Here is a 55,913-nt window from a genome sequence, read left to right as displayed (position 1 = left end):
TGATTGAATCGGATGGCAGTCGGGTGGCCTTGTTGGTCGATGAGCTCTTGGGGCAGCACCAAGTGGTTGTGAAAAATCTGGAAAGTAATTATCGTAAGGTTCCAAATATTTCTGGAGCAACTATTTTAGGTGATGGCACCGTTGCCCTTATTTTGGACACCAGTAGTTTGGTGCGTAAATCTCGATAAATATCGAAAATGCAAGGGATCAGAAATGGCAACGCTTATTAAAAATACAGGAAATAAAGATTCTGGTACGCGTGAGTACCTTACTTTTCGTCTTGGAGAAGAAGAGTATGGCATTGATATCCTGAAGGTGCAGGAAATCCGTGGCTATGAAGAGCCTACACGCATTGCGAATGCACCTGATTTTATTCGAGGTGTCGTGAATTTGCGTGGCACCATCGTGCCTATTGTAGATATGCGGCGTAAATTAAATTGCGCCAACGTTGAATACAATAGTTTTACGGTGGTGATTATTCTTAATTTACATAATCGTATCGTGGGTGGGGTGGTGGATTCCGTCAGTGATGTGATGGAGCTGGCCGCCGATGCGATTCGTCCTGCACCAGATATTGAGAGTGCCATTGACAGCTCCTGCATTCTTGGGTTGGGATCCACAGGGGGAAGAATGTTAATTTTGCTGGATATTGAAAAACTCATGTCCAGTGTAGAAATGGGATTGGTGGCACCCACTGAATAAAACAGGAAGAAAAATACATTCTTTTATCGATGGAGTTACGAAGTCGTTCGTACTGTTAGTGCTGCAAAAGTTTGCAGCAGCAGGTGGAGTTCATGCGCCAATTTGATCGTTCTACGCCTCTGGCTGTGCAGCCAGCAACCGCAATGGGCAGCGGATCTGTTGCGCAAGAGCGCGAGTTTGCCTGGACTTCTGCGGATTTTTCCCGTGTCCAAAGTTTGATTTATAAGCATGCCGGCATCAGCCTGCACGATGGCAAACACGCCATGGTGTATAGCCGTTTATCGCGGCGACTTCGAGAAACCGGATACGAAAGTTTTGATGCTTATTTGGATTGGTTAGAGCGACACGGCGATGCCAATGAGTGGCAGCAATTTGTTAATGCATTAACAACCAACTTAACGGCTTTTTTTCGCGAAAATCATCACTTTGAGGCACTGGCTCAGTTGTTAAAAACCAAGCCTGCCAATACCCCTTGGAGGGTGTGGTGCAGTGCCGCTTCTACAGGCGAAGAGCCCTATTCTATTGTGATGACAGCCCTTGAAAGCCTGGGTGCTCAGGCAAATTTTAAACTCATTGCCAGTGATATTGATTCCAGAGTACTGGGTGCTGGGGCCCATGCTGTTTATCGTATGGAGACTGTAAAAAGTCTGAGCCAAGAGCGATTAAAGAATTTTTTCTTGCGTGGTAAAAATAGCAATGCAGGGATGGTACGCGTCAAGCCTGAGCTACGGAAGATGATTGACTTTATTCAGGTTAATTTAATTAAAGATGATTGGCCTTTTAAAGATTTATTTGATGTGGTTTTCTGTCGCAATGTCATGATTTACTTTGATGCCTCGACACAACGAAAAGTGCTTGAAAAAATTCACCGTGTCATGAAACCAGGTGGAACATTGTTTGTTGGGCATGCGGAAAATTTTAGTGATTCGCGAGATTTGTTTGTCTTAAAGGGAAAAACAATCTATGAACGCGTTTAACTTTTTAAAAAATAACTAGAGAAATAAAGGCAAACCATGAATCCTATGCACACAGGGCAGGGGAGCACCTCACCCCAGGCGGGGAGCAGCGGGAGTGCCTGGGAAAGCAAGCGCAGCATCATGCCGCAAATTGCGAGACCAAGTATTGCGGGGGTTGGTCGGCGTGCGCCAGCGGGCGGACCTCCTTTGTCTTTGGCGGATTTAGGGAATTTACGAGAACGCCAGCATAAGCCTGGAGAAGCTTCTTTTTATTATTTTGATCATCATTTTCAATATGGCGCTGTAAAAGTATTGCCGGGTGAATATTATGTCACCACTGAAAATATGATGATTTGCACGGTACTGGGATCATGCATTGCAGCGTGTTTGTGGGATCGTAGTTTAAACATTGGCGGCATGAATCATTTCATGTTACCCGAAGGGGATATTGCAGATACCTCGGGCCGTTATGGTTCTTTTGCCATGGAGGTTTTGATTAACGAGATGTTTAAACTAGGTGCCCGCCGGGAAAATATGCAAGCCAAAATATTTGGTGGCGGCCAGGTCATGGCAAGTTTTACCACGATGAATGTGGGGGAGCGCAATACCGATTTTGTAACTCAGTATTTGCAAACGGAGCGTATTCCCATCGTTTCAGAAGATGTGCTAGATATTTATCCCCGCAAAGTCGTGTACTTTCCCACAACCGGGAAAGCCATGGTTAAACGTTTAGCCCACGCCCATCCGGAGGCATTGGTTGAGCGCGAACGCTCAACCGGCAGCGCAGTCCAATTGGCCAAGCGCAGTGCCGGTGGCAGTGTGGATTTGTTTTGAATAATTAAGGCTAAAAACGCATGAGTAGCAAGATTCGGGTAGTGGTGGTGGATGATTCTGCATTGGTGCGCAGTTTACTGACCGAAATCATTAATCGCCAACCAGATATGGAGTGCATCGGCACGGCCAACGATCCTTTGATTGCACGTGAAATGATTCGTGAGCTCAATCCCGATGTCATTACCCTGGATGTTGAAATGCCGCGCATGGATGGCATTGATTTTTTGGGGCGCTTGATGCGTTTGCGGCCCATGCCGGTGCTGATGATTTCCACTTTGACCGAGCGTGGAGCGGAAGTCACCATGCGGGCGTTGGAGTTGGGGGCGGTGGATTTTGTGGCCAAACCCCGGATTGGGGTGGCCAATGGCTTGACCCAGCTAGCGACCGAAATTGTCGAAAAAATCCGTATTGCGGCAAAAGCCCATGTGCATCGCATGGTGCGTCCACCAGTCAGCGCGGGCACGCAGGCAAGTGCGCCAGTGCTGTCCAGTACCGCCTTGCTGGGGCGGCTGTCCACCGAAAAATTAATAGCTATTGGCGCTTCAACTGGCGGCACTGAGGCCATTAAAGAGGTGCTTATCCATATGCCTGCAGATGCACCCGCTATCATTATTACTCAGCACATGCCGCCGGGGTTTACCACCAGCTTTGCGGCACGGTTAAACAGCCTTTGCCAAATTACTGTCAAAGAGGCGGTGCATGGTGAGCGCATCTTGCCTGGGCACGCCTATATTGCGCCCGGTGGCAAGCAGTTTGCGATCAGCCGCAGTGGTGCCAACTATGTGGCGGTGGTCAATGATGATCCACCCGTCAATCGCCACAAACCTTCGGTCGAAGTGCTGTTCAAATCGGTTGCCCAGCATGTGGGGCGCAATGCGTTCGGCATCATGCTCACCGGCATGGGGGCGGATGGTGCTGCGGCCATGCGGGAGATGAAGGATGCGGGCAGCTACAACTATGTGCAGGATGAGGCCAGTTGCATCGTCTTTGGCATGCCCCGTGAAGCCATCGCCCATGGCGCAGCCGATGAAGTATTGCCTTTGGGAAAAATTGGCGAGGCCTTGCTGGTCCGTCTGCGCTCGGCGGGTGGAGAAGTGCGCCACCGGATTTAATTTCGCTTGCTGGTTCGCAGCTTTGGGCCGGCGGCACTTGGTTGTCTGCGCAGGCCACCCTGCAGGGGCGATGGCCAGGGGCACCAAAAGGCCCCTGCATAACAGGGGCTCGGTGGCCATTGGGCTTGTCGTGCTCAGGCCTGCTGAGTGGTTAGGCCGTTAATTTGTCGGCCATCTCGATGAGGCGCTTGGTTTGGTGACCGATCGAGGCTTTGACCTCCTCGGTAAATGCGGCCCCTTGGGTGTGGCTGTACCCATAAGGGTTGCCGCCGGTTTTAAAGAGGGCCGGGTCGGTAAACCCTGGGGCAACGATGATGCTGCCCCAGTGCATCGCAGTGTAATAAAAGGTCAGAAGGGTCGATTCCTGCCCGCCGTGGGCGTTTTGCGCGGAAGTCATCGCCGAGACGGCTTTGTTTGCCAAGCCGCCTTGGGCCCATACACCCCCCAAGGTATCAATAAACGCCCGCATTTGACTGGCCATGCCGCCAAAGCGGGTGGGGGCGCAGAACAGGTAGGCGTTGGCCCACGCCATGTCAGCGGCGCTGGCCGTGGGGATGTGGGCCATGGCATCGGCTTGGGCTTTCCAGGCGGCTTGCCCTTCGACCACAGCGGCGGGCGCGGTTTCAGCTACTTTCAGCAGCCGCACTTGAGCGCCTGCTGCTTTCCCCGCTTCGGCAGCGATGCTAGCGATTTGGTAGTTGGTGCCGTAAGTGGAGTAATAGACCACAGCAAGTTGCACACGCATACATCATCTCCTTGAATAGCCATCGAAAGACATAGCGCATCTTCCTGCAGATGGTGCCCAGGGGACACTAGGGTTAGCCATCAACGGCCAGGAGCTGGGCGATCCGCTGGCGCAGCACGGGCAGAAACTCTGCCTCCAGCCAGGGGTGCTGTTTTAACCAACCGTTGTTGCGCGGGCTGGGGTGCGGCAGGACGATGGTGCTGGGCAGTTGTGCCAACTGTTTGCCGCGCAGTTGCTCCACGGCTTGGGTGATATTGCGCGGCAGGTGCGGCAGGTGCCAGGCCAGGGCGTACTGCCCCAGGACGATGGTCAGTGCCACCTGGGGCATGCGTGCCAGCAGCGGTGCTCGCCAGGTGGGGGCGCACTCTGGGCGCGGGGGCAAGTCGCCAGATTTGCCCGTGCCAGGGTAGCAAAACCCCATGGGGAGCAGGCTGACCAGGTGGGGGGCGTAAAACTGCGCGGGGGTCAAACCCAGCCAGGCACGCAAACGTTGGCCGCTGGCATCGTCAAACGGGATACCGCTGGCATGCACTTTGCGTCCGGGCGCTTGCCCGGCGATCACGATGCGGGCGCTGCTGCCCGCCTGCACCACCGGGCGCGGGCCCAATGGCAGATGGGCCGCACACAGGGTGCAGGCCCGTACGCGGCGCAGCAGGGTGTCCAAATCTTGTTCTGGCGGGGTGACGTAGTGCGCATCCATAACGCGCAAGTGTAGGAAAGAGCGCGACGGGGGCGGTAAGCGCTAGGATGGCAGCCCTATGGCCAAAGCAGCTTCTCCCTCCGGTTCCACGCCCTCCCCCCACCCGCCACTGGCAGAGCGCCTGCGCCCGCAGTCGCTGGCCGAAGTGATTGGCCAACAGCATGTGCTGGGGCCGGGAATGCCGCTGCGCCTGGCCTTTGAATCGGGGCGGCCCCACAGCTGTATTTTGTGGGGGCCGCCGGGCGTGGGTAAAACCACGATTGCCCGGTTGATGGCCCAGGCGTTTGATGCCCAATTCATCGCCATCAGTGCCGTGCTGGGCGGCGTGAAAGAAATCCGCGAGGCGGTGGAGCAGGCCCAGGCCGCTGCCAGCGGCTTGCTAGCGCAGCGCACCATTGTGTTTGTCGATGAGGTACACCGCTTCAACAAAAGCCAGCAGGATGCTTTCTTGCCGCATGTGGAAAGCGGACTGTTTACCTTTGTGGGAGCCACCACCGAAAACCCATCGTTTGAAGTCAATAGCGCCTTGCTCTCGCGCTCGGTGGTGTATGTGCTGCAGCCATTGGCCTTGGAAGATTTAGAGCAAATTGTGGTCAAAGCGCAGACTGCACAAGCGCTACCAGCTATCGAAAAAGAAGCATTGCAAACCCTGGTGGCCTATGCCGATGGCGATGCCCGGCGGTTGCTCAATACCCTGGAGACGTTGGCGGTGAGCGCTGAACAGGCCGGTGTCCACGCAATCACCACCGCCTGGCTAAAGCAGGTGCTGGGCCAACAATTGCGCCGCTACGACAAGGGCGGCGAACAGTTCTACGACACCATCAGCGCCCTGCACAAAAGCGTGCGCGGCTCCGACCCCGATGCCGCCCTGTACTGGCTGGTGCGCATGCTCGATGGCGGGGCTGATCCACGCTATCTGGCGCGGCGCATTGTGCGCATGGCCTGGGAAGACATTGGCCTGGCAGACCCCCGGGCCTTGCAAATGGCCAATGATGCCGCGCACACCTATGAGCGCCTGGGCAGCCCGGAAGGCGAATTGGCCCTGGCCCAAGCCGTGCTGTACCTGGCGGCTGCGCCCAAAAGCAATGCAGGCTACATCGCCTACAAACGCGCCCGGGTCCTGGTGCAAAACGATGGCAGCCGCCCCGTGCCGCTGCACTTGCGCAATGCGCCAACCAAACTCATGCAGCAACTGGACTATGGCAAAGGCTACCGCTACGCCCACGATGAGGCCGATGGCTTTGCCGCCGGAGAAAACTATTTTCCTGAAGGCCTGCAGCCGCCCCCGCTGTATGAGCCGGTAGCGCGCGGGCTGGAAATCAAGATTGGCGAGAAGCTGCACACGCTGCGCCAGCGCAATGCACAGGCACAGGCACAGGCACCAACCCCACCCCCACCTCTGGCCAAAGAAGCCAAATGAGCCCAATCCGCCTGGGCGAGCGGCTGGGGCATGGCCTGCCCAGCGCGTTGCAGTGAAACAACAAAAAACAAAAAATTGTTATCTTTTGTTTTATAAATTTATAAGCCATTGAAAAAATTCAACAAATATTAAAAATTGAAGTTTTTCGCCCCCTGCTTTTCTAGCACTCCCTAGGGTTATGCCTAGGTTCTTCCGTCGCAGCAGCACCGCTGTCGTGGAAAATTGCGCCACTTGGCCAGGTAGGCATCCATGCTTGCCTGGCTTTTATATCGGCTGCATCCTGACTTGATGGTGTCAGGCCCAGGAGCAGCCATCCCAGAGCTGGTGTGCTTCCTGCGTGACGGGCACACTGGGTTTAATCTATTACGCAATCCATCCGAAGGAGCGTTCATGCTGTTTGGCAAGCTATTGCCGCGCGAAGGCAATTTTTTTGAAATGTTCAACCAGCACGCCCAGCGCATGGTTGAAGCAGCGCAAGCATTTTCTGAGCTGGTGGAGAACTACAGCGATGTTGAGCTGCGCGAGAAATTCAACCAAGCGGTCGATGAGGCCGAGCAAGCCGCTGACCGTGTAACCGATGAAGTCAATCGCACCTTGCACCAAACCTTCATCACCCCCCTGGATCGCGAGCACATCCATGCCTTGATCGACACCATGGACGATGTGGCCGACCTGATTCAGGACAGCGCCGACACCATGTTCCTCTACGACGTGCGCGTGATGACCCCCGAAGTCATTGAGCTGACGGGGCTGAACATGCGTTGCTGTGAGCTGGTGCGTGATGTGGTCAAGCTGCTGGACCGCGTCAGCGATAGCAAAACGGCCGAGGCCGCACTCAAGCTGTGCAATGAAATCGACAAGGTCGAATCCGACGCGGACCGCGTCCTGCGCTCGGCCATGAGCAAGCTGTTCCGTGAAGAGCAAGACATGCGCGAGCTGCTCAAGCTCAAGGTGCTCTATGAGCTGATGGAGTCGGTCACCGATAAATGCGAAGACGTTGCCAAGGTGGTTGAGGGCATCGTCCTCGAAAACGCCTGATTTTTCCCAGCACAACAAGGAATTCCGGATTATGGAACCCATACAAGCTGCCCTATGGGTGGTCATCCTGCTGGTAACAATGGCCTTGGTGTTCGACTTCATGAACGGGTTTCATGATGCTGCCAACTCCATTGCCACCGTTGTCTCCACCGGCGTGCTCAAACCGGGCCAAGCGGTGCTGTTTGCCGCATTTTTTAACGTTGCCGCGATCTTCGTCTTTCACCTGAGTGTGGCCGCCACCGTCGGCAAAGGCATCGTCGAGGCCGACATTGTCGATACCCACGTGGTCTTCGGCGCACTGGTGGGGGCCATTACGTGGAACCTTATCACCTGGTATTACGGCATCCCGTCCAGCTCCTCGCACGCCTTGATCGGTGGGCTGGTGGGCGCGGGCTTGGCCAAGGGCGGTTTCAGCGCCCTGATTGCTGGCGGAATTTTGAAAACAGTGGCGTTTATTGTCATTTCGCCGCTGCTGGGCTTTTTGCTCGGTTCGTTGATGATGGTGCTCGTTGCCTGGGTTTTTCGCCGCGCCCGCCCCAACCGGGTCGATGGCCTGTTTCGCAAACTGCAACTGGTCTCGGCGGGTGCTTACTCTCTGGGCCACGGCGGCAACGATGCCCAAAAAACCATCGGCATCATCTGGTTGCTGCTGATTGCCACGGGCTACACCTCGGCCAGCGAGGCCAGCCCCCCCACCTGGGTCATCATCAGCTGCTACGCCGCCATTGGCTTTGGCACCATGTTTGGCGGCTGGCGCATCGTTAAAACCATGGGGCAAAAGATCACCAAACTCAAACCCGTGGGCGGCTTCTGCGCCGAAACCGGCGGTGCCCTGACCCTGTTTGTGGCCACCTTTCTGGGCGTGCCGGTCTCGACCACGCACACCATCACGGGGGCGATTGTGGGCGTGGGCTCCACCCAGCGGGCCAGTGCCGTGCGCTGGGGCGTAGCGGGCAACATCGTCTGGGCGTGGCTTTTGACCATTCCGGCCAGCGCCTTTGTGGCCTCGATTGCCTACTGGATCAGCTTGCAGCTGTATTAAAAAAAGAAGCTGCTTACGATGTATTTACAAAGGTTGAAATGCATTTACATGCTAAAACCTTTGTTTTTAAAGCGCGTGCAGCTCTTTTTTTAAAATCGCCCTCTCCTCTTCTTTTCCTATATAATCGCGCGTTTTCGGCGTGTCGCTGGCCGGGTGGCCATGTCGCGTGTCTCAAACGTTGAAAAATTTACCACCACCCGAAGGAATAACCATGGTCGTCATCCGACTTTCCCGCGGCGGCTCCAAAGCCCGCCCGTTCTTCAACATCGTTGCCGCTGACAAGCGTGTGCGTCGCGACGGCGCTTTCATCGAGCGCCTGGGTTTCTACAACCCCAACGCCCGTGGCGCTGAAGAAGGCCTGCGCCTGGCGCTGGACCGCGTGGCTTACTGGAAGAGCGTTGGTGCGCAAGCTTCGGACACCGTTGAGCGTCTGGTCAAGCAAGCTGCTGCCAAAGTGGCTGCCTAACTAGCGGTCGCTAAGCCTCGCGCTTCTGACTGCAAGCAAAGCTCCGTTAGCATCGCTGACGGGGCTTTTTTTATGGATTCAATGAGTTGTTTATGAGCGAATTGCCCCTGTTATCTGCCACCGACCTGCCCAGCGATGCCGTTGAAGTTGGGCGCATTGCCGATGCTTGGGGGGTGAAGGGCTGGTTCAAGGTTGTAGCCTTCAGCAGCGATCCGCAGGCGTTGATGGCTGCGCCGCAATGGTTTTTGCAGCCCGCAGAAAAAGGCGCCAAAACCTTTGCGGGCACCGTCATCCTGCCCGTCAAGCAAATTCGCTGGCATGGCGATGGCCTGGTGGCCACCAGTCTGGACGTGGTCAGCCGCAACCACGCCGAAGCCTTGCGCGGCGCCCGTATTTTTGTGGCCCGCGAGCATTTTCCGAAGGCCGAAGATGGTGAGTATTACTGGGTTGATTTACTCGGGCTGACAGTGCGCAACCGCGAGGGCGTGGTGCTGGGCGTGGTCAAAGACCTGCTGTCCACCGGCCCGCAAACCGTGCTGGTGCTCAGTCAAACGCTTGAGGGCAAAACGATCGAGCGCATGATTCCTTTTGTCGATGCCTATATCGACAGTGTTGATCTGCCGGGCAAAACCATCGTCGCCGATTGGCAACTGGATTACTAAGACTGCCGACTGGGCCATGCGCTTTGACATCCTGACCCTGTTCCCGCAAATGTTTGCGCCATTTCTTGAAAACGGCGTGACCCGCCGTGCCTTTGCCAGCGGCCAGGTCGAAGTGCATTTATGGAATCCGCGCGATTTTGCCGAGGGCAATTACCGCCGGGTGGATGACCGCCCTTTTGGCGGCGGCCCTGGCATGGTGATGCTGGCCGATCCGCTGCAGCGCTGCCTGGATGCCGCCCAGCAAAGCCGGGCGCAAGCGCTGCCCGAGGAGGAGGCGGTGCCTGTGGTGCTGTTTTCACCCATTGGTCACACCTTGCACCATGGCGCGGTGGCGCAGTGGGCCCAGAGCAGCGGGGCCATTTTGCTGTGTGGGCGTTACGAAGGCATCGACCAGCGCTTTATTGATGCCAACGTCACCCACCAAATCAGCCTGGGGGATTTTGTTCTCTCCGGCGGTGAGCTGGCCGCGCTGGTGCTGCTCGATGCCATCACCCGCCTGCAACCTGGGGTGCTCAATGACGCGGGCAGCTTTCAGCAAGACAGTTTTAATCCGGCCTTGGATGGTTTGCTCGATTGCCCGCACTACACCCGCCCCGAAGTGTGGCAAGGCCACAGCGTGCCTGCGCCGCTGCTGTCGGGCCACCATGCCCACATTGAACGCTGGCGGCGTGAGCAAAGCCTGCGCCTCACCGCCCAGCAGCGCCCGCAACTGCTGCAACAAGCCCGCCGCCAAGGGCGTTTAACAGCGCAGGACGAGGCCTTCTTGCGCACGCTGCCAGCTGCGCCGGACGATGCCGGTATTGCAGGGCATTAGTTGCTCCTTATTGGGGGATTGCTATAATGCGCGGTTCTTTGATCCTCTTTCCGGCCGCTGCAAAATGTTTTGCAGCTTATGGTGCCAATCCCGGCACTTGCCAATTTCGGCGCGGTTACGATCAATGTGGATGAACCATGAATTTGCTGCAAACCCTTGAGCAAGAAGAAATTGCTCGTTTGAACAAAGAGATCCCTGACTTCAACCCTGGTGACACCGTCATCGTGAGCGTGAACGTCGTCGAAGGCAGCCGCAAGCGCGTGCAGGCTTACGAAGGTGTGGTGATCGCCAAGCGCAACCGTGGCCTCAACAGCGGCTTCATTGTGCGCAAGATCTCCAACGGTGAGGGTGTGGAACGTACCTTCCAAACTTACTCGCCCCTGATCGCCAAAATCGAAGTCAAGCGCCGTGGTGACGTGCGCCGTGCCAAGCTGTACTACCTGCGTGGTCTGACTGGCAAGAAAGCCCGCATCAAGGAAAAACTGCCCCAGCGCAAAGCGGCTGTGGCCGCCGCAGCCCCTGCTGCTGCTGAGTAAGCACCGCCCCCCTGCCCAGCAGGGGAACATGGGACTGGACAAAAGCCGCTACAGTTTTGCTGTGGCGGCTTTTTTGTTTTTGCTATGTCTTCCCCCTCTTCTTCCCCCGGTTTTCAGCGCCCTGTCGGCATTCCATCGTTCGACCCCCGGCAAGTACCGATTTCTGGCCGCGATAGCCACTTGCCCGCGGTGGCCCACCAGGCACAAACCGAGCAAGCCCTGCGCCAGCGCTTTGCCAAGCCCCCGGTGTGGCAGCCAGAGTTGCGTGGCGAGCCGGCCTTTGTTGAGCGCCCTGTGGCTGAAGCGGCTGTGCTTTTGCCCCTGGTGCAGCGCACTGGCGGGCTAACGGTGCTGCTGACCCAGCGCAGCGCGCAGCTTTCCAGCCACTCAGGGCAAGTGGCGTTCCCAGGAGGGCGTACCGACCCTGAAGACCGCGATGCCATCGCCACCGCCTTGCGCGAAGCCTGGGAAGAGGTGGGCTTGGCCCCGCAGCGCGCCCAGGTGCTGGGCAGCCTGCCGGTGTACACCACGGGCTCGGCGTTCAACGTAACCCCTGTGGTGGCCCTGGTGCCGCCCCAGCCACTCAAGCCCAATCCGCAGGAGGTGGCCCAGGTGTTTGAAGTGCCGCTGGCCTTCATCCTCGATCCAGCCAACCACCAACGCCACCGCATGTTCTGGCAAGGGCGTGAGCGCGAATGGTTTGCCATGCCCTACAAAGACCCGCACGACCCCTTGGGGGCTGAGCACTTTATCTGGGGTGCCACGGCGGGCATGCTGCGCAACTTTTACCGCTTTATGGCTGCGCAATAAACACCTCATGTGCCGCTGGTGGCCGCTATGATCGACGGCATGAGTTTTTTTGCCATCCTGTTTGCCTTGATGCTGGAGCAGGCCCGCCCCCTGCAGCGTGATAACCCCGCTTACCAAGGTTTGAAAGCCTGGGCCGTCTCGGTGCGCCGCAGCTTGGATGCCCAAGTCGATGAAAGTGAGCAAGTTCTTGCCACCTCGCCCTGGCTGGCCGTAGGCACCGCCGTGCTGGTGCCCGTCCTGGCGGCCATGGGGGTGTATTGGCTGCTGTTGGCCACGGTTGGCTGGCCGCTGGCGCTGCTGTGGAACGTGGCAATTCTTTACCTCACCTTGGGGTTCCGGCAATTTAGCCACCATTTCACGGCCATTCGCGATGCCTTGACCGAGGGCGATTTGCCTGCCGCACGCAGCGCCTTTGCCCACTGGCACCCACAGGCCGATCCCGCACCGACTGAGCAAGGCTTGCTGGAGCAGGTGGTGGCCCACTCCGTGGTGCAAGCCCACCGCCATGTATTTGGCGTATTTGTGTGGTTCACCCTCTCCATGCTGTTGGGCTTGGGGCCGGCGGGTGCGGTGCTCTACCGCACAGCGGAATATTTGGGGCGCGACTGGTCGGCCCAGCCCAGTGCGGGGGTGCAACCGGTCAGTGAACGCCTGCAAGCGGCAGTGCAGCGTGCCTGGTGGTGGCTCGATTGGCTGCCCGCCCGCTTAACGGCCATTGGCTTTGCGGTTGTTGGAAGCTTTGAAGACACCCTGGCCGGGTGGCGCACCTATGCGCAAAAAGCCCCCCAGGACAACGATGGCCTGGTGATCGCAGCCACGGCTGGGGCACTGCACATTGATCTGGGGGCGTACGGCATGCCCAACGGCCTGGCACCTCAAATGCAGCATTTGTACAGCTTGGTGGGCTTGGTATGGCGCTTGGTGGCGGTGTGGCTGCTACTGCTGGCGCTATTAACCCTGGGGCGCTTATTGGGTTAATTGATCTGCCTCAACAAAGACATAGGCTTTTTGTTGGATTGGTGTTAAACCGTTGTTAGCACGGTTCTTCTAGACACAAAAAACTTCTAGTATCAGCGGCTGCACAGCACATTCATCCAAACATTGGTTTTGGCCAATGTGCTTTACACAGTGAGGCCCTATGCGCTCTATTGCTGATTTATCGACACAGTCTGCTGCCACTGCGGCAGCTGCTTTCTCGTCTTTGCCATCGCACCGGGCGGGCGCGCAAAGCGCTTCCTCGGTGGGTCGGGGTTACGATTTTCCAGAGTCCATGCTCTTGATGTCCACCACCGACAAGCAAGGGCGCATCACCCACTGCAATGAGGCGTTTGAGCAGGTCAGTGGCTTTAGCAAGCACGACCTGATGGGGCAGCCGCACAGCATCGTACGCCACCCAGACGTACCGTCCGAAATTTTCAAGGATCTGTGGGCCACCATTGGGCATGGTCGCATTTGGCAAGGCACGGTGAAAAATGCGCGCCATGGCGGTGGCCATTATTGGGTGCGGGCCTACGTTACCCCGGTGCTGCAAGCGGGCAAACCGATTGGTTATATGTCGGTGCGTGCCCGGGCCAGCGACCAAGAAATTGCCGAGGCCCAAAAACTCTACGCAGACATCGTGGCCCAGCGCAGCCGTGCCAAACCGCGCTTTATTCTGCACGGCGGCCGCATTCGCGTCTTTGGCTGGCGCAACCAGTGGGGCAAGTTGCAGCGCCTGAGTTTGACCCAGCGCCAAGCCGTTTTGCAGCTGCCGCTGGTGGTCTTGGCGCTGCTGTTTCCCCTGCTGGGATGGACGGCACCTTGGCAGCTGGGCGTATTGACCGCCTTGCTGCTGGGCTGGTCGGCGATGGCGCTGGGCTGGTTGCACCGGCGCATTACCCAGCCATTGGAGGCCATTCATGCCCTGAGCGCTGAAATCGCCAGCGGTGAGCTATCGGGCACCTTGCCCAAAGATTTGCCACCGCATCCACTGGGCTTGCTGCAGGAGCGAATGAAGCAAATCCACATCAACCTGCGGGCCGTGTTTGGCGATGCCAAACACGAAATTGATGGCTTCAATGCCGTGGCCCGGGAGCTGACCGAGGGTGCAGGGCGCTTGTCCGAATGCACGGATCGCCAAGCGCAGGACTTGCAAGAGACGGCCACCGCCATGGAGCAAATGGCCCAAACCATTGCGCAAAGTCGGCAAACAACAGAGCAAATTCAGCGCGAGACCGAGCGCAGTGCCCAGCTCTCCACCGAAAGCGAACAAGCCATGCAGCGCAGCCAGCAGTTGATGCAAGAGCTGCAGCAATCGTCCCAGCAGATGGGGCACATCATCTCCACCATCGAAAGCATTGCTTTTCAAACCAATATCTTGGCCTTGAATGCCGCCGTCGAGGCCGCCCGCGCCGGGGAGCAAGGCCGAGGGTTTGCCGTGGTGGCCGCTGAGGTGCGCAATCTGGCGCAAAACAGCGCCAAGGCGGCGGGGGAAATCCGCCAGCTGATTGCCGGCTCGACCGACCAAATTAGCCGCAGCGCAGCGCAAATGCAGTCGGCCAGCCAATCCATGGGCCAGTCGGTGCAGGCGGTGCAACAGGTGCGCCAGGAAATGCAAGGCATGCTGGTCACCATGACCGAACAAAGCGCGGGCATCGCCCAGGTGAATGTGGCGCTGGCCGATCTGGACCACGTCACCCAGGACAACGCCCGCATGGCGCACGACTATGCCCAGTCGGCCGAGCGCATGGACGGCAGCACGGGGGTGTTGCGGCGCACGCTGGATGTTTTTCGGTTTTAATATTTAGATAGCTGTCACCGCTTGTATATCAACAATTTCATGGCTTTAATAGCCTGAAATCAATAATTCACAGGCGCAGACAGCTCTTCAAACAATGCGGCATACAGCCGATGCCGTTGGGCGTTGATGCTGTGCCCCACCTGTGCCAGCACAGCGCAACCGGGTTCGTGCAAGTGGGTGCAGTTGTAGAACTTGCAGCTGCTGGCGTGCTGGTGAATGTCGGGCATAAAGTGCGCCAGCGCTGTGGGGGCAATGTGGCGCAGGCCAAATTCTTGAAAGCCGGGCGAATCAATCAAGGCGCTGCGCCGCGCGCCATCCAGCCAGTACCAGGTGGTGGTGGTGGTGGTGTGGCGGCCCGAGTTGAGCGCTTGCGAGATTTCCCCCGTCGCCGCCTGTGCTTGGGGAATGAGCAGATTGATCAGCGTGCTCTTGCCCGAACCGGACGGCCCCAGCACCAAGGTGGCTTTGTCGGCCAACAGCTGGGCCAGCAGGGCGGTTTGTGCATCACTGGGCTGGGCCAGATTCAGCCCCAGCGTGCGGTAGTGCAGCTGCCCCTCGCCATCGGTGATGGCGCGGTACGCCGCCAAGCGCTCCCAGGCCTGGGCAAAGGGCACGGTTAAATCACTTTTGTTCAGGGCAATGATGGGGGGAATGCCAGCGGCCTCTGCGGCAATCAAGGCGCGGGCCAGTTGGCTTTCAGAGAACACCGGCTCGGCCGCGATCAGGATCAGCACTTGGTCAATATTGGCCGCAAAAGATTTGGTGCGAATCTCGTCCTGGCGGTAGAGCAGATTGCGCCGCGCCTGTACTTTTTCGATGCTGCCCTCCTCCCCCTGGCCTGGCGGGGCAGGCAGCCACAGCACGCGGTCACCGACCAGGGCTTGATTTTTTTTGCCCCGGGGGTGGCAGATGCGGCGGTTGCCATCGGCGCTCTCCACCACGCAGTGGCGGCCATGGCTGCCCACGACCAAGCCCTCTTGCAAGCCCACACCTTCTGTATTGCTAGCAGCTGGCGCTGATTTGGCGCTATTTTTACGACTCATACACGGCTTTCTTGGCGCTGTAGCTGCGCTAAGCGCTCTACTGCTGGGGGGTGTGAATAGTAAAAGCGGGCATACAGCGGGTCCGGGGTGAGGGTGGCTGCGTTGTCCTCATACAGCTTGAGCAGCGCACTGGCCAGGGCTGCCGGCTGCGCTTGGGCGGCGGCGTAGGCATCGGCCTGAAATTCATCGCGGCGCGAAAAATGCGCCATCAGCGGTGCCAGCCAAAAACTAAACACCGGCACCACCAGCAAAAACAGCAGCAGCGCCACGCCAGGGATGTGGCCCATTTGCGCCCCGCTTAGCATGCTGCTGCTCGACCCCAGGGCCAAGGCCAGTGAGGGGGCCACGCCCAGGCCGGTATAAAACCACGGCTGCTGGCTGACCCAGCCCAGCAGCGCCAGCCCGCCCAGGCTGAGGGCAAACATGCCCAGCATGCGTTTGGTGATGTGGCGGTGTTTGAAGTGGCCCAGCTCGTGCGCCAGCACCGCTTCGACCTCATCGACGTTGAGTTTTTTTAATAGCGTGTCGTAGAACACCACGCGCTTGGCATTGCCCAGGCCGGTGAAATAAGCATTGGCGTGGGCCGAGCGGCGGCTGCCATCCATCACAAACAAGCCCTTGGCGGCAAAGCCGCAGCGCTGCATCAAGGTGGTAACGCGCTCTTTCAGGGCCGCATCTTCCAGGGGCTGAAATTTGTTGAACAGTGGTGCGATAAAGGTCGGGAAAATCCACATCAGCAACAGCTGAAAGCCCGTCCACAGCCCCCAGGCCCACAGCCACCACAGGCTGCCGGCGGCTTGCATCAGCCACAGCACGGCAGCCACCAGGGGCAGGCCAATCACGGCGGCCAACACGCTGCTTTTGCACACATCCGCCAGCCACAGGCCCAGCGTGCTTTGGTTAAAGCCAAAGCGCTGCTCCACCACAAAGGTTTGGTAGAGCGAAAACGGCAACTCCAACACGCCGGAAATCAAGGCAAACGCCGCCACCAGCGCAATTTGCTGCCCCAGCCCAGGCCCCATGGCGGCCAGCAGTGCCTGGTGCAGGGCATCCAGCCCGCCCAACAGCGTCCAACCCAAAAGCAGCATGGCCCCCCAGGCCAGTTGCAGCAGGCCCACTTGCGCTTTGGCCAAGGTGTAGTCGGCCGCTTTTTGGTGCGCGGCCAGGGTGATTTTTTCAGCAAATGCGGCAGGCACGGCACTGCGGTGGCGGGCCACATGGCGCACTTGGCGGGTGAGCAAACCCACTTGGGCCAAAAGTTGCAGCGCCAAGGCGCAGGCAAAGGCCGCTGTGAGGAGAAAACTGGGGGAAAAGAGGCTGGAGGACGACATGTGGCGCGAGTGTAGGCGACAATTTGTCTATGCTTTCCCCCGCTTCCAGTGAAACCCCGGCTGTTGTCAGCCCTCCTGCCGTTCCCCATTTGCCCAAGTCCGACCTTAATTTGGTGTGGATCGATTGCGAGATGACGGGGCTGAACCCCGCCACCGAACGCATCATCGAAATTGCTGTGGTCGTCACCGATGCCAATCTCCAAGTGCGCGTGCCTGGCCCGGTGCTGGTGATTCACCAAAGTGATGAGCTGCTAAACGCCATGGATGCCTGGAACAAAGGCACACACGGGCGCAGTGGCCTGATCGACAAGGTCAAAGCCTCTACCCTGAGCGAAGAGGATGCGCAAGAGCAGTTGCTCACCTTCCTGCGCCAGTACGTCCCCAAGAGCAAAGTGCCGCTGTGCGGCAACAGCATTGGACAAGACAGGCGTTTTTTGGCGCTCTACATGCCCAAGCTGGAGGCCTACCTGCACTACCGCAATGTGGACGTAAGCACCTTGAAAGAACTGGCCCGGCGCTGGAAGCCCGAGGCCGTCAAATCTTTTAAAAAAGCCCAGCGCCATACCGCTTTGGCCGATGTGCTTGAATCCATTGACGAATTGCAGCACTACCGCCAGCATTTTTTATTGCCGTGACAAAAATCAGTAACTCGGCTAGAATCGCTGGCTTGCCTTAAGGGTTACCCCTAGAACTCTTTGGCAGATTTGTTACATCTTCCCATCACACTACCGGGCACGTTCATGCCACGGCGCTTTCAAGCTTTTACAGCCCAGTGCCCGCATTAGAACCATCCAGGCCCACCGCGATGCCGCTGCACCCTGCAGCCCAAAAGCATCAGACGGAATGTTTGACGGTGGATGTTGTTCCCCGTAACCGTCAAAAACGTAGCCATCCTTTTTGATCTCCACTGCGCAAAGGGCAGTGGCATGGCCGCGTTGTTATTGCATCACTATGAATACTGAAACTTTAGACCAGCCCATCGTGGCTGACGTGGCCGTGTCTGCTCCTGCCGTGGTTATTGAATCTGCTGCCCCTGCGGTGGCCGCTGTGGCCGAAGGCCCCAACCCTTTTACCGCTTTGGGCCTGGATGCCGCACTGGTTCGTGCTGTCTCCGATCTGGGCTACACCCAGCCCACCGAAGTGCAAGCCAAAGCCATTCCCCTGGCCATGGGCAGTGGCAAGGCCGACGAAGCCAGCATCGACTTGATGGTGTCCAGCCAAACCGGCTCGGGCAAAACGGCTGCTTTCTTGCTGCCCGTGCTCAATACCCTGATCGCACAAAAAGCCATCGAAGCCGCTGCCGAGCAAGCCGAATTTGAGCGCCAGCGTGCCCAAGCGGCTGCCAGCGGCGAGGCCGCCCCCAAGCGTGCCAAGCGCAAAAACCCCATGCAATCGCGCAATTTCAAGGCGGCCGTGCCCGGTGCCTTGGTGCTGTGCCCCACCCGTGAGCTGGCCCAACAGGTGGCGCAAGATGCCATTGAGCTGGTCAAGCACTGCAAAAATCTGCGTGTGGCCAACGTCGTCGGTGGCATGCCCTACCAACTACAAATTGCCAAGCTGCAAAACGCCGATTTGGTCGTGGCCACGCCGGGCCGTTTGCTGGACTTGCAGCGCAGCCTGCAAATCAAGCTGGACAAGGTGCAGTTCTTGGTGGTCGATGAGGCCGACCGCATGCTCGACCTGGGTTTTGCCGATGATCTGGAAGAGGTCCACCAGATGACCGCCCAGCGCAAGCAAACCATGATGTTCAGCGCCACCTTTGCGCCGCGCATTCAGCAGCTGGCCATGCGCGTGATGCACGACGGCGGTGCCAATGTGCAAAAAATCACCATCGCCACGCCCCAGCAGGGCCACGACAACATCCAGCAAAAACTGTACTGGGCTGACCATGCCCAGCACAAGCGCAAGCTGCTGGACCACTGGCTGCGTGACACCACCATCAACCAGGCCATCGTGTTTGCCTCCACCCAAGTGGAGTGCGACGGCCTGGCGCAAGACTTGGCAGAGGCCGGTTTCTCGGCCGCCGCTTTGCATGGCGCATTGAGCCAAGGGCTGCGCAACCGCCGTCTGCGGGCACTGCGTGAAGGGCAAATTCAGATTCTGGTTGCCACCGACGTGGCGGCACGCGGTATTGATGTGCCCACCATCACCCACGTCTTCAACTACGGTCTGCCCATGAAGGCCGAGGACTACACCCACCGCATTGGCCGCACCGGCCGCGCTGGGCGCGAAGGCATGGCCGTGACCTTTGCCGAATTCCGTGACCGCCGCCGTATTTTTGATATTGAAGGCTTTACCCGCCTGCAATTCAAACCCGAGACCATTGAAGGACTGGAGCCACAGCAACGCTTCCCCAGCGGCTCCGAAGGCCGCCGTGGTGCAGGTGGCAACGACCGCGGTGGCTTCCGCGGTGGCCGCAGCGAAGGCGCGCCACGCCGCGAGGGTGGTTTTGGCGGCGGCAGCAGCTATGGCCGCAAGAGTGGGTTTGGCGGTGCTGCTGGCGGCGGCTTTGGCCGTGACAGCGAGCGTCCCCGCTTTGGTGACCGTCCCCAGCGCGATTTCCGTGATGCAGGTGGTGATCGTGGTGGCTTTGGTGCTGGCCGTGGCTTTGGCAACCGCGAAGCTGGCAATCGTGAAGGCGGCAGCCGTGACTTTGGTGCCAGCCGTGGTTTTGGCAATCGCGAAGGCGGTAGCCGCGACTTTGGCGCTGCACCTGCGCGTGAGTTCGCCCCCCGCCGCGATGGCGAAGGCTTTGGCCGTGGCAAACCCTTTGGCGAGCGCAGCGAAGTGCGCCGCTTTGACGGTGAGCGCCGCGGCGGTGGTAATTTTGGTGGCGGCAAACCCGCTGGCAAGCCTTATGAACCCCGTGGCGGCAAGCGTTTTGCACGTGAGCATTAAGCAGCCCTAGCGGCAGTGCGCCAGCCATAAAAAAACCGCTGCTCAACACAGCGGTTTTTTTGTGGGTGAGGGGGGCGAAAGACCGGCTTACTTTTTCGGTGTCCAGGTCAGGTCTTTGTTTTCGGCCAAGCTGGCGCGCAGCATGTCCGCCAAAGGAGCCACCCGCTGGCGCAAGCTGATAGCCCCCAACTCGGCCGATTCCGCACCCGCTTTGGCACTGGTCGCCGCATCGGGCGACTGCGCGGCCAGCTCCAGCGCTTTGCGCCGCGCTTCATCGGCCTCAACCGCCTTGGCCAGGGTCTCCAAGGCTGCGGGAATTTGCGCCACCGTGATGATCCCGGGCTCGCCAGGTGTTTTGTCCAGCAACTGCAAGATGTGTTTGGCAGTGGCCTCCAGCATCAGCAAATCAGCTGCTGCACGCGATTGGAAGGTGTACATACAGATTCCCTTTCTTTTGTGAGTAGTTTTGATTCATCCCGAAAGCCATTGTGCCGCGCTTATCCTGAAAAAGTCATTCGGCACAGCCCTTAGTGGCTAATTGCTGTCGCCAATCAACTTCAAATACGCCCGCCGTGTGGTCGGTGCGACCGAAGCGAGCACCTGCTCGTACTGGGTTTTATGCCGTGTGACCAGCCGAATCGAGGCAATCGTGCGTGTTTTACCAAACCAATGGCAGGTGTGCTGCATCAGTAGCAGCTCGGCAGTCATGGTGAATGCAAAATCGCGCCGGGCCGCTGCATCCAGCCCTTCCGGGGCGCAGGCAGCGCGAATGGCCTGGGCATGCAGCGCCAGGGCCTGGCGCATGTCAAAGGTGTAGGCGGGCAAGATGCGGTCCAGCAGCGGCAAGCCCAGGGGCAAGGTACTCACCCGAGTGGCTTCGGCGCTTTCTGTGGCAAAACCATCGGCAAAACGCTGGAAATGCTCCACCAATTCTTGCTCTTGCCGCCCCAAGGCATTCCAGGCGTGCTGCTGGCGCTCAGGGTCTTGGAACTCCAGCGCCTTGAGGTAACCATCAATCAAGGTGCCAAGAATTTTTTCTACCCGCGTGGGGGCCAAATGCTTGGCCAGCAATCCCATGCGACGGCGCTGCTCATTGGTTTGCAACCAAAAAATGCCTGCCCCAATGATCAATATCCAACTTAAACCACTCATAGCCACTCCCTGATCTGTCAAGTGTAGTCAGGGAATGCCGCGCTCGGCGCATAAAAAAACGGCCATTCCGGCCGTTGTGTCCAGCATGCGCTGTTTTTAGCGCAGCGAGGTAATCAGGTCGATATAGCCTTGCTTGGCTTCGTCCAGGCTTTGTCCTTTGAGCTTTTCCCAAGCATCCCACTTGGCGCGGCCCACCATATCGGTGAAGCTGGGTTTTTTGGCTTCGTTATCCCCCTCGGTCGCTTGCTTGTACAAGGCGTAAATTTTCAGCAGCGTGGCGTTGTCAGGGCGCTCGCTCAGGCTGGTGGAGTTTTTTACGGCATCTTCAAAGGCAGCGTGCAAATCGGACATGGCGGGTCTCCAAAACAAAATTTGTAAAAACGACAGGAAAGTTGCAGTGTAGTCGAATTAAAAGAACGATCGTTCTTTATTTTGATTCAGGCGCAAAAATGGCCCCGCAGGGCCATTACGTGCATCTGAAATTTTAGATAGTGCCGGAGGGCGGCTCAGGATCAAAGCTGGCCCCGGGGGGTAAAGCCATGGGCAGGTTGCCGGGGGCCCAGGGGGTGCGCAAAGCGCTGCGGGTCGGCTCAAGACCAGCATCTGGGCCGCGCAGCTCACGCCGTTCACCTTCGCGCTCGCCTTCGCGATTGCGCATACCGCCGCGCAGGTAGCGGTTGCGCGGCTGCTCGCCGCGCGGTAAGAAGCGGGCCAACTCGGTCAGCGCCATCTCGTACACACCGCGTTTAAATTCCACGACCACTTCCAGCGGCACCCAGTAATCGTTCCAACGCCAAGCATCAAACTCGGGGTGGTCGGTGGCCCGCAAGTTCAGATTCCAGTCGTAGCCCGTAAGCTGCAGCAAGAACCAAATTTGCTTTTGCCCTCGGTAATGGCCGCGTGCTTCGCGGCGTATAAATCGGTCTGGCACCTCGTAGCGCAACCAGTCGCGGGTGCGGGCCACGATGCGCACATGTTCAGGCTGGAGCCCGACTTCCTCGTGCAGTTCTCGGAACATGGCCTGCTCGGGCGATTCACCCCGATCAATGCCACCTTGCGGAAACTGCCAACTGTGTGTGCGTATGCGTTTGCCCCAGAACACCTGGTTCTTCTGGTTGAGCAAGATGATGCCGACGTTTGGGCGAAATCCGTCCCGGTCAAGCATAATCAAACCCCAATTTTTAACTTGGGTTCATTATGCATGGCCCCTTGCTCTCGGCAAGCGGGCCATGCCCATTTCCTGCACTACCACGCTCTTACTACCGGCCTCATTGCTATGAAAGCTTCGCATTTTTTAATCTCGACCCTGAAGGAAGCGCCTGCCGACGCTGAGATCGTCAGCCACCAACTCATGACCCGTGCGGGGATGATTAAAAAGCTCGGTGCTGGCGTGTACAGCTACATGCCCATGGGCCTGCGCGTGATCCGCAAAGTCGAAGCCATCGTGCGCGAGGAGATGAATCGCGCCGGAGCAATTGAAGTGACCATGCCCGTAGTGCAGCCGGCAGAGGCATGGCAAGAGACGGGGCGCTTTAACAAAATGGGGCCTGAGCTGCTGCGCTTTCAGGATCGCCACGGGCGCGATTTTGTGATTCAACCGACCAGCGAAGAAGTGGTCACCGACATCGCCCGCCAAGAGTTCAAAAGCTACAAGCAGCTGCCCAAGAATCTGTACCAAATTCAAACCAAATTCCGCGACGAGCGCCGCCCCCGGTTTGGCCTGATGCGCGGGCGCGAATTCACCATGAAGGATGCCTACTCCTTCGACAAAGACCGCGACAGCGCCCAAGCCAGCTACCAAACCATGCGCGATGCTTACCAGCGCATTTTTGACCGTTTTGGCCTGCAATACCGTGCCGTGCGGGCCGACAGTGGTGCCATTGGCGGGGACTTGAGCGAAGAGTTTCAGGTGATTGCTGCCACCGGTGAAGATGCCATCGTGTACTGCCCGAACAGCGATTACGCCGCCAACATCGAAAAAGCCGAGAGCTTGGCCCCCGCCGGCCCCCGCCCAGCGGCCAGCGAGGCGCTGGAAAAAATCGCCACTCCCGGCAACAGCACCTGCCAGGCCGTGGCCGATCAGCTGGGCTTGCCGCTGGCCCGCACCATCAAATCTCTGGTGCTGGCGACGGACGAGGTCAATGAAGCAGGCGAAATTGTTAAAACCCAAGTCTGGCTGCTGCTGCTGCGTGGCGACCACGATATGAATGAGGTCAAGGTCAATAAAGTCGATGGCTTGGCCAACTTCCGTTTTGCCAGCCTGGCAGAGATCCAAGACCATTTCGGGTGCGAGCCGGGCTATTTGGGGCCGCTGAACTTGCAAAAACCCGTGAAACTGGTGGTCGATCGGGAAGTGGCTGTGATGGCCGACTGGATTTGCGGTGCCAATGAAAAAGACTTTCACATCCGGGGCGTGAACTTTGGCCGTGACCTGCCCGAGCCCGCGCTGGTGGCCGACCTGCGCAACGTGGTGGCTGGCGACCCCTCGCCCGACGGCCAAGGCCCGCTGGCCATTGAGCGCGGCATTGAAATTGGCCATGTGTTCTACCTGGGCACCAAATATTCCGAGGCCATGAACGCCACCTTCTTGGCAGACAACGGCAAACCCACGCATTTTGAAATGGGTTGCTACGGTATTGGCATTACGCGCCTGCCGGCCGCAGCCATCGAGCAAAACCATGATGAGCGCGGCATCATCTGGCCCGATGCGATTGCGCCGTTCACCGTGGTGCTTTGCCCCATTGGCATGGACCGCAGCGAATTGGTCAAACAAGCTGCCGAAAAACTCTATGCCGACCTGCTGGCGCTGGGCGTGGATGTCATTTTGGATGACCGGGGCGAGCGCCCAGGGGCCATGTTTGCCGATTGGGAGCTGATTGGCGTACCCCACCGCGTGGTGTTGGGCGACCGAGGCCTGAAAGAGGGCCTGGTCGAATACCAACACCGGCGCGATGCCGCCGCCACCCCCGTGCCGCTGGCCGACGTGGTGGCACAACTCAAAACCCGGCTGGGGCTGTAACGCCATGGGCCTGCTCACGCGCCGCCATTGTTTGCTCGGGGCCGGTGCCTGGGCGGCTTTGGCCCAGCTGCCGGCCCAGGCCGGGGCACAGATTGAAGAGCCGCTGATCGACTCGGTGCGCTCGGCACTGCAAGCGGCGGTGAATGAGCTCTCGCCCCCAGAGCCGATTTTTGCCTCGACCGATTCGCGCCTGCAGTATCTGCGCTGGCTGACCGCCACCAGCGACAAGCTGCGCAAGCGCATGCCCGACTGGGAGGTGCGCCGCGATTTTTTACAAACCCTGTGGTATGAGGCCACCCGCGCCGGGCTGGAAGTGTCGCTGGTGCTGGGGCTGATTCAGGTGGAAAGCGGCTTTCGCAAATTCGTCATCTCCCACGCCGGGGCACGGGGTTATATGCAGATCATGCCGTTTTGGACGCGGGTGATTGGCGACGGCGACCCCGGCAAGCTGTTTCACATGCAGACCAATCTGCGCTTTGGCTGCGTCATCCTGCGCCACTACCTGGAGCGCGAAAAAGGCAATATGTACTTGGCCTTGGGCCGCTACAACGGCAGCCGGGGCAAGCCGCAATACCCCAATGCCGTGTTTGCTGCGCAGCGCCAGTGGGTGTTTCAAGCGCAAGAGCAAATATAAATAATATAAAAAAGAGAGCTGTAAGCGCTTATTTATATGGATTTATAAGGCTTTAAGCCATAAAAATTATATAGATAAAGCGCAAACAGCTCTCTTTTAAGGAGCAAAAGCAGCCACGCTGCAATCAATGCTGCAAGATTTTGCTTAAGAAATCCTTGGTGCGCGGCTGGCGGGCCTCGGGGTGGCCGAAGAAGTCGTCTTTCGAGCAGTCCTCCAGCATCTTGCCGCCCACGTCCATAAAGATGACGCGGCTGGCCACTTTTTTGGCAAAGCCCATTTCGTGGGTCACGCACATCATGGTCATGCCCTCATGGGCCAGGCTGACCATCACATCCAGCACTTCGCCCACCATTTCGGGGTCGAGGGCGCTGGTGGGCTCATCGAACAGCATGACGATGGGGTCCATGGACAGCGCCCGGGCAATCGCCACGCGCTGCTGCTGACCGCCCGAGAGCTGGCCGGGGAATTTGTCCCGGTGCGCCAGCAGGCCCACGCGCTCAAGGTATTTCAGGCCGTGGGCCTTGGCATCGGTGTCGTTGCGGCCCAGCACCTTCATTTGGGCGATGGTCAGGTTCTCGGTCACCGTCAGGTGCGGAAACAGCTCAAAGTGCTGAAACACCATGCCCACCTGGCTGCGCAGCTTGGGCAGGTTGGTTTTGGGGTCGTGTACGCCCACGCCATTCACCCAGATTTCGCCCTGCTGGATGGGCTCCAGCGCGTTGATGGTTTTGATCAAGGTCGATTTGCCCGAGCCAGACGGCCCGCAGACCACGACCACTTCGCCTTTTTCGATGTTGGTCGAGCACTCGTTCAGCACCTGAAAGCTGCCGTACCACTTGGAGACGTTTTTCATTTCAATCATAAAAATTCCTTTCGCTGTTGCGCTGTGCATGCGCCGGGCTTAGAACGTGTTCACGATCTCCTCATGGGTGTGCGGGCGCGGCTTCGGGCGGTCTGCGTCGTTGCAAATCCTCGCAATAGCCAAGCTATTGCTGTGGTTTGCGCCTCGCAACCCATCCCGAACCGCAGCCCCCACACCTTCATTCGAGATCATGAACACGTTCTTAGCGGATGATGGCAATCTTCTTGTGGATGCGTTTGACAATCCACGACAGGCCAAAGCAAATCACAAAATAAAGTACCGCCGCAGCGATATAAGCCTCGACCGGGCGGCCATAGTTTTTGCCCGCCACTTCAAAGCCCTTGAGCATGTCGTAAGCGCCAATGGCGTACACCAGCGAGGTGTCCTGGAACAGGATGATGGTTTGCGTCAGCAGCACCGGCAGCATGTTGCGAAACGCTTGCGGCAGCACCACCAAGCGCATGTTCTGCCCGTAGCTCATGCCCAGCGCCTGCCCGGCAAATACCTGGCCACGGGGCACGGACTGGATGCCCGCCCGCATGATTTCCGAGAAGTACGCCGCCTCAAAGGCCGTGAAGGTGATGATGGCCGAAATCTCTGCGCCAATCGGGCGGCCAATGAGCATGGGCACCAGCAGAAAGAACCACAAAATCACCATCACCAGCGGAATGGAGCGCATACCGTTTACGTAGATGGTGGCGGGCACATCCAGCCACTTTTTCCCGGACAAGCGCATCAGCGCCAGCAGCGTGCCAAAAAACACCCCGCCCACGGTGGCAATCACTGTCAGCATCAGGCTAAAAGCCAGCCCTTTAAGGACAAAGTTGCTGATCAAGTCCCAGTTGTAAAACGACCAATCGAGAGAAAGATTCATGCTCAATGCCCCCCACCTGCCATGCTCGGCGCACTCAGACCTGGCACCCGCGAGCGTTTTTCAATCCAGGCCATGATGCGGTTGATGGCAAAGGCCGAAATGACGTACAGGCCCGTCACTGCCAGGTACACCTCGACCCCGCGCCCGGTTTCTTCCTGCACCTGCATGGCGTACATGGTCAGCTCGGCCACCGAGACGGCAAAGGCCACGGAAGAGTTTTTGAAAATATTCATCGTCTCGCTGGTCAGCGGCGGAATGATGATGCGCAGCGCATTGGGCAGCAGCACATAGCGGTACACCTGCCAAGTGGTAAAACCCATGGCCATGGCCGCATGGCGCTGGCCGCGTGGCAGCGCCTCGATCCCTGAGCGCACCTGCTCAGCAATGCGCGCCGAGGTGAAAAACCCCAGGGCCAGCACCACCAACACAAAGCCGGAGACCGATTTGAGCGCCGGGAAAATCGCCGGAATCACGTGGTACCACAGAAAAATCTGCACCAGCAGCGGAATATTGCGAAAAAACTCCACCCACGCATTGCCAAAGCGCACCGCCCACTTGTTATTAGGCAGGGTGCGCAGCACGCCAATAATCATGCCGCTGGCCAACGCCAGCAGCAGGGCCAATACCGACACCGACACCGTCCAGCCCCAGGCAGACAGCATCCAGTCAAGGTAAGTGATGTCACCATTCTTACCAAAACATCCGGGCACCGGGCTGCGGTCCAGGGTGTCTTCACAAAACACTTGCCAATCCCATGCCATAGGGGGCACCTCCTCTTAAAGCAGAGCGATCACCAACAATGAAACACCAACAAAAACGCCCCGCCCGCGCAAAGCGGGCAGGGGCGTGATCGGCCAACTCAGTAATTACTTGTTGTAATCTTCCTTGGGCTTGTTGTTGGGGTTGGCCCAGGCATTTTTGGTGGCATCCGACAGGGGCAGGCCCACAGCCACGTTGGCAGGCGGGATCGGCTGGATGAACCACTTATCCCACAGCTTGGCCAAGGTGCCATCGTTGGCTTGGCGGGCGATGGAGTCGTTCACGGCTTTCAGGAACGCTGGGTCGTTCTTGCGCACCATGCAGGCGATGGGTTCGGTGGACAGGGGCTCGCCCACAATCACGAAATCCTTGGCGTTTTTGGATTTAGAGATGTTGCCCGCCAAGATGGAGCCATCCATCACAAAGGCATCGGCCCGGCCGGTTTCCAGCAGCAAGAAGCTGTCGGCATGGTCTTTGCCCAAGATGTTTTTAAAGTCGATGTTGCCGCCGCGCTTGCTTTGGCGCAGCAGTTGCACCGAAGTGGTGCCGGTGGTGGTGGCCACGGTCTTGCCGTTGAGGTCTTCCACCTCTTTGATGTTGGAGTCTTTGCGCACTGCAATGCGCACCTGCTCCACATAGGTGGTGTTGGCAAAATCCACCTCTTTTTGGCGGTTCAGGTCGTTGGTGGTGGAGCCGCACTCCAAATCAACAGTACCGTTGGTGACCAGCGGAATGCGGTTTTGCGAGGTCACTGGCTGGTATTTAATGTCCAGCTTGGCCAAGCCCAGATTTTTTTGCATATCGCGGGCAATGTTTTCGGCCATTTCCGTGTGGAAACCCACAAACTTGCCGTCGCCCAGGGTGTAGCCCAAAGCGCCGGACGATTCCCGCACGCCCAAAGTAATGGCACCCGAAGATTTGACTTTGGCCAGGGTGTCGCCCGCCTGGGCCATGGCGCTGGTGGCGGCCAATGCGGTTACCGCCAGTGCTAGCAAATGTTTTTTCATAGGGGGGTCTCCTTGCTGTTGCCAGCGTGATACGAAAGCGTGTGCAAATTGTGCATTCAAAAAATGGCACGCAAAAGAATAAGCACCCCATCGTAAAGGACGCAGGCCGCCCGACTATTGGTGGTTTCCTCCGGAAAAACCCTTAAACCTGCATTTTTTTTGTTTATCCGGCCAAAGGCAAGCCTGCCGCCTGCTCTTGCAAGAAATGCCACAGGGCGTGCACAACCCGGTTTTCTTTGTTGCTGTGATTGGGATTGGGTTTTTCGCGGTAGCCCAGCAAATTCATCGGCAGTGAAAATTGCGGGCCGCCAGGCAAGGCGGCATTCACCAAGCGGCCATTTTGCAGCTCATCGCGCACCGCGCTAAAGGGCAAAAAGGCCACCCCCAAGCCCTCCAGCGCCATGGCTTTCAAGCCTTCGGCCATGTCGGTTTCATAGGCCCGCTCTAAGTGCACAGGCACACCGGCCTCTTTCAAAATCAGCTCCGTCAAGCGGCCCAGGTAAGCACCGGGGCCATAGGCCAAAAACGGCAAGGGGCGCTCACTGCTACCGGGCAGTGGAAACAGCGGCTGGCCCAGGTTATCCGGTTTGCAATACGGGGCCAGCAGTTCTTGCCCCAGATTGACCATTTCGTAGCGCGAAGCATCCAGCTCCAGCGGTTGCGAGCTGTGGTGGTACACGATGAGCAGATCACAACCGCCCTCCACCAAGCGCATCACCGCATCGTGGACGTTCAGCGCAATCAGGCGGCTTTTGAACGGCCCGAAGCTGGCCTGCACCTGCGCCACCCAGCGCGGAAAAAAGGTAAAAGCCAGCGTATGCGGCACGGCAAAGCCCACCATGCTGGCATCCGAGCTGGCGTGCGCCCGCAGCATCGAGCGCGTGCTTTGCAGCGCTTGCAGCATCTCCAGCGCCTGGTCGTACATGGTCTTGCCTGCCGGGGTCAGGCGTGTGGGGTAGGAGCTGCGATCGACCAGATCGGCCCCGGCCCAGGCCTCCAGCGCCTGGATGCGGCGCGAGAAAGCCGGTTGCGTAACGTGACGCAGCTGGGCGGAGCGGCTAAAGCTGCGCGTCTCGGCCAAGCTGACAAAATCTTCAAGCCATTTGGTTTCCATCGTGCAATTATCGCGCTGCCTTCGTGTTTGGCGGGTGCTGGCTTTGCAGTTCGTCAGGGGTGAAGTTCGCAATAATGCGCCGCTATGACCGATTTCCCGCCCACTGCCAATCCTGCCCCCCCGCCCACGGCCAAAGCCTTGGCCTTAGAAGATTGGTTGGTCGTGCTCATCATGGCCGCCCTGGCCTTGATCACCTTTGCCAATGTGCTGCTGCGCTACTTCACCGATACCTCGTTTGCCTGGACCGAAGAAATCTCCATCTTTTTAATGATCGTGCTGGCCATGGTCGGCGGCAGCTCGGCCGTGGCGCGCGACCAGCACATTCGCATTGAATTTTTCAGCGGCAATGGCAGCGCCCAGCGCCGCCGCCGTTTGGCCCGGCTGGGGGCGCTGATGACGGCCCTGCTCTTTACCGTGCTGGCCGTGCTCAGCGTGCGCCTGGTCTGGGACGACTGGCGCTATGAAGAAACCTCGCCCGGCATTGGCGTGCCGCAGTGGTGGTATTCGATGTGGCTGCCCATTTGCTCGGTGGCCATTGCCTTGCGTGCCTTGGGTTTGTTTGTGCGCCAAGGCCATCCAGCGGCCTTTGCCCCTGAAATGATCGAAGACGCTGGCATGGCCGAAAACACCGCCAGCGCCAGCGCCAGCGCCACAACCACCCCAGCACAAACAGCACAGGCGGATCAGCCATGATTGCCAGCCTGCTGTTTATTGTTTTCTTGACCATGATGATGGCCGGGGTGCCCATTGGGGCCGCCCTGGGGCTGGCGGGGGCGGCCTGCATCGCCCTGGCCAATGCCGACAGCCAATGGTTTGGCCTGTTGGCCGTGCCGCAAAACTTTTACGCCGGACTGGGCAAATACCCGCTGCTGGCCATTCCAATGTTTGTGCTGGTGGGCTCAATTTTTGACCGCTCTGGCGTGGCGGCGCGGTTGGTGAATTTTGCCGTCGCCATCGTTGGGCGCGGCCCCGGCATGCTGCCGCTGGTGGCCATTGGCGTGGCCATGTTCATGGGCGGCATCTCCGGCTCGGGCCCGGCCACTGCCGCAGCGGTGGGTGGGGTGATGATTGCTGCCATGCACCGCGCCGGGTACCCCGCCGGCTTCTCCGCCAGCGTGGTGGCCGGGGCAGCGGCGACCGATATTTTGATTCCGCCCTCGGTGGCTTTTATTGTGTATTCGGTGTTGGTGCCCGGCGCTTCGGTGCCCGCACTGTTTGCCGCAGGCCTGTTTCCTGGGGTGCTGGCCGGGCTGGCGCTGATTATTCCTGCCGTCTGGCTGGCCCGCCGCCACGGCATGGGCCAACTTGAAGCCAGCTTGCCACGCCCGCCGTTCTGGAAAAGCTTGCGCGAAGCCGCCTGGGGGCTGGCCGCGCCGGTGCTGATTTTGGGCGGCATGCGCATGGGCTGGTTCACACCCACCGAGGCCGCCGTGGTGGCCGTGTTCTACGGCCTGTTTGTCGGCATGGTCGTGCACCGCAGCATTGGCGTGCGCGATTTGTTTGACATCCTGCGCGAAGCGGGCGAGTTGTCGGCGGTGATTTTGATCGTGGTCTCGCTGGCGGGCATCTTCGCCTTCTCGCTGTCCACTCTGGGGGTGATTGACCCGATCACCCAAGCCATCGTGAACTCCGGCCTTGGCTCCACGGGCATTTTGCTGTTGGTGCTGGCCCTGCTGCTGGTGCTGGGCATGTTTTTGGACGGCATCTCCATCCTGCTGATTTTTGTGCCCCTGCTGTACCCGCTGATGGTGCATTACCAATGGGACGTGGTGTGGTTTGGCGTGCTGACGGTGCTGACGGTGGCCATTGGCCAATTCACCCCTCCGATGGCCGTGAACCTGATGGTGGCCAGCAAGATCGCCCAAGTGCGCATGGAAGCCACCACCCGCTGGGTGCTGTGGCTGGTGCTGGCCATGACCGTGGCCATGCTCATGGTGTTGCAGTGGCCGCAGATTGCGCTGTGGCTGCCACACAAGCTGGGGTATTGACCACCCCGTGTTCGTAAAACGATAGGAGACATCTCATGAAACTGCAAAAACCTTCTTTGCGCACCCTGCTGACCGCCACGGCGGCCGCAGCCACCTTGCTGGCCGTGGGCCTGCCCACCGCCGCCCAGACGCAGGCCAAGTACAAGGACGAATACCGCATGTCGCTGGTGCTGGGCATCGCCTTCCCCTGGGGACAAGGCGGCCAGCTGTGGGCCGATAAGGTGCGCGAGCGCACCAACGGGCGCATCAATATCAAGCTCTACCCCGGCACCTCGCTGGTGCAGGGCGACCAAACGCGCGAGTTCAGCGCCATCCGCCAGGGCGTGATCGACATGGCGGTGGGCTCAACCATCAACTGGTCGCCCCAGGTCAAAGCGCTGAACCTGTTCTCGCTGCCCTTCTTGTTCCCCGACTTTGCTGCCGTCGATGCCGTCACCCAGGGCGCACCGGGCCAAGAGATTTTCAAAATTCTGGACAAAGCCGGCGTGCAGCCCCTGGCCTGGGGCGAAAACGGCTACCGCGAAATCAGCAACTCCAAACACGCCATCACCCAACCGGCCGATTTGAAAGGCCTGAAGCTGCGCGTGGTCGGCTCCCCGCTGTTCCTGGACACCTTCACCGCCCTGGGGGCCAACCCCACCCAAATGAGCTGGGCCGATGCCCAGCCCGCCATGGCCAGCAAAGCGGTGGATGGGCAAGAAAACCCCCTGTCCGTCTTCCAGGCCGCCAAACTGCAATCGGTGGGCCAAAAACACGTCACCCTGTGGGGCTACATGAACGACCCGCTGATTTTTGTGGTGAACAAAGACGTGTGGGCCAGCTGGACCCCCGAAGACCGCGAGATCGTGCGCCAGGCCGCCATTGATGCGGGCCGCGAAGAAATCGCCATTGCCCGCAAAGGCTTGGTCGAAGCCGGCAAACCTTTGGTCAAAGAGCTGGAGGCCCTGGGCGTGACCGTCACCGACCTGAACGCCGAGCAGCGCAAAGCCTTTGCCGATGCCACCAAGGCCGTTTACACCAAGTGGAAACCGCAAATTGGCACCAACCTGGTCGATATGGCCGAAAAGGCGATTGCCGCTCGCAAATAAAGAGCTGTTTACGCTCAATTTAAAAAGGGATTCAGGCATATATTTACCTGAATCCCTTTATTTATAAGCGGCAAGCGCTTTGCTATTTTTCAATCGTGGGCTCGCCCCCTGGGGTCAGCAGCCACTGGCCCGAGCCCATGGCCAGCACCAAAGCAACGTAAGTCACCAGCTTGCCATCGCTGCCCGTCAGCACCAAGCCCGCCCCCAGCACACTGCAGCCCAGCACAAAATTCAGGCCCACACCCGTCCACCACGGCAAACGCCGAGGTATGCGCAGCAACCACGCCCCCAGGCCCAAGGCCAGGGCCAAAAAGGCCGCCGGGGCGAAAAAGTTCAGCAAGTGCCAAAAAAAGACGATGAAATCCATGTTCAACATGACCCAGATCAAGTGTTTCCCCTCGGGCTAACCCTGGGCCGGTAACTAATTTTATAATCGCGCCCTATGGCAGTTTGGGCATTAGGCATCAACCACAACACGGCACCGCTCGATTTGCGCGGCCGTTTTGCGTTTGCACTCGATCAAATCGCCCCTACGTTGCAGGGGCTGCGCAGCGCATTGACCAGCGCCACCCACCACCCGCAGGTAGAAACTGCCATCCTCTCCACCTGCAACCGCACCGAAATTTACTGCGCCGCCAACGCCCCCGCGCTGGACCACACCCTGGGCTGGCTGGCCCAGTCCGGCGGTGTCAGCCCCGAGGTGCTGCGCTCGCACTCCTACTTGCTGGAAGACGGTGGCGTGGCCCGCCATGCCTTTCGCGTGGCATCGGGCCTCGACTCCATGGTGCTGGGAGAGGCGCAAATTTTGGGCCAGCTGAAAAACGCCGTGCGCGCGGCCGAAGATGCCGGGGCGCTGGGCAGCACCTTGCACCAGCTGTTCCAGCGCAGCTTTGCGGTGGCCAAAGAGGTGCGCAGCAGCACAGAAATCGGTGCGCACAGCATCAGCATGGCCGCCGCTGCCGTGCGCTTGGCCAGCCAGCTGTTTGAGGATTTGACGCAAATTCGCATCCTGTTCGTCGGCGCGGGCGAGATGATTGAGCTGGTCTCGACCCACTTTGCCGCCCGCCATCCCAAGCAGATGACGATTGCCAACCGCACGGCCGAACGCGGCGAAAAACTGGCCGCCCAGTTTGGTGCCAGCACCATGCCGCTGGCCGAGCTGCCCGAGCACCTGCACGAATACGATGCGGTGATCAGCTGCACCGCATCCACCCTGCCCATCATCGGCCTGGGCGCGGTTGAACGGGCCTTAAAAAAGCGCAAACACCGCCCCATCTTCATGGTCGATCTGGCCGTGCCGCGCGACATCGAATCCGAGGTCAAAGACCTGCGCGACGTGTACCTCTACACCGTCGATGATCTGGCCAGCGTGGTGCGCACCGGCCAGGCCCAGCGCCAGGCGGCCGTCGAGCAGGCCGAAGTCATCATCGACCACGGCGTGCAAAGCTTTTTGCACTGGCTAGAACAACGCAATCCGCAAGGTGGCGCGGTGCCGCTCATCCAGCAGCTCAACCAGCAAACCGATGCCTGGCGGGCCCAAGAAATCGCCCGCGCTAAAAAGCTGCTGGCCAAGGGCGAGGATGTGGACACCGTGCTGGAAGCCCTCTCGCGCGGCCTGACGCAAAAAATGCTGCACGGCAGCATGACCGCCTTGCGCCAGGGCAGCGAAGCCGAGCGCGAGCAAGCCGCCGCCACCGTGCAGCGCCTGTTCCTGCGCGGGCGCACGGCCCAGGGTTCGCAGCGTTAGCGCTGCCCTTGCTTTCGTAGCTGCTGGCGCTTGTCCTGATTGATTTTTAAGGATAAAACACCTGAAAACCTTGTATTGCAAGCGCTAACAGCTATTTATTCAATAGCTTTCTGCCTCTTTAGCCCTTCTTATGCAAGATTTTCTGCGCCGCCAGCTGGAGCGCTACACCCAGCGCCTGCACGAACTGGACTTTCTCCTCTCGCGCGAAGACATCATGGGCGACATGCAGCAGTACCGCCGCATCTCGCGCGAACACGCCGACGTGACGCAAATCGCCGGCCGCTACGCCCGCTACCAGCAATGCGAGGCTGACCGCGCCACCGCGCACGAGCTGCTCGCTGACCCCGATATGGCCGAGATGGCCCAGGAAGAAATCGCCAGCGCCGATCAAGAGCTGCAGCAGCTGAAAGACGAATTGCAGCGCCTGCTGCTGCCCAAAGACCCGGATGACGAACGCAACGCCTTCATGGAAATCCGCGCTGGCACCGGCGGCGATGAGTCGGCCCTGTTTGCCGGCGACCTCACGCGCATGTACACCCGCTACGCCGCCGAGCAAGGCTGGCGCGTGGAGATCATGAGTGCCAATGAAAACGAGATTGGCGGCTTCAAAGAAGTGGTGCTGCGCATCGAGGGCGAGAACGTCTATGGCCGCCTGCGCTTTGAATCGGGCGGCCACCGCGTGCAGCGCGTGCCCGAAACCGAGACCCAGGGCCGCATCCACACCAGCGCCTGCACGGTGGCCGTCATGCCCGAGCCGGACGAAGCCCAGGCCATCACCCTGAACCTGGCCGACCTGCGCATCGACACCTTCCGCGCCAGCGGGGCCGGGGGCCAGCACATCAACAAAACGGACTCGGCCGTGCGCGTCGTCCACCTGCCCACCGGCATCGTTGCCGAGTGCCAGGACGGGCGCAGCCAGCACAGCAACAAGGCCAAGGCGCTGCAGGTGCTGCAAGCGCGGATTCAAGAAAAAGAGCGCAAAGAGCGCGAAGCCAAAGAAGCGGCCCTGCGCAAGGGCTTGGTGGGCAGCGGCGACCGCAGCGACCGCATCCGCACCTACAACTTTCCACAAGGGCGGCTGACCGACCACCGCATCAACCTCACTTTGTACAAGTTGCTGAACATCATGGAAGGCGATTTGGGCGAAGTGCTCGATGCCCTGCAAGCCGCCCGCGAGGCCGAGTTGCTCGAAGAGCTGGCGATCAATGCCTAAACCCGCCCTGTTCACCACTGCGCCCATTAGTGCGCCCATTGATGCGCTCACCCTCGCCCAAGCACTGCGCCAGGCCCAGCAGGCCGGGCTGGAGCGCATCGACGCGCAGCTGCTGCTGCTGCACCTGCTGGGGCACAACAGCCGCGCCTGGCTGCTCACGCACGACGATCAGCTGCTCACCCCCGCGCAAGCGCAACAGTACGCCGCCCTGTGCGCCCAGCGCCTGGATGCGGTGCCGGTGGCTTACCTGACGGGCTGCAAAGAATTTTTCGGCTTGCCGCTGCAGGTGGATGCGCGCGTGCTTGATCCGCGCCCGGATACAGAAATTTTGGTCGAATGGGCGCTGGAGCACATGCCCCCCCATACCCCCTGCCGTGTGGCCGATTTGGGCACCGGCAGCGGGGCCATTGCCTTGGCGCTGCAACACCAGCGCCCGCAGGCCAGCGTCACGGCCGTGGATGTCAGCGCCGATGCGCTGGCCGTGGCCCAGGCCAATGCCCAGCGGCTGCAGCTGCCGGTGCGCTTCATCCAGGGCGCATGGCTGAGCCGCGTCGATGGGGTGTTCGACCTCATCGTGAGCAATCCGCCCTATATCCGCCAGGACGATCCGCACATGGCGGCCCTGCGCCACGAACCCCGCCAAGCGCTGACCAGTGGCGCGGACGGACTGGACGATATCCGCGCCATCGCCGCCCAGGCCCCGGCACATTTGCACCCAGGCGGCTGGCTGCTGCTGGAGCACGGCTGGGACCAGGCCGAGGCGGTGCAAACCCTCTTGCGCCAGACCGGTTTTGCGCACGTCTGCAGCCGCCAAGATCTGGCCGGGCAGTGGCGTTGTACCGGAGGGCAGTGGCTAAATCAAAATTGAAAATCCATCTTTCTCCCTGCACCCCCCTAGTCCACCCAGACAATGAAATAATCCCCCGCTGTTGCGCCTTTGGAGCGCAGCGTCTTTTTAGCCCTGGAGTTACTGCATGAGCGACGTTCACCAACGCATCGACCAATTGGTCAAATCCAACAATATTTTGCTGTTCATGAAGGGCAGCGCCAGTTTTCCGCAGTGCGGCTTCTCGGGCCGTGCAGTGCAGATTTTGAAAGCCTGCGGCGTTGAGGCCAGCCAGATCGCCACCGTAAACGTGCTGGAAGATGACGAAATCCGCCAGGGCATCAAAGACTACAGCCAGTGGCCCACCATCCCCCAGCTGTATGTGAAGGGCGAATTTATTGGCGGCTCGGACATCATGATGGAGATGTACGAATCGGGCGAGCTGAAAAAGCTGCTGGCCGCCTAAAGGGGCCAGCACAGCGCGCAGTGTGGGCCTGGGGGTAAATATCCCAGCGGCCACAGAAACAAGCGCTTATGATGAACCGCCCATTTTTGGGCGGTTTTTTCGTTTTTGACCGCAGGGCAGCGGCACAAAAAATCTTGCACGCCCGCATGCGCAGGAGGCATGCATTTTGGCAACCTTGGGCATGTTGCCAGCCACCCATTGACTTATGACTTTGACCCAAAGCCTTCTTACCATCGCCTTGCTGATTGCCACCAGCGCTTTTTTCTCTATGTCCGAAATTGCCCTTGCGGCCTCGCGGCGGGTGCGCCTGCGGCAGATGCTGGAGGACGGCGACAAGCGCGCAGAAGGGGTGATGCACATTCAAAGCCAGCCGGGGGAATATTTCACCGTCACCCAAATTGGCTTGAATGCGGTGGCCATTTTGGGCGGTGTGGTCGGCGAAGGGGCGCTATCGCCCTACCTGACCGAGGTGGTTGCGCTGTGGCTGCCGCAGCGGCCTGCGCAAACCACGGGGTTTTTGCTGTCGTTTGTGGCGGTGACTTCGCTGTTTATTTTGTTTGCCGATCTGCTGCCCAAGCGGGTGAGCATGGCCAAGCCCGAAGCCCTGGCCGTGCGCCTGCTGCAGCCCATGCTGTGGTGCATGTTGATCTTAAAACCGCTGGTGTGGCTGTTTGACTGGCTGGCCAACGCGGTGGTCAAAATTTTCCGCCTGCCCGCCGTGCGCGATGAGCGCATCACCAGCGACGATATCTTGGCCATGACCAAGGATGGCACCCGCGCCGGGGTGCTGGCGCTGCGGGCGCAGCAGGTGATTGCCAATGTGATGGACATGAACTCGCGCACCGTGCCCTCGGCCATGACGCAGCGCGACCGCATCGCCTATTTTTTGCGCGATGACCCCGACCACATCATCCGCGCCCGCATTGCCGAAGAGCCCTATTCCACCTACCCGGTGTGCGATGGCGACATTGACCATGTGATTGGCTACGTGGATGCCAAAGACCTGTTCCAGCGGGCGCTGAACAACCAGCCGCTGTCGCTCAAAGACGGCAGCCTGATTCGCCGCGTGCTGATCGTGCCGGACAAGCTCACCCTGGCCGAAGTGCTCGACCAGTTCCAGCAGGTGCGCGAAGACTTTGCCGTGATCTTGAACGAATACAGCCTGGTGGTGGGCGTGGTCACCTTGAACGATGTGATGAGCACGGTGATGGGCGATCTGGTCAGCCCCGATGCCGATGAAGAGCAAATCGTGCGCCGCGATGCCAACTCGTGGCTGATTGACGGCATCACGCCGATTGACGATGTGCTGCACGCCCTGCAGCTCGACGAGCTGCCGCACGATGAGGAATACGCCACCTTGGCCGGCTTTCTCATGGTCATGCTGCGCCGCGTGCCCCGGCGCACCGACAGCGTGGACTGGGGCGGCTACAAGTTTGAGGTGATCGACGTGGACAGCTACCGCATCGACCAGGTGCTGGTCACCCGCTTGGCCGCCGATGGCACGGCCATGCCCACCCCAGCAGAAACCGCGGCCGAATAATTACAAAAGCAATAGCTGTATCCGCTTTATTTATAAGCCTAAACGCACTAAAACAGCACTACCCAAGCCCCCCGCCCCGGCAATGGCGGCCAAGCCGGTTTGCCCCGGCTGCAATTGCGCCAGGGCCTGCACCAGGGCAATCGCCCCCGAGGCCCCAATCGGATGCCCCCGCGCCAGCCCGCCGCCGTGGCGGTTGAGTGCCGCCAGCGGCACCCCCAAAGCCTGGGCAAAGACCAGCGCTTGGGCGGCAAAGGCATCGTGCAGCTCCAGCACCTGCAGCGCTGCGGCCTGCAGGCCATGCCGTTGCAAAAGCTGCAGCGCCGCCTGCTGGGCCGCCAGCATGGGAGTTTCCGGGGCCGCGCCCACACTCACCGCCCCCAACCAGTGCGCACGCGGCTGCAGCTGCCAGCGCTGGCAGGCCGCCGGGCTGGCCAGCAGCAGCAGGGCGGCCCCATCGGCTTTGGGCGAAATGGCCACGGTGCTCAGGCTGCAATCTTGGCCAGCGGCACTGCGCCCAGGGCGCACCACGGGCATGCGCGCGGCCCGCGCCGGGGTCAGGGCGCGGGGGTAGGCATCGCGCAGCAGTGCGGCCACCGGCACCACGTCATCCCCCGGCGCAGAGGCCAGCGCCCGGGCGTGGCTGGTCACTGCCCAGGCCTCCTGCGCGGCGCGGGCCAGCGATTGCGCACCGGCAATGGTCGCTGCGGCATCCAGCATGTCCCGATCGCGCCCCGGCGGGGCAAAAGCGGGGCGCTCGTAGGTTTGCGCCACTTCTGCGGCATGGCGCGGGCGGTGCTGGCGAATGGGGGCGCGGCTCCAGGCCTCGGCCCCACCGGCAATAACGATGTCGGCCTGCCCCAGCGCCAGCAGGGCGCAGGCGTGGGTGATGGCATCCAGCCCAGCGCAGCACTGGCTATCGAGCGTCCAGGCCGCCACCCGGTCGGGCAGCCCGGCACTCAAGGCGGCCAGGCGGGCCGGGTTGCCATTGGCCCCCAGGGCATTGCCCAGAATGAGCGCATCCACCGCCTGGGCCGGCACCCCCGCACGCTGCAGCAAGTGGGTGATGAGCGGGGTGGTCAAATCCGGCACCGCGCAAGCGGCCAGCGCCCCGCCCACCGGGGCCACCGGGGTGCGCGCCCAGCCAAGAATGGGCCAGCAGGGGCTTACCGCCATGGCTGCAAGGCGGCGGGCGGCTGCCCGGCCAGCGCCTGGGCCACGGCCGCTTGCAGGGTTGCCGTATCGGTTTTGCCGCTGCGCGTTTGCGGCCAGGCCCCCTGCCAGCGCCACCAGCGGCGCGGGGTTTTAAAGGCTTCAAGCTGCGCCCGGCAGCCTGCGGCCAGGGCCGTGGCCGCAGGCAAATCCGTGCCGTGCAGCACGGCATGGATGCGCAGGCCGCGCAGTGCATCGGGCAGGCCGATCACGCTGGCCTGGGCCACACCGGGCTGGGCCAGCAGCCAGGCTTCCACCTCTTCCGGGAACAGGTTTTTACCCTGGGTGACCAGCATGCGGCTTTCGCGCCCGCACAGGTAGAGCTGGCCGGCCGCATCCAGCCAGCCCATGTCGCGCACGGTCAGCCAGCCGTCGTGCAGCTCGGCGGCCGAGCCATCCAGGGCATGCACGTAATCCATGAACAGCATGGGGCTGCGCAGCCAGATGCGGCCCACCTCGCCCACCGGCAGGCTGCGGTGGGGCGTGGGGCCGATGCGCAGCTGCACATTGCCAAAGGGCTGGCCCACGGTCTGCGGGTGGGCGCGGTCGGCCACGTCCATCCAGGTGATGTAGCTGGCCTCAGAGGCACCGTAGAACTCCGTCACCCGCGCCTGCGGCACAAGCGCTTGCAGCTGCGGCGTGTGCTCGCGCATCCAGCGGGCCCCGCTGATCAAGACCAAGCTGGGCTGGGCCAACGGGGCCCAGCCCTTGCGCTGCGCCATCTGCATCAGCAACAAAAGCTGGCTGGGCACGGCCACCAGGGTGCTGCCAGGGGCTTGCTGCAGCTGTGCCCAGGTGGTTTCTGCCGAAAATTTCTCTTGCACCCGCGCCCCGCGCCCCGTCCACAGCCCCAGCATGGCGGCAAACAAAAACAGCGAATGGCTGATGCGCCCTGGGGCCAGCACCGGGCCGGTGAGCTGCGCCCCAAAGGTATGGGCGGTGATGGCAAAGCTTTCTACCCACGAGCGGTGGTGGCGGCGAAACCCCTTGGGCTGGCCCGAGCTGCCCGAGGTAAAGCCAATGTAGAACGGCATCAGGTCTGGCGCTGCAGCCCGGTAGGGGGGCAAAGCGGCCACCGCCGCCTGCACCGATTGGGCAATGGCCGGGGGCCAGGCCGCATCGCCAATAGCCGCACAACGGCCACTGGCCAGCACGGCCAGAAACTGCACCAGTCCCTCGACCACCCCCAGGTGCAGCGGCAGCAACACGGTGGGCGCGGCCTGCTCCCCATCCCATTGCCCCCATTGCGCCGCCTGTGCCTGTACCCGCTGGTGCAGTTGGGCAAAGGTGAGCTGCTCGCACTCACTGGCCAAGGCCACCGCCTGGGGCTGCACCTGGGCCCAGTGCGCGATGCTGTCGTGTACCAAGCGCCACGCCGGTGGCACGGGCGCGGACACGGGCGCGGTGGTGGGAGGCATGGGGTGCATGGGGTGTAGACCGCTCATGCGGCTTTGCCACCCAGCGGCCAATCGGGCAGGGCCTTGGCCACGGTGTGTACCACGATGGCGCACAGCACCGCCTTGGCCAAATCGCCAGGCACAAAGGCCAAATCGAGCAGAAAGGCTTTTTCCAGCGGCATTTGCGCTATCAGCACCAGCCCGGCAATGCCCAGGGCGTGCAAAAACACCACCCCGCCCAGCACCGAGGCCACCAAGGCGCTGAGCGCCGCTTGCTTGGGTGTTTTGCTGGGCAAGCGCCCCATGAGCAGGCCAATCACGCCCGCCGCCAAGGCGTAGCCAATCAAATACCCCGCCGAGGGCAGCATGAACACGCCAATCCCCCCGCGCCCGCCTGAGAGCAGCGGCAACCCCACGGCCACGGCCAGCAAAAACAAGGCCAGCGACTGAAAGCCGCGCTTGCCGCCCAGCAAGCACCCGGCCAGCATCACCCCCAGCGACTGCAGGGTAATGGGCACGCCAAAGGGCAGGTCAATCTTGGGCACCAGGCCCAGCACCGCCATGACAGCGGCAAACAGGGCAACGGTGGACAGCGATTGGGCGCTGTTGCGCGTCAAAGTGGTCATAGCAAAACCTTCCTTTTAAAAAAACTAACCGCCCAAGCGGACAAACAACGCATCGGCCACGCGCCGCGCGGTTTGCAACATGTGCACGGCCAGCGGGGCGACCAGCCGCCAGCCGCCGCCGCGCCCGGTGCGCAGGCGGTAGGCATCGTCCAGCTTGCCCCACTGGATGAAAAAGTGCTCGGTAAAGCGCAGCATCAAGCCCAGCTGCAGCGACAGGCGCTCGGGGTCCACCCCCAGCGGGCGCAGCGGCTGCAGCAGCCATTCCAGCACCGCCACCACATCGCCGGTGCGGGTGGTCACCGTCAGCGCCACGCCCAGGCTGGAGGCGCAAAACAGCCGCAAAGCACTGGCCACGCCCACCTGCCAGGTGCCCATCCATACATGAAACCCTGCTACCAACAAAGCCGCCACCAGCACCGCCACCAGCAAGCGCCGCGCCGGTTGCGTGGCCGGCCCCAGGCTGGCCAGCACCCCGGCACACAGCGCCGCCACGGCGGCCAAAGCCCACAGCGGTTGAATAATAAAAAGAGCTATTCCCGCAATCACCAAGCCAAATAACTTGAATCCTGCCCTGAAACCGTGCAACCACGTGCGGTACTCGCTATACAAACTACCCATGCTGCGCCCATCCCTGGTCGATACCCAGGCGGCGCACATGTGCCTCGTACGCGGCGCACACCTGCTGGCCCGGCCCGTCCAGGCGCAACTGCCCCTGCTCCAGCCACAGCACGCGCGGGTAGTCGCGCACATAGTCCAGCACGTGGGTCGAGACCAGCACCTGCTGCGGGCAGGCGGCAATGTCGGCGGCCAGCCGCAACTGGCCGGGCAAATCCAGGCTGGCGTAGGGCTCGTCCAGCAGCAGCACCTCGGGCTGGGCCACCCGCATGGCCAGCCAGCACACCCATTGGCGTTGGCCTTGGCTTAAGCTGCCCACGGCCCGCTCGGCCCAGTGCGCCAGGCCGCGCTGCTGTAAAAAATCCGCCACCGCCTGGGCCGCCTGCGCCCGGCTGCTGCCGGGGTGGGCGCTGCGCCAGGACAGCTGCAGCTCTTCCTGCACGGTGGGGAAGATGATTTGGTCGTCCGGGTTCTGAAACATCAGCCCCACCCGGCGGCTGGGCGCGTGGCCACGTTCGGCACTGTGCAAAGTCTCGCCCTGGCGCACGATGCGGCCCTGCTGGGGCACATCCAGCCCGGCCAGCATGCGCAGCAAACTGGTTTTGCCCGCGCCGTTAAAGCCGATCAAGCCAATGCGCGCTTCGTGCAATTGCAGGTGCAACCCGGCAAACACCGGGGTTTGCCCCCGGCGTAAATGAATGTCCTGCAACTCCCAACCCTGCATCGTCATGAATCCGTTCCTGATGTGATGGCGGCGATTTTAGGAAGCCGCCCCGCCCCCGGTCAGCCTCCCGGCATGAAAAAGGCCAGGGGCGGCAACTGCTGCCATTTACCGGTAAATCCACGCAAAAATGCCGACCAAAGTCGGCATTTTGAATTCAGTTAAAGACAAATCGATTAACTTCGGTCTTTTCACCTTCAATTGCCACTAAAAACAGCCTACCCCCCGGTCACCGGCGGAAAAAATGCCACTTCATCGCCCGGCGCAATCGGCGCATCGGGCGGGCACATGGTTTGGTTCAGCGCCAGCCGCACCGGCTGGTCTTCGGCCAGCGCCAGCGCGGCCTGGGCACTGCGCCCGGCCAGCTCCTGGCGCAAAGCCGCCACGGTGGGGGCCGTGGTGGCCCAGGTTTCTTCCCCCGTGCCCATGGCCTCGCGGATCGAGGCAAAGTAGCGCACCGTAATCGTCTTGGTCATGTGAGCAGCTCCGAAAAAGGCAAAAAGCGCACGCGCTCACCGCGTGCAATCAAGGTCTGCGCCGGGTTGTCCACCAAGCCCTCGGCCCAGACGGTGGAGGTCAGCACCCCCGAGTTCTGGTTGGCAAACAGCTCCAACTGCCCGGCTGCATTGCGCCGCACGCGCAAAAACTCACGGCGGCTATCGCGCTGGGTAATTTCAAAATCCGCCATCAGCCAATGCGCTGGCGGCTGCACCACGCTGGCCCCTTGCAAGGCCAGCACAAAGGGGCGCAGCAGCACCAGCGCCGTGATCAGGCTGGACACCGGGTTGCCCGGCAGGCCGATAAAGTGCGCCCGCCCGGCCGCTGGATCGCCCCCGCTGCGGCGCACGTGGCCAAAGGCAAAGGGCTTGCCCGGCTTCATGGCAATCTTCCACAGCGACAGCGCCCCCAGCTGCTCGACCACCGGGCGCACATGGTCTTCTTCGCCCACCGACACCCCGGCGCTGGTCACCAGCAGGTCGCAATCCTGCGCCGCCTGGGCCAGGGCGGCGTGGGTGGCCGCCCGGTCGTCGGGCAGGATGCCACCATCCACCACCTCGCAGCCCCAGCGCTGCAGCAAGCTGGCCAGCACATAGCGGTTGCTGTTAAAGATATGCCCCGGCGGCAAATCCTGCGGGGCGATGCTGCCAGGCAGCGCCAGCTCATCGCCCGTAGAAAACAGCGCCACCCGCGGCCGGCGGGCCACGGGCAGTTGCGCCAGCCCCAGGCTGGCCGCCAGCCCCAGCGCTGCCGGGGTCAGGCGCAGCCCGGCCTGCAGCGCGGTGCTGCCCAGGGCAATGTCTTGCCCGGCGCGGCGCACAAACTGGCCCGGTTGCGGCACCGCGTCAAAGCGCACCCGGCCATCGTCCAGCACCGTGCAGTCTTCCTGCATAACGATGGCATCGGCCCCCAGCGGCAGCGGGGCCCCGGTAAAAATCCGCGCCACGGTGCCCACCTGCAGCGCCGCGCCCACCTGCCCGGCGGGAATGCGCTGGCTCACCGGCAGCACCGTGCCGGCCTGCGCCACCTCGGCGCTGCGCACGGCGTAGCCATCCATGGCCGAGTTGTCCAGCGGCGGCACCTGCAAGGGCGCAATGCAGTCGGCCGCCAGCACCCGGCCATCGGCCTGCAGCAAATCGACAAAGGCCCCACCAGGGAGTGGCTGCGCCTGGGCCAGCACAGCGGCCAAAGCGTCTTCTAAGGGAGTAAGGGGTGCGCGAGACATGGCAGATCAAGGAGTTTTCGGAGGCACATACTGTAGCCGCTCCCCTTGCGCCAGCATCCAGGCAACGATGGCCTCAGGGGCATTTAAGTCCAACAGCGCAACCTGCGCGGGCAAGGGCTGGGGCAGCTGCTGCGGCGCATCGGTGGCCAGCGCCAGCACGCTGGGATCGCTCAAGCACTGCAAAGGGCGCACCGGCTGGCCCGGCGCAGGCGCACGCCACAGCTCGATTTTGGGCAAATTGCCCTGCTTAAAGCCCTCCACCAGCGCCCAATCCATGCGCGGGTCGAGCTGGGCCAGCATGGCGTGGACATCCAGCTCCTGCGGCGCGTCAAACTCTTGCACCAGCGCCATGCGCCGGTCGCACACCAGCAGCACCTGGCTGGCCCCGGCCTGGCGGTGGCGCCAGCTGTCCTTGCCCGGCTGGTCGATGTCCACATCGTGGTGGGCGTGCTTGACGGTGGCCACCCGCAGCCCCCGCTGGCGCAGCAAGGCGATGATTTTTTCCAGCAAGGTCGTCTTGCCCGTGCCCGAATACGCGGCGAAACCCAGGGCGTGCATGGGCCCTCCTTTCACTGTTTTTAATAGCAAACGGCGCTTGATATACAAGCGCTGTTGGTAGTTTTTGATGTAAAAACCGATCAATCGCAGTGCTGGGCGATATAGGTTTTCACCAGCGCCACATCGGCAGGCAGCACCTGCACGCGCTTGGGCAGGGCTTCGATGCCGTTGAACTGCGCCGGGCGCTCGGGCTGGCGGCCCAGGGCCTCTTCGATGGTGGCGGCAAATTTGATGGGCAGGGCCGTCTCCAGCACCACCATCGGCTCTGTGCCCAGGTGCTCGCGGGCCACCTTGATGCCATCGGCGGTGTGGGTATCGACCATCTGGCCCAGGCGCTGGTAGCTGTCGCGGATGGTGGCCAGGCGGTCGGCATGGGTGCTTTTGCCGCTAACAAAGCCAAATTTGCCCTGGATATCGGCAAACACCGGGTCGGCGCTCAGGTCAAAACGCCCCTCGCGGCCTACGCCTTGGGTAAACAAGGCCTGGGTGCGCACCCCATCGCGGCCGACCAGGTCGAAGATAAAGCGCTCAAAATTGCTCGCCTTGCTGATGTCCATCGACGGGCTGGAGGTCTCAAACGTCGCTGCGGCGCCGCGCACCTGGTACACGCCGGTGCGAAAGAACTCGTCCAGCACATCGTTCTCGTTCGTGGCCACCACCAGTTTGGCAATCGGCAGGCCCATTTGCCGCGCCACATGGCCGGCACAGACGTTGCCAAAGTTGCCGCTGGGCACGGTGAAGCTGACTTGTTCCGTATCGCTTTGGGTCACCTGAAAATAACCGGCAAAGTAGTACACCACCTGCGCCAGCAGCCGCGCCCAGTTGATGGAATTGACGGTGCCGATCTTGTACTGCGCCTTAAAGGCATGGTCGTTGCTGACGGCCTTGACGATGTCTTGGCAGTCGTCAAACACGCCCTCGATGGCCAGGTTGTGGATGTTCTCATCCTGCAGACTGAACATCTGCGCCTGCTGGAAGGGGCTCATGCGCCCGTTGGGGCTGGTCATGAACACGCGCACGCCTTTTTTACCGCGCATGGCGTATTCGGCCGCGCTGCCGGTGTCGCCGCTGGTTGCGCCCAGAATGTTGAGCGCTTCACCCCGGCGGGCCAGTTCGTATTCAAACAGGTTGCCCAGCAGCTGCATGGCCATGTCTTTAAAGGCCAGCGTGGGGCCGTTGGACAGCGCCTGAATGTGCAGCGGGCCTTCCAGCGGGCGCACCGGGGTGATGGCGGCACTGCCAAAGACGGCTTCGGTATAGGTTTTGGCGCACAGCGCGCGCAAATCGTCGGCCGGAATGTCGTCGATGTAGAGCGACAAAATCTCAAACGCCAGGGCCGCGTAGCCCTGTTCGGCATACATCTGCCGCAACTGCCCCAGGCGCTCGGTGCTGATTTGCGGGTAGCTTTCGGGCAGGTACAGGCCGCCATCGGGGGCCAGCCCTTCGAGCAAGATGTCGCAAAAGCGTTTGCGCTCGGCGTGGCCACGGGTGGAGAGGTAGCGCATCAGTTCAACTCCTCTTTGCGAATGCGGGTGATGGGGGCCAGCACCGAAGGCAGGGCCTGGATACGCGCCAGGGCCGCGTCCATGTCGCCCTCGCGCGTATCGTGGGTGAGGATGATCAGGTCGGTCTGCGCAATGCCTTCGCCACCGATTTCATCGGCTTCGCGCTGCAGCACCGCATCGATGCTGATGTTGGCACCGGCAATCAGGCTGGTAATTTGGGCCAGCACGCCAGCCTCGTCGGCCACGCGAATGCGCAGGTAGTAGCTGGTGACCACCTCGGCCATGGGCAGCACCGGCAAGGCCCCGGCCGCCGCCGCCAGGGTGTGGCTCTGGAAGGCCAGCGGCGGCACCCGGTGGGCCGGATCGGCATCAATCAGGCGGACGATATCGACCAAATCAGCAATCACGGCGCTGGCGGTGGGCTCGCTGCCTGCGCCCTTGCCGTAGTACAGCGTGGCACCCACGGCATCGCCCTGTACCAGCACGGCGTTCATCGCGCCTTCAACGTTGGCGATCAGGCGTTTGGCCGGAATCAGGCTGGGGTGAACGCGCAGCTCCACCCCTTTGTCAGTGCGCTTGGTGATGCCCAAGAGCTTGATGCGGTAGCCCAGCTGCTCGGCGTATTTGATGTCGGCAGCGGCCAGCTGGGTGATGCCTTCAACGTAGGCCTTGTCAAATTGCACCGGAATGCCAAACGCCATGGCGCTCAGGATGGTGGCCTTGTGCGCGGCATCCACACCTTCGATGTCAAAGGTGGGATCGGCCTCGGCGTAGCCCAGGCGCTGGGCTTCTTTGAGCACCACGTCAAAGTCCAAGCCCTTGTCGCGCATTTCCGACAGGATGAAGTTGGTCGTGCCGTTGATGATGCCCGCCACCCACTGGATCTGGTTGGCAGAGAGGCCCTCGCGCAGCGCCTTGATGATGGGAATGCCCCCGGCCACGGCCGCTTCAAAGGCCACAACCACGCCCTTGTCATGCGCCGCCTGGAAAATTTCCGTGCCATGCACCGCCAGCAGCGCCTTGTTGGCGGTGACCACATGCTTGCCGGCGGCAATCGCCTCCAGCACCAGCGCCTTGGCGATGCCGTAGCCGCCAATCAGCTCCACCACCACATCGATATCGGGGTTGGCAATCACGGCGCGGGCATCGTTCACCACCTGAATCTGCTCGCCCACAATGGCGCGGGCGCGCTCCACGTCCAGATCGGCCACCATGGCAATTTCAATGCCCCGCCCGGCGCGGCGGGCAATCTCTTGCTGGTTGCGTTGCAAAACGGCAAACGTGCCACTACCGACGGTGCCAATGCCTAAAAGGCCAACTTGAATGGGTTTCATGGTGTGTTTAAAAATAAAGAACTATTTAAAAATAAGAGCTGCAAGCGCTTGTTATTGATTAACTTCAAGGCGTTTAATGCATTAATCCCTTGATTAACCAGCGCTACCAGCTATCGTTTTAGAACGTGTTCATGATCTCGAATGAAGGTGTGGGGGATGCGGATCGGGATGGGTTGCGAGGCGCAAACCACAGCAACAGCTTGGCTATTGCGAGGATTTGCAACGACGCAGACCGCCCGAAGCCGCGCCCGCACACCCATGAGGAGATCGTGAACACGTTCTTAGGCCTCGGCCTTGGTTTTTTTTGCCGGTTTGGCCAGCAGCTTGTCGGTGCCCATGCGCAGGCGGTACCTGGCCAGAAAATCGGCCAGGCGGTTGATCGCCTCGCGCAGATCGGCCTCGTGCGGCAAAAAGACAATGCGAAAGTGGTCCGGGTGCGGCCAGTTAAAGCCCGTGCCCTGCACCAGCATCACCTTGGTTTCTTGCAGCACTTCCAGGAAAAACTCCTGGTCGTCCTTAATCGGGTAAATCTCGGGGTCCAGGCGCGGAAACATGTACAGCGCCCCCTGTGGCTTGACGCACGACACGCCAGGAATCGCATTGATCAGCTCATAGGCCAAATCGCGCTGCTGGCGCAGGCGGCCGCCTTCGCAAATCAGGTCGTTGATGCTTTGGTAACCACCCAGCGCCGTCTGCACCGCCCACTGCCCTGGCACGTTGGCGCACAGGCGCATGTTCGAGAGCATGTTCAAGCCCTCGATGTAATCCTTGGCCAGTTTTTTATCACCCGAGACCACCATCCAGCCAGCCCGGTAGCCGCAGGAGCGGTAGGCTTTGGAGAGCGAATTGAACGTCAGCGTCAGCACATCGGCCGACAGGCTGGCCAGCGGCGTGTGTACCGCGCCGTCGTAGAGCACTTTGTCGTACACCTCGTCGGCAAAAATCACCAGCCCGTGCTCGCGGGCAATTTCGACAATGCCTTGCAGCAGCTCGCGGCTGTACAAAGCGCCGGTGGGGTTGTTGGGGTTGATCACCACAATCCCCTTGGTGCGCGGCGTGACCTTGCTGCGGATGTCGGCCAGATTGGGCATCCAGCCATTGGCCTCATCGCACACATAGTGCACCGGTGTGCCGCCCGAGAGGCTGGTCGCCGCCGTCCACAGCGGATAGTCGGGCGCAGGCAGCAGCAGCTCATCGCCGTTGTCCAGCAGCGCGTTGGTGGCCATGCTGATCAATTCAGAAGCACCATTGCCCAGGTAAATATCATCCAGCGTCACGCCCTTGATGCCCTGCTTTTGGGTTTCGTGCATGACGGCCTTGCGGGCGGCAAAAATGCCCTTGCTGTCCGAATACCCCGCCGAGTTGGGCAGGTTGCGGATCATGTCCTGCTGCACCTCCTCCGGGGCATCAAAGCCAAACACAGCCAAGTTACCGATATTGAGCTTGATGATCTTTTGCCCATCGTCTTCCATCTTCTTGGCCGCATCCATGATGGGGCCCCGAATGTCGTAGCAGACGTTGGCCAGTTTGGCGGATTTGGTCACAGTCCTCATAGCACTTCACCTTTAGCAGCCCCACTGCGCCCAGTGCATCGCGGGGAAACGCATAATTTGACCACAAGAAAGCACCGCCCCCAGCGTGCCCGCCCACGCCAAACGGGGGGCGCACCTTCGCCAAATTGCCAAAAAATCACCAAGGAATGCCCCATGAAATTCAAAGCCGAACGCGCCGATGACCTGCAACTGATCACCGGCTACGGCCCCGGCTGGCTCGAAGTGAACAAAACCCGGCACACCACCAGCCTGCTCATTGGCAGCAGCGGCCTGCTGCAAGCCTGGGATTGCGCCCGCTTCAGTGATCTCAATGCCAGCGCCTTGCAAGCGCTGGCCCACCAATGCCCAGGGGTGGAAGTGCTCCTGCTGGGCAGCGGCCCGCGCCTGCAGTTTTGCCACCCCAGCTGGCTGCAGCCTTTCATGCAACAACGCATCGGCGTAGAAACCATGGACACCCCAGCGGCCCTGCGCACTTACAACGTTTTGGCCATGGAAGGCCGGAAAGTGTTGGCAGCACTGGTTTTAGGGTAGTATCGGAACGCCCCTAGTCAAAACCTACGCTTGAAGGTACAATTACAGGTTGCGGTCGAGGGGCAATGATCGTTTTAATCAGCGTGATGAACGTAATAAATGGCAAAAAAATAAAAACAATACTGTTTTTGCCAAGCCCCTCGGTTTTTTAAGAACTACACCTGAGAGATAGGCGCATGGCGATTGTTGTTAATAAACCCCTTCCCGAATTTGAAGCAAACGCAACCGGGGGCGTGAAGGTGACCAATACCTCCCACAATGGTCAAACCTTTATTCTGTACTTCTACCCCAAGGACAACACTCCGGGCTGCACCACCGAGGCCATGCAGTTTCGCGACAAATTCAAGGAATTTGAAAAAGCCGGGGCCATTATTTTCGGTGTGTCTCGCGACAACATGAAATCGCACGATGAATTCAAAGAAAAGCTGGAACTGCCCTTTGAACTCATCGCCGATACCGAAGAAAAAATGTGTCATATGTTTGGCGTAGTGAAAAACAAAATCATGTACGGCAAAAAGGTCAAAGGCATTGAGCGCTCGACCTTTTTGGTCAATGCCGACGGCATCCTGGTGCAAGAGTGGCGCGGCCTGAAAGTGCCTGGCCACGTCGAGGAAGTCTTGAAAGCCGTCAAAGCCCTGAATAAAGCCAGCGCCAAACAAGCGGTTGCCGCATAAACAGGCGTGTAAAACAGGCGCGTTAATCGGCGGGCATCACCCCGGCCTAAGCGCTGCATAATGGGCTCAAGCCCCTTCGCACACCCAACACAGCCGCCGGGCCCTGCCTTGGCGGCTGTATTGTTTTTCAACAGGTGAACACCATGCCCCTGCCTCCCGCCCCGAAAAAACGCGCCGCCCGCCTCAGCCCCGACCAGAGCGAAGCGGCCACGCCTGCTGCCAAAACCCGCGCCACGGCCTCCACTGCAAAAACCAGTGCGGACAAAACCAGCGCCGCCAGCGCGGCCACCACGGCGGCGGCCCAAGGCTTGGCCGAATTGCGCGCCCAGGGCGCTGCAACGCCGACCGTAGCCACAGCCCCTGCAGCGGCCCCAAAGACAGCCGCAACTGCAACCGTGACCGCAGCCGCTCGCCCGACCGCACCCAGCGCCAATCACCAGCGCAGCGCACCCAAAGCAGAAAAAAAAGAAGCTGTCTCCGCTAGTAATAACAAGCAAAATAGCAATAAAACTATCCAAAAACCAAGCAAACGCGGCGCAAAGCGCTGCTTATTTGTTCTGGACACCAACGTTCTGCTGCACGACCCCACCTGCTTGTTTCGCTTTCAAGAGCACGACATCTTCCTGCCCATGGTGGTGCTCGAAGAGCTGGACAGCCACAAGCGCGGTGGCACCGAAGTGGCCCGCAATGGCCGCCAGGTCAGCCGCACCCTGGATGCCTTGGTCGAAGCCCACAAAAACACCGATCTGGCCGCCGGGCTGAAGCTGGATGCCACCGGCACCAAGGGCGTGACGGGCCAACTGTTTTTCCAGACCGTGCCGCTGCACTACACCTTGCCGCTGTCGCTGCCCCAGGGCAAGGCGGACAACCAAATTCTGGGCGTGGTGCAAGCCCTGCGCGAGCAAGAAAGCCAAGGCCGCGAGGTGTTGCTGGTGTCCAAAGACATCAACATGCGCGTCAAAGCCCGTGCCCTGGGGGTGCCCGCCGAGGATTACCACAACGACAAGGTGCTGGACGACAACGACTTGCTCTACACCGGCGCACTGGCCCTGCCTCTGGACTTTTGGCGCAAAGCCAAGGACGTGCAAAGCTGGCAAGAAGGAAATAGCAGCTTTTACAGCCTGCGCGGGCCGATGACCGACCAACTGCTCATCAACCAGTTTGTTTATTTTGAAGCGCCCAGCGAGCCCAGCCTGTACGCCCGCGTGGTTGAGCTGCGCGGTGACACCGCTGTGCTGGAAGTGCTGCGCGACTACGGCAGCGCCAAGCACAACGTCTGGGGGGTGAATGCCCGCAACCGGGAGCAAAATTTTGCGCTCAACCTGCTGATGGACCCCGAGGTGGACTTTGTCACCATGACCGGCCAGGCCGGCACGGGCAAAACGCTGCTGACGCTGGCGGCCGGCTTGGCCCAAGTGCTCGACAGCCGCCGCTACAGCGAAATCATCATGACCCGCGCCACCGTCAGCGTGGGCGAGGACATCGGCTTTCTGCCCGGCACCGAGGAAGAAAAAATGGGCCCCTGGATGGGCGCCTTGGACGACAACCTGGAGTTTTTGGCCAAAGGCAGCGGCGGCAATGGGCACGAGTGGGGGCGCTCAGCAACCACCGACCTGATCCGCAGCCGCATCAAAATCAAGAGCTTGAACTTCATGCGTGGGCGCACTTTTTTAAATAAATTCGTCATCATCGACGAGGCGCAAAACCTCACGCCCAAGCAGATGAAAACGCTAATCACCCGCGCCGGGCCAGGCACCAAAATCGTCTGCATGGGCAACCTGGCGCAGATTGATACGCCCTACCTCACCGAAGGCAGCTCGGGCCTGACCTACGTGGTCGATCGCTTCAAGGGCTGGCAGCACGGCGGCCACATCCAGTTGGCGCGGGGCGAGCGCTCACGCCTGGCCGACTTTGCCAGCGAGGTGCTGTAAGCCATGGCCATCCCTTGGATCACGGCACTGAAGATGGTGCCCTGGGGTGATGTCATTGAAGCGGCCCCCAGTGTCATTAAAACCGCCAAAGGGCTGCTGAAAAAAGCACCGGCCCAAAACGATGCGGCACCCGCGCCCAGCCCCGCCTCATCGGCCGTCACCAGCACGCCGGCCGATGCTGGTGAGCTGGCCTTGCAACACATCATCCAATTGCAAAAGCGCATCGACCAGTTGGAACACGCCCAGCAAGCCAGCGCTGCCGTGATCGAGCAAATGGCCGAGCAACAAGCCCGCATCGTAGAAACCGTGGGCTTGTTGCGCACCGGTGCCACCCGCTTGGCCTGGGCCTGCGCCATTCTTGCAGGCAGTACGCTGGGACTGGGCATTTACAGCTTTTTGCGCTAGATCGTCCAGGGCCAGTGGGCGCTGCAATTTGCAATTCGGCAAAATTAACGGGGTTTTTTCGTCATTTCGACGATTGATACCGCCATAGTGGATATTCTGCCGCCCAGGGTTTCCTCTAGAATGCATGCCGTTATGTTCTCCACGCACCCCATCCTTCTCTCTGTCCAGCAGCCCCTGCTGGGCACTGCGGTGCGTGCCACCATTACAACCACCACGATTACCGGCTGATCCAACCCGGTTCGTCGTGTGCCCGTAGAACCGGCCCGGCGAGCCGGACGAAAACAGACGGCCGTTTTCACACCTGTTTTCACACACGAAAGGGCAATTTATGAGCAAGCAATTGGTAGGCCTGGTTGGCTGGCGCGGCATGGTCGGCTCCGTTTTGATGGAGCGCATGCAGGCCGAGGGTGACTTTGACCTGATTGAACCGGTGTTCTTCTCCACCTCCAACGCCGGTGGCCCAGCCCCGGCCATGGCCACAACGCACACCCAGCTCAAAGATGCCCACGACATTGCCGAGCTGGCCAAATGCGACATCGTCATCACCTGCCAGGGTGGCGACTACACCAACGAAGTGTTCCCCAAAATTCGTGCCGCCGGTTGGAATGGGCACTGGATTGATGCCGCCTCGGCGCTGCGCATGAAGGACGATGCGGTCATCGTCCTCGACCCCGTGAACCAGGATTTGATCGAGCAAAAACTGGCCGCTGGCGGCAAAAACTGGATTGGCGGCAACTGCACCAACTCCATCTTGCTGATGGGCGTGGGCAGCCTGTTCAAGGCCGGGTTGGTCGAATGGGTCAGCTCCATGACCTACCAAGCTGCTTCGGGCGGTGGGGCCAACCACATGCGCGAACTGCTCAAAGGCATGGGCGTTATCCACAACGCCGTGGCCGACAAGCTGGCCACCCCCGCATCGGCTATTTTGGAAATCGACCGCCAGGTGGCGCACACCATTCGCCACGATGTACCGACCGAGTTCTTTGGCGCTCCGCTGGCCGGTGGCCTGATTCCCTGGATTGACTCCCAACTGGACAACGGCCAGTCCAAAGAAGAGTGGAAGGGCCAGGCCGAGGTGAACAAAATTTTGGGCACCCCCACCACCATCCCCGTCGATGGTCTGTGCGTGCGCATCGGCGCCATGCGCTGCCACTCGCTGGCCCTGACGCTGAAGCTGAAAAAAGACCTGCCCCTGGCCGAGATTGAAGCACTCATCCAAGCGGGCAACCCCTGGGTGAAATTCGTCGCCAACGACCGCGCCCTGACCGTGCAAGAGCTCACCCCGGCCAGCATCACCGGCGGCCTGCAAGTGGGCGTGGGCCGCGTGCGCAAGCTGAACATGGGGCCACAGTACCTGTCGGCCTTTGTGATTGGCGACCAACTGCTGTGGGGTGCGGCCGAGCCGCTGCGCCGCATGCTGCGCATCTTGCTCAAGGCATAAAGCACGGGCCAAGTCAGGCAACAAGGAGGGGTTGAGCCCCTCCTTTTTTGTTAATAAAAGAAAACATCTTGTGTTTTAGCTGCAACAATCCCGGCTTTTCTCCTGACTAAGCGGCAAGGGCAGTACGTATTCTTGAGCAAACAGATTGTGCGTCGCCATAATCGCGTTTTATTCATCCCGTCGCTGCAGCGACAGGGGACAGAGCTGCGCGTCTTACACAGCTACCAAAACACTTGCCGCTGCCCAGCGGTTGATGACCGGGATATGAACACAACTATGCACCGCTGGAAATTTTCTGCCCTTGCCTCTGCCCTCAGCCTATGCACTGCATTCATGGCCAGCCCTGCCGCCGCACTCTCGCTGGGTGCCATTCATGTGCAGTCGCATCTGGGCGAACCCCTTCGCGCTGAAATTGATATTACCCAAATCACGGCAGCCGAAGCCGGTTCACTGCAAGCCACGCTGGCCTCGCCCGATGTCTTTCAAGCCCATGGCATGGAATTGAGCCCTACGGCACGCAACGTTCGCGTAGAGCTGATTTCACCGGCCAAAGGCGGTTCAAAAATTCGCCTGACCACCACCTCCCCGGTGAATGATCCGTTTATTGATCTCATTCTTCAGGCCAACTGGAGCGCAGGCAACCTCACCCGGGGCTACACCCTGCTGCTGGATCCGCCCCCGGTGCAAAAACCCCCCGCACCCACCACCGCCGTACAAGCCTCCACACCAGCCCAAACAGGGCAAACCTACCGCTCACAACCGCGCACTGCAGCGCCCAGCGCCTCCAGCACCGCAGCAGCAACGGGGACAACCGATGCCACCAGCAGCGTGACCGTGCGCACGGGGGACACCGCAGGGCGCATTGCCGCCGCCCACGCCATCTCCGGCATCTCGCTGGACCAAATGCTGGTGGCCATGCTGCGCAACAACCCCAGCGCGTTCATCAACGGCAATATCAACCGCATCAAGGCTGGCGCGGTGGTCAGCATTCCTAACGCCGAACAAGCCCAAAGCACCAGCGCCAAAGAAGCGCGGCGAATCATTGCCACACAAAGCAAGGATTTCAACGCCTATCGCCGCAAATTGGCCGAACGCACCACCCAGGCCCAGGTCGGCGAGGCCGAGCGCAGCGCCTCTGGCAAAGTGCAAGCACAGGTGGAAGATGCCACGGCGGCCACCACGCCCACCGACAAGCTCACGCTCTCCAAAGGGGCTGCCGCCTCCAAAGTCGAAGACAAGCTCATGGCGGAAAAACAATCCACCGCCCAAAATGACCGCACCAAAGAGCTTGAACGCAACCTGGCAGAGCTGGAAAAACTCAGCGATGCATCGGCTGCAACCACGGCCGCTGGCAGCGTGGCCGCTTCCGCCGAAACCGCCATGCCCCCCACGCCCGGCGACAACGCCACGGCTGGCGATGCCCCTGCGTCGCCTTTGACGGTGGAGGCCAACGCCCCCGTCCTGCCCACGGACGCAGGCCAGCCCGCCCCTGCAGACCCAGCGCCGGCCAGCA

Annotated in this window: 58 protein-coding genes (1 of these 58 running past the window's edge); 33 read left to right on the top strand and 25 right to left on the bottom strand. The window is 60.5% G+C overall.

The features are described from left to right. From J1777_RS04175 to J1777_RS04155, 5 genes are all read left to right on the top strand, one after another. Positions 1-188 carry the end of a chemotaxis protein CheW gene (locus tag J1777_RS04175; RefSeq protein ID WP_207574585.1) on the top strand. 1,942 nt of this gene lie to the left of the window's left edge, so 188 of the gene's 2,130 nt are visible here — the last part of the coding sequence; its start codon lies beyond the left edge, outside the window; the stop codon is at positions 186-188. Positions 189-213: 25 nt separating this feature from the next. Further along, complete coding sequence (locus J1777_RS04170; protein WP_207574584.1) at positions 214-702, top strand: chemotaxis protein CheW; 489 nt, start codon at positions 214-216, stop codon at positions 700-702. Between the two features lie 92 nt (positions 703-794). Beyond that, on the top strand, positions 795-1,679 hold the full coding sequence (locus J1777_RS04165) for a CheR family methyltransferase (protein ID WP_207574583.1): 885 nt from the start codon (positions 795-797) through the stop codon (positions 1,677-1,679). 36 nt (positions 1,680-1,715) lie between these two features. Then, positions 1,716-2,492 carry a chemoreceptor glutamine deamidase CheD gene (gene cheD, locus J1777_RS04160; RefSeq protein ID WP_423220534.1) on the top strand — a complete coding sequence of 259 codons (777 nt, stop codon included), beginning with the start codon at positions 1,716-1,718 and terminating at the stop codon, positions 2,490-2,492. Positions 2,493-2,512: 20 nt separating this feature from the next. Continuing rightward, entirely contained in the window at positions 2,513-3,604 is a 1,092-nt protein-coding gene (locus J1777_RS04155; protein ID WP_207574582.1) for a protein-glutamate methylesterase/protein-glutamine glutaminase, read from the top strand. Positions 3,605-3,755: 151 nt separating this feature from the next. Here the strand turns inward: J1777_RS04155 and wrbA are convergent, their stop codons facing one another. Both wrbA and J1777_RS04145 read right to left on the bottom strand, forming a co-directional pair. Then, positions 3,756-4,349 carry an NAD(P)H:quinone oxidoreductase type IV gene (wrbA, locus tag J1777_RS04150; protein ID WP_207574581.1) on the bottom strand — a complete coding sequence of 198 codons (594 nt, stop codon included), beginning with the start codon at positions 4,347-4,349 and terminating at the stop codon, positions 3,756-3,758. A gap of 73 nt (positions 4,350-4,422) precedes the next feature. Continuing rightward, positions 4,423-5,049 carry a uracil-DNA glycosylase family protein gene (locus J1777_RS04145; protein ID WP_207574580.1) on the bottom strand — a complete coding sequence of 209 codons (627 nt, stop codon included), beginning with the start codon at positions 5,047-5,049 and terminating at the stop codon, positions 4,423-4,425. Between the two features lie 58 nt (positions 5,050-5,107). Between J1777_RS04145 and J1777_RS04140 the strand changes: the two genes are divergently transcribed. The 10 genes from J1777_RS04140 (at position 5,108) to J1777_RS04095 (ending at position 14,616) form a co-directional block, all read left to right on the top strand. Next, positions 5,108-6,469 (top strand): replication-associated recombination protein A, encoded by a 1,362-nt coding sequence (locus J1777_RS04140; protein ID WP_207574579.1) that lies wholly within the window; start codon positions 5,108-5,110, stop codon positions 6,467-6,469. Between the two features lie 390 nt (positions 6,470-6,859). Further along, complete coding sequence (locus J1777_RS04135) at positions 6,860-7,507, top strand: DUF47 domain-containing protein (RefSeq protein WP_207574578.1); 648 nt, start codon at positions 6,860-6,862, stop codon at positions 7,505-7,507. Positions 7,508-7,538: 31 nt separating this feature from the next. Beyond that, positions 7,539-8,549, top strand: coding sequence for an inorganic phosphate transporter (locus tag J1777_RS04130; protein ID WP_207574577.1), 1,011 nt, complete (start codon positions 7,539-7,541; stop codon positions 8,547-8,549). Positions 8,550-8,760: 211 nt separating this feature from the next. Next, a complete protein-coding gene (rpsP, locus tag J1777_RS04125; RefSeq protein ID WP_207574576.1) occupies positions 8,761-9,015 on the top strand; it encodes a 30S ribosomal protein S16 in 255 nt (84 codons plus the stop codon). A gap of 92 nt (positions 9,016-9,107) precedes the next feature. Continuing rightward, a complete protein-coding gene (gene rimM, locus J1777_RS04120; protein ID WP_207574575.1) occupies positions 9,108-9,677 on the top strand; it encodes a ribosome maturation factor RimM in 570 nt (189 codons plus the stop codon). Positions 9,678-9,693: 16 nt separating this feature from the next. Beyond that, complete coding sequence (gene trmD / locus J1777_RS04115) at positions 9,694-10,491, top strand: tRNA (guanosine(37)-N1)-methyltransferase TrmD (protein ID WP_207574574.1); 798 nt, start codon at positions 9,694-9,696, stop codon at positions 10,489-10,491. A 137-nt stretch (positions 10,492-10,628) separates the two neighbouring features. After that, on the top strand, positions 10,629-11,027 hold the full coding sequence (gene rplS, locus J1777_RS04110; protein WP_207574573.1) for a 50S ribosomal protein L19: 399 nt from the start codon (positions 10,629-10,631) through the stop codon (positions 11,025-11,027). 84 nt (positions 11,028-11,111) lie between these two features. Continuing rightward, on the top strand, positions 11,112-11,837 hold the full coding sequence (locus tag J1777_RS04105; protein ID WP_207574572.1) for a CoA pyrophosphatase: 726 nt from the start codon (positions 11,112-11,114) through the stop codon (positions 11,835-11,837). Between the two features lie 39 nt (positions 11,838-11,876). Then, a complete protein-coding gene (ampE, locus tag J1777_RS04100) occupies positions 11,877-12,815 on the top strand; it encodes a regulatory signaling modulator protein AmpE (RefSeq protein ID WP_207574571.1) in 939 nt (312 codons plus the stop codon). A 292-nt stretch (positions 12,816-13,107) separates the two neighbouring features. Further along, complete coding sequence (locus J1777_RS04095) at positions 13,108-14,616, top strand: methyl-accepting chemotaxis protein (RefSeq protein ID WP_242700375.1); 1,509 nt, start codon at positions 13,108-13,110, stop codon at positions 14,614-14,616. 59 nt (positions 14,617-14,675) lie between these two features. Here the strand turns inward: J1777_RS04095 and rsgA are convergent, their stop codons facing one another. Continuing rightward, on the bottom strand, positions 14,676-15,659 hold the full coding sequence (gene rsgA, locus J1777_RS04090) for a ribosome small subunit-dependent GTPase A (RefSeq protein WP_207574569.1): 984 nt from the start codon (positions 15,657-15,659) through the stop codon (positions 14,676-14,678). Next, positions 15,656-16,990: a M48 family metallopeptidase gene (locus tag J1777_RS04085; RefSeq protein ID WP_207574568.1), complete on the bottom strand. Its 1,335-nt coding sequence runs from the start codon at positions 16,988-16,990 to the stop codon at positions 15,656-15,658. The genes rsgA and J1777_RS04085 overlap by 4 nt, the downstream gene beginning before the upstream one ends. Before the next feature lie 29 nt (positions 16,991-17,019). On the opposite strand from J1777_RS04085, the gene orn reads away from it, so the two are divergent. Both orn and J1777_RS04075 read left to right on the top strand, forming a co-directional pair. Continuing rightward, positions 17,020-17,625: an oligoribonuclease gene (gene orn, locus J1777_RS04080; protein ID WP_207574567.1), complete on the top strand. Its 606-nt coding sequence runs from the start codon at positions 17,020-17,022 to the stop codon at positions 17,623-17,625. Positions 17,626-17,941: 316 nt separating this feature from the next. Further along, positions 17,942-19,888 carry a DEAD/DEAH box helicase gene (locus J1777_RS04075; protein ID WP_207574566.1) on the top strand — a complete coding sequence of 649 codons (1,947 nt, stop codon included), beginning with the start codon at positions 17,942-17,944 and terminating at the stop codon, positions 19,886-19,888. An 87-nt stretch (positions 19,889-19,975) separates the two neighbouring features. Here the strand turns inward: J1777_RS04075 and J1777_RS04070 are convergent, their stop codons facing one another. The 4 genes from J1777_RS04070 to J1777_RS04055 all read right to left on the bottom strand — a co-directional run bounded on the left by J1777_RS04070 (position 19,976) and on the right by J1777_RS04055 (position 22,205). Continuing rightward, positions 19,976-20,326, bottom strand: coding sequence for a DUF1840 domain-containing protein (locus J1777_RS04070; protein WP_207574565.1), 351 nt, complete (start codon positions 20,324-20,326; stop codon positions 19,976-19,978). Positions 20,327-20,422: 96 nt separating this feature from the next. Continuing rightward, positions 20,423-21,040 (bottom strand): hypothetical protein, encoded by a 618-nt coding sequence (locus J1777_RS04065; RefSeq protein ID WP_207574564.1) that lies wholly within the window; start codon positions 21,038-21,040, stop codon positions 20,423-20,425. Between the two features lie 96 nt (positions 21,041-21,136). Then, positions 21,137-21,391 (bottom strand): acyl-CoA-binding protein, encoded by a 255-nt coding sequence (locus J1777_RS04060; RefSeq protein WP_207574563.1) that lies wholly within the window; start codon positions 21,389-21,391, stop codon positions 21,137-21,139. 133 nt (positions 21,392-21,524) lie between these two features. Next, a complete protein-coding gene (locus J1777_RS04055; RefSeq protein ID WP_207574562.1) occupies positions 21,525-22,205 on the bottom strand; it encodes an RNA pyrophosphohydrolase in 681 nt (226 codons plus the stop codon). A gap of 111 nt (positions 22,206-22,316) precedes the next feature. Here J1777_RS04055 and J1777_RS04050 point away from each other — a divergent pair, with 111 nt between their 5' ends. Further along, positions 22,317-24,059, top strand: coding sequence for a proline--tRNA ligase (locus tag J1777_RS04050; protein WP_207574561.1), 1,743 nt, complete (start codon positions 22,317-22,319; stop codon positions 24,057-24,059). 4 nt (positions 24,060-24,063) lie between these two features. Then, a complete protein-coding gene (locus tag J1777_RS04045) occupies positions 24,064-24,693 on the top strand; it encodes a lytic transglycosylase domain-containing protein (RefSeq protein ID WP_207574560.1) in 630 nt (209 codons plus the stop codon). Positions 24,694-24,817: 124 nt separating this feature from the next. Here the strand turns inward: J1777_RS04045 and J1777_RS04040 are convergent, their stop codons facing one another. From J1777_RS04040 to J1777_RS04020, 5 genes are all read right to left on the bottom strand, one after another. Continuing rightward, on the bottom strand, positions 24,818-25,555 hold the full coding sequence (locus tag J1777_RS04040) for an amino acid ABC transporter ATP-binding protein (protein ID WP_207574559.1): 738 nt from the start codon (positions 25,553-25,555) through the stop codon (positions 24,818-24,820). A gap of 202 nt (positions 25,556-25,757) precedes the next feature. Beyond that, entirely contained in the window at positions 25,758-26,429 is a 672-nt protein-coding gene (locus J1777_RS04035; RefSeq protein WP_207574558.1) for an amino acid ABC transporter permease, read from the bottom strand. 2 nt (positions 26,430-26,431) lie between these two features. Continuing rightward, positions 26,432-27,190 (bottom strand): amino acid ABC transporter permease, encoded by a 759-nt coding sequence (locus J1777_RS04030; protein WP_207574557.1) that lies wholly within the window; start codon positions 27,188-27,190, stop codon positions 26,432-26,434. Between the two features lie 105 nt (positions 27,191-27,295). Further along, positions 27,296-28,195, bottom strand: coding sequence for an amino acid ABC transporter substrate-binding protein (locus tag J1777_RS04025; RefSeq protein WP_207574556.1), 900 nt, complete (start codon positions 28,193-28,195; stop codon positions 27,296-27,298). A 163-nt stretch (positions 28,196-28,358) separates the two neighbouring features. Next, entirely contained in the window at positions 28,359-29,309 is a 951-nt protein-coding gene (locus J1777_RS04020; RefSeq protein ID WP_207574555.1) for a LysR substrate-binding domain-containing protein, read from the bottom strand. Between the two features lie 84 nt (positions 29,310-29,393). Between J1777_RS04020 and J1777_RS04015 the strand changes: the two genes are divergently transcribed. The 3 genes from J1777_RS04015 to J1777_RS04005 are packed head-to-tail and all read left to right on the top strand — an operon-like array spanning position 29,394 to position 32,385. After that, a complete protein-coding gene (locus J1777_RS04015) occupies positions 29,394-30,002 on the top strand; it encodes a TRAP transporter small permease (RefSeq protein WP_207574554.1) in 609 nt (202 codons plus the stop codon). Continuing rightward, complete coding sequence (locus J1777_RS04010; protein WP_207574553.1) at positions 29,999-31,297, top strand: TRAP transporter large permease; 1,299 nt, start codon at positions 29,999-30,001, stop codon at positions 31,295-31,297. The genes J1777_RS04015 and J1777_RS04010 overlap by 4 nt, the downstream gene beginning before the upstream one ends. A 35-nt stretch (positions 31,298-31,332) precedes the next feature. Beyond that, positions 31,333-32,385, top strand: a complete 1,053-nt coding sequence (locus tag J1777_RS04005) for a DctP family TRAP transporter solute-binding subunit (protein ID WP_207574552.1) — start codon at positions 31,333-31,335, stop codon at positions 32,383-32,385. Positions 32,386-32,467: 82 nt separating this feature from the next. On the opposite strand, the gene J1777_RS04000 is transcribed toward J1777_RS04005, so the two are convergent. Beyond that, entirely contained in the window at positions 32,468-32,761 is a 294-nt protein-coding gene (locus tag J1777_RS04000) for a hypothetical protein (RefSeq protein WP_242700374.1), read from the bottom strand. 66 nt (positions 32,762-32,827) lie between these two features. On the opposite strand from J1777_RS04000, the gene hemA reads away from it, so the two are divergent. The 5 genes from hemA to paeA all read left to right on the top strand — a co-directional run bounded on the left by hemA (position 32,828) and on the right by paeA (position 38,177). Next, positions 32,828-34,132, top strand: a complete 1,305-nt coding sequence (gene hemA / locus J1777_RS03995; protein WP_207574551.1) for a glutamyl-tRNA reductase — start codon at positions 32,828-32,830, stop codon at positions 34,130-34,132. A gap of 130 nt (positions 34,133-34,262) precedes the next feature. Then, positions 34,263-35,345 (top strand): peptide chain release factor 1, encoded by a 1,083-nt coding sequence (gene prfA, locus J1777_RS03990; protein ID WP_207574550.1) that lies wholly within the window; start codon positions 34,263-34,265, stop codon positions 35,343-35,345. After that, on the top strand, positions 35,338-36,213 hold the full coding sequence (gene prmC, locus J1777_RS03985) for a peptide chain release factor N(5)-glutamine methyltransferase (RefSeq protein WP_207574549.1): 876 nt from the start codon (positions 35,338-35,340) through the stop codon (positions 36,211-36,213). The genes prfA and prmC overlap by 8 nt, the downstream gene beginning before the upstream one ends. 106 nt (positions 36,214-36,319) lie before the next feature. Then, positions 36,320-36,637 carry a Grx4 family monothiol glutaredoxin gene (gene grxD, locus J1777_RS03980; RefSeq protein WP_207574548.1) on the top strand — a complete coding sequence of 106 codons (318 nt, stop codon included), beginning with the start codon at positions 36,320-36,322 and terminating at the stop codon, positions 36,635-36,637. A gap of 205 nt (positions 36,638-36,842) precedes the next feature. Continuing rightward, complete coding sequence (gene paeA, locus J1777_RS03975; RefSeq protein WP_207574547.1) at positions 36,843-38,177, top strand: polyamine export protein PaeA; 1,335 nt, start codon at positions 36,843-36,845, stop codon at positions 38,175-38,177. Positions 38,178-38,207: 30 nt separating this feature from the next. Here paeA and J1777_RS03970 read toward each other — a convergent pair whose 3' ends face one another. From J1777_RS03970 to J1777_RS03920, 11 genes are all read right to left on the bottom strand, one after another. Continuing rightward, positions 38,208-39,350: an acetyl-CoA C-acyltransferase gene (locus tag J1777_RS03970; protein ID WP_207574546.1), complete on the bottom strand. Its 1,143-nt coding sequence runs from the start codon at positions 39,348-39,350 to the stop codon at positions 38,208-38,210. Continuing rightward, complete coding sequence (locus J1777_RS03965; RefSeq protein ID WP_242700373.1) at positions 39,341-40,831, bottom strand: AMP-binding protein; 1,491 nt, start codon at positions 40,829-40,831, stop codon at positions 39,341-39,343. Before J1777_RS03965 ends, J1777_RS03970 begins: the two co-directional genes overlap by 10 nt. Further along, positions 40,828-41,409, bottom strand: coding sequence for a biotin transporter BioY (locus J1777_RS03960; protein WP_207574545.1), 582 nt, complete (start codon positions 41,407-41,409; stop codon positions 40,828-40,830). The genes J1777_RS03965 and J1777_RS03960 overlap by 4 nt, the downstream gene beginning before the upstream one ends. 24 nt (positions 41,410-41,433) lie before the next feature. Continuing rightward, positions 41,434-42,027 carry a CbiQ family ECF transporter T component gene (locus tag J1777_RS03955; protein ID WP_207574544.1) on the bottom strand — a complete coding sequence of 198 codons (594 nt, stop codon included), beginning with the start codon at positions 42,025-42,027 and terminating at the stop codon, positions 41,434-41,436. Next, positions 42,020-42,754: an energy-coupling factor ABC transporter ATP-binding protein gene (locus J1777_RS03950; protein ID WP_207574543.1), complete on the bottom strand. Its 735-nt coding sequence runs from the start codon at positions 42,752-42,754 to the stop codon at positions 42,020-42,022. Before J1777_RS03950 ends, J1777_RS03955 begins: the two co-directional genes overlap by 8 nt. A 209-nt stretch (positions 42,755-42,963) precedes the next feature. Continuing rightward, complete coding sequence (gene moaD, locus J1777_RS03945; RefSeq protein ID WP_207574542.1) at positions 42,964-43,221, bottom strand: molybdopterin converting factor subunit 1; 258 nt, start codon at positions 43,219-43,221, stop codon at positions 42,964-42,966. Next, positions 43,218-44,468, bottom strand: a complete 1,251-nt coding sequence (locus J1777_RS03940; protein ID WP_207574541.1) for a molybdopterin molybdotransferase MoeA — start codon at positions 44,466-44,468, stop codon at positions 43,218-43,220. The genes moaD and J1777_RS03940 overlap by 4 nt, the downstream gene beginning before the upstream one ends. Before the next feature lie 6 nt (positions 44,469-44,474). Next, positions 44,475-45,026, bottom strand: a complete 552-nt coding sequence (gene mobB, locus J1777_RS03935; RefSeq protein ID WP_207574540.1) for a molybdopterin-guanine dinucleotide biosynthesis protein B — start codon at positions 45,024-45,026, stop codon at positions 44,475-44,477. Positions 45,027-45,106: 80 nt separating this feature from the next. Further along, positions 45,107-46,531, bottom strand: coding sequence for a threonine synthase (gene thrC, locus J1777_RS03930; RefSeq protein ID WP_207574539.1), 1,425 nt, complete (start codon positions 46,529-46,531; stop codon positions 45,107-45,109). Then, complete coding sequence (locus J1777_RS03925; RefSeq protein ID WP_207574538.1) at positions 46,531-47,865, bottom strand: homoserine dehydrogenase; 1,335 nt, start codon at positions 47,863-47,865, stop codon at positions 46,531-46,533. Before J1777_RS03925 ends, thrC begins: the two co-directional genes overlap by 1 nt. Positions 47,866-48,146: 281 nt before the next feature. Next, entirely contained in the window at positions 48,147-49,418 is a 1,272-nt protein-coding gene (locus J1777_RS03920; protein ID WP_207574537.1) for a pyridoxal phosphate-dependent aminotransferase, read from the bottom strand. A gap of 153 nt (positions 49,419-49,571) precedes the next feature. Between J1777_RS03920 and J1777_RS03915 the strand changes: the two genes are divergently transcribed. The 6 genes from J1777_RS03915 to J1777_RS03890 form a co-directional block, all read left to right on the top strand. Further along, positions 49,572-49,949, top strand: coding sequence for an Mth938-like domain-containing protein (locus J1777_RS03915; RefSeq protein WP_207574536.1), 378 nt, complete (start codon positions 49,572-49,574; stop codon positions 49,947-49,949). A 176-nt stretch (positions 49,950-50,125) separates the two neighbouring features. After that, the gene (locus J1777_RS03910; RefSeq protein ID WP_207574535.1) at positions 50,126-50,623 is read left to right on the top strand and encodes a peroxiredoxin; all 498 of its coding nucleotides are present in this window, start codon (positions 50,126-50,128) and stop codon (positions 50,621-50,623) included. Positions 50,624-50,766: 143 nt separating this feature from the next. After that, the gene (locus J1777_RS03905; RefSeq protein WP_207574534.1) at positions 50,767-52,554 is read left to right on the top strand and encodes a PhoH family protein; all 1,788 of its coding nucleotides are present in this window, start codon (positions 50,767-50,769) and stop codon (positions 52,552-52,554) included. A gap of 3 nt (positions 52,555-52,557) precedes the next feature. Continuing rightward, on the top strand, positions 52,558-52,959 hold the full coding sequence (locus tag J1777_RS03900; RefSeq protein ID WP_207574533.1) for a hypothetical protein: 402 nt from the start codon (positions 52,558-52,560) through the stop codon (positions 52,957-52,959). Positions 52,960-53,287: 328 nt separating this feature from the next. Next, entirely contained in the window at positions 53,288-54,400 is a 1,113-nt protein-coding gene (gene asd / locus J1777_RS03895) for an aspartate-semialdehyde dehydrogenase (protein ID WP_207574532.1), read from the top strand. A gap of 333 nt (positions 54,401-54,733) precedes the next feature. After that, the coding region (locus J1777_RS03890; RefSeq protein ID WP_278253461.1) for a type IV pilus assembly protein FimV at positions 54,734-55,913 on the top strand (1,180 nt) is incomplete at its 3' end.

This window comes from Comamonas denitrificans (assembly GCF_017368815.1).
Classification (GTDB): domain Bacteria; phylum Pseudomonadota; class Gammaproteobacteria; order Burkholderiales; family Burkholderiaceae_C; genus Comamonas; species Comamonas denitrificans.
Note: the sequence above shows the minus strand (reverse complement) of the source record. Positions and strands in the feature narration are given on the sequence as shown.

Coding starts and splice junctions, on each gene's coding strand:
- J1777_RS04170 (WP_207574584.1), top strand. CDS start 214: ATGGCAACGCTTATTAAAAATACAGGAAATAAAGATTCTGGTACGCGT.
- J1777_RS04165 (WP_207574583.1), top strand. CDS start 795: ATGCGCCAATTTGATCGTTCTACGCCTCTGGCTGTGCAGCCAGCAACC.
- cheD (WP_423220534.1), top strand. CDS start 1,716: ATGAATCCTATGCACACAGGGCAGGGGAGCACCTCACCCCAGGCGGGG.
- J1777_RS04155 (WP_207574582.1), top strand. CDS start 2,513: ATGAGTAGCAAGATTCGGGTAGTGGTGGTGGATGATTCTGCATTGGTG.
- wrbA (WP_207574581.1), bottom strand. CDS start 4,349: ATGCGTGTGCAACTTGCTGTGGTCTATTACTCCACTTACGGCACCAAC.
- J1777_RS04145 (WP_207574580.1), bottom strand. CDS start 5,049: ATGGATGCGCACTACGTCACCCCGCCAGAACAAGATTTGGACACCCTG.
- J1777_RS04140 (WP_207574579.1), top strand. CDS start 5,108: ATGGCCAAAGCAGCTTCTCCCTCCGGTTCCACGCCCTCCCCCCACCCG.
- J1777_RS04135 (WP_207574578.1), top strand. CDS start 6,860: ATGCTGTTTGGCAAGCTATTGCCGCGCGAAGGCAATTTTTTTGAAATG.
- J1777_RS04130 (WP_207574577.1), top strand. CDS start 7,539: ATGGAACCCATACAAGCTGCCCTATGGGTGGTCATCCTGCTGGTAACA.
- rpsP (WP_207574576.1), top strand. CDS start 8,761: ATGGTCGTCATCCGACTTTCCCGCGGCGGCTCCAAAGCCCGCCCGTTC.
- rimM (WP_207574575.1), top strand. CDS start 9,108: ATGAGCGAATTGCCCCTGTTATCTGCCACCGACCTGCCCAGCGATGCC.
- trmD (WP_207574574.1), top strand. CDS start 9,694: ATGCGCTTTGACATCCTGACCCTGTTCCCGCAAATGTTTGCGCCATTT.
- rplS (WP_207574573.1), top strand. CDS start 10,629: ATGAATTTGCTGCAAACCCTTGAGCAAGAAGAAATTGCTCGTTTGAAC.
- J1777_RS04105 (WP_207574572.1), top strand. CDS start 11,112: ATGTCTTCCCCCTCTTCTTCCCCCGGTTTTCAGCGCCCTGTCGGCATT.
- ampE (WP_207574571.1), top strand. CDS start 11,877: ATGAGTTTTTTTGCCATCCTGTTTGCCTTGATGCTGGAGCAGGCCCGC.
- J1777_RS04095 (WP_242700375.1), top strand. CDS start 13,108: ATGCTCTTGATGTCCACCACCGACAAGCAAGGGCGCATCACCCACTGC.
- rsgA (WP_207574569.1), bottom strand. CDS start 15,659: ATGAGTCGTAAAAATAGCGCCAAATCAGCGCCAGCTGCTAGCAATACA.
- J1777_RS04085 (WP_207574568.1), bottom strand. CDS start 16,990: ATGTCGTCCTCCAGCCTCTTTTCCCCCAGTTTTCTCCTCACAGCGGCC.
- orn (WP_207574567.1), top strand. CDS start 17,020: ATGCTTTCCCCCGCTTCCAGTGAAACCCCGGCTGTTGTCAGCCCTCCT.
- J1777_RS04075 (WP_207574566.1), top strand. CDS start 17,942: ATGAATACTGAAACTTTAGACCAGCCCATCGTGGCTGACGTGGCCGTG.
- J1777_RS04070 (WP_207574565.1), bottom strand. CDS start 20,326: ATGTACACCTTCCAATCGCGTGCAGCAGCTGATTTGCTGATGCTGGAG.
- J1777_RS04065 (WP_207574564.1), bottom strand. CDS start 21,040: ATGAGTGGTTTAAGTTGGATATTGATCATTGGGGCAGGCATTTTTTGG.
- J1777_RS04060 (WP_207574563.1), bottom strand. CDS start 21,391: ATGTCCGATTTGCACGCTGCCTTTGAAGATGCCGTAAAAAACTCCACC.
- J1777_RS04055 (WP_207574562.1), bottom strand. CDS start 22,205: ATGCTTGACCGGGACGGATTTCGCCCAAACGTCGGCATCATCTTGCTC.
- J1777_RS04050 (WP_207574561.1), top strand. CDS start 22,317: ATGAAAGCTTCGCATTTTTTAATCTCGACCCTGAAGGAAGCGCCTGCC.
- J1777_RS04045 (WP_207574560.1), top strand. CDS start 24,064: ATGGGCCTGCTCACGCGCCGCCATTGTTTGCTCGGGGCCGGTGCCTGG.
- J1777_RS04040 (WP_207574559.1), bottom strand. CDS start 25,555: ATGATTGAAATGAAAAACGTCTCCAAGTGGTACGGCAGCTTTCAGGTG.
- J1777_RS04035 (WP_207574558.1), bottom strand. CDS start 26,429: ATGAATCTTTCTCTCGATTGGTCGTTTTACAACTGGGACTTGATCAGC.
- J1777_RS04030 (WP_207574557.1), bottom strand. CDS start 27,190: ATGGCATGGGATTGGCAAGTGTTTTGTGAAGACACCCTGGACCGCAGC.
- J1777_RS04025 (WP_207574556.1), bottom strand. CDS start 28,195: ATGAAAAAACATTTGCTAGCACTGGCGGTAACCGCATTGGCCGCCACC.
- J1777_RS04020 (WP_207574555.1), bottom strand. CDS start 29,309: ATGGAAACCAAATGGCTTGAAGATTTTGTCAGCTTGGCCGAGACGCGC.
- J1777_RS04015 (WP_207574554.1), top strand. CDS start 29,394: ATGACCGATTTCCCGCCCACTGCCAATCCTGCCCCCCCGCCCACGGCC.
- J1777_RS04010 (WP_207574553.1), top strand. CDS start 29,999: ATGATTGCCAGCCTGCTGTTTATTGTTTTCTTGACCATGATGATGGCC.
- J1777_RS04005 (WP_207574552.1), top strand. CDS start 31,333: ATGAAACTGCAAAAACCTTCTTTGCGCACCCTGCTGACCGCCACGGCG.
- J1777_RS04000 (WP_242700374.1), bottom strand. CDS start 32,761: ATGTTGAACATGGATTTCATCGTCTTTTTTTGGCACTTGCTGAACTTT.
- hemA (WP_207574551.1), top strand. CDS start 32,828: ATGGCAGTTTGGGCATTAGGCATCAACCACAACACGGCACCGCTCGAT.
- prfA (WP_207574550.1), top strand. CDS start 34,263: ATGCAAGATTTTCTGCGCCGCCAGCTGGAGCGCTACACCCAGCGCCTG.
- prmC (WP_207574549.1), top strand. CDS start 35,338: ATGCCTAAACCCGCCCTGTTCACCACTGCGCCCATTAGTGCGCCCATT.
- grxD (WP_207574548.1), top strand. CDS start 36,320: ATGAGCGACGTTCACCAACGCATCGACCAATTGGTCAAATCCAACAAT.
- paeA (WP_207574547.1), top strand. CDS start 36,843: ATGACTTTGACCCAAAGCCTTCTTACCATCGCCTTGCTGATTGCCACC.
- J1777_RS03970 (WP_207574546.1), bottom strand. CDS start 39,350: ATGGCGGTAAGCCCCTGCTGGCCCATTCTTGGCTGGGCGCGCACCCCG.
- J1777_RS03965 (WP_242700373.1), bottom strand. CDS start 40,831: ATGAGCGGTCTACACCCCATGCACCCCATGCCTCCCACCACCGCGCCC.
- J1777_RS03960 (WP_207574545.1), bottom strand. CDS start 41,409: ATGACCACTTTGACGCGCAACAGCGCCCAATCGCTGTCCACCGTTGCC.
- J1777_RS03955 (WP_207574544.1), bottom strand. CDS start 42,027: ATGGGTAGTTTGTATAGCGAGTACCGCACGTGGTTGCACGGTTTCAGG.
- J1777_RS03950 (WP_207574543.1), bottom strand. CDS start 42,754: ATGACGATGCAGGGTTGGGAGTTGCAGGACATTCATTTACGCCGGGGG.
- moaD (WP_207574542.1), bottom strand. CDS start 43,221: ATGACCAAGACGATTACGGTGCGCTACTTTGCCTCGATCCGCGAGGCC.
- J1777_RS03940 (WP_207574541.1), bottom strand. CDS start 44,468: ATGTCTCGCGCACCCCTTACTCCCTTAGAAGACGCTTTGGCCGCTGTG.
- mobB (WP_207574540.1), bottom strand. CDS start 45,026: ATGCACGCCCTGGGTTTCGCCGCGTATTCGGGCACGGGCAAGACGACC.
- thrC (WP_207574539.1), bottom strand. CDS start 46,531: ATGCGCTACCTCTCCACCCGTGGCCACGCCGAGCGCAAACGCTTTTGC.
- J1777_RS03925 (WP_207574538.1), bottom strand. CDS start 47,865: ATGAAACCCATTCAAGTTGGCCTTTTAGGCATTGGCACCGTCGGTAGT.
- J1777_RS03920 (WP_207574537.1), bottom strand. CDS start 49,418: ATGAGGACTGTGACCAAATCCGCCAAACTGGCCAACGTCTGCTACGAC.
- J1777_RS03915 (WP_207574536.1), top strand. CDS start 49,572: ATGAAATTCAAAGCCGAACGCGCCGATGACCTGCAACTGATCACCGGC.
- J1777_RS03910 (WP_207574535.1), top strand. CDS start 50,126: ATGGCGATTGTTGTTAATAAACCCCTTCCCGAATTTGAAGCAAACGCA.
- J1777_RS03905 (WP_207574534.1), top strand. CDS start 50,767: ATGCCCCTGCCTCCCGCCCCGAAAAAACGCGCCGCCCGCCTCAGCCCC.
- J1777_RS03900 (WP_207574533.1), top strand. CDS start 52,558: ATGGCCATCCCTTGGATCACGGCACTGAAGATGGTGCCCTGGGGTGAT.
- asd (WP_207574532.1), top strand. CDS start 53,288: ATGAGCAAGCAATTGGTAGGCCTGGTTGGCTGGCGCGGCATGGTCGGC.